The sequence below is a fragment of the Hymenobacter sp. BT730 genome (assembly GCF_030542105.1).
Lineage (GTDB): Bacteria > Bacteroidota > Bacteroidia > Cytophagales > Hymenobacteraceae > Hymenobacter.
The window spans coordinates 1-57,671 of the sequence record NZ_JAUOFB010000007.1 but is presented as its reverse complement, the minus strand read 5'-3'; the positions used below and the strand labels follow the sequence as shown (position 1 = coordinate 57,671).

Sequence of the window (57,671 nt, the reverse complement as noted above, 5' to 3'; positions counted from 1 at the left end):
GTTTTGATCATAGAAGACAGGTTGTGCGGCCATTTTCTTCCGCAGATTGATCAGCGCGTAGCGCATACGCCCCAGCGCCGTGTTGATGCTTACCCCTGTCGCATCCGCAATTTCCTGAAAGCTCATGTCGCCGTAATGGCGCATCACCAGCACTTCTTTCTGCGCGGCGGGCAGGTCCTGTATTAACTCCCGCAGCCGGCTATAGGTTTCTTCGCGGGTGAGGACCGCTTCCGCACCCTCCTCGGCGTGCGAGAGAGAGTTGAAAGCGTGGCTCGAGGTGTCGAGATTGAGCAGCGGGCTGCGCTTCTCCCGACGGAAGAAATCAATGGCCAGGTTGTGGGCAATACGGCCAATCCACGACGAGAACTTGCCTTCCTCGTTGTAGCGGCCGCTTTTCATGGTATGTATAGCCTTGATAAAGGTGTCCTGTAGCAGATCCTCGGCCACAGCTTCGTCCCGCACGATTAACATAATCGTGGTAAAGACGCGGCTTTTGTGCCGGTTCAACAACAGTTCGAAGGCTTCTTCTTTTCCGTTGATATAGAGCGAAATCAACGCGGAATCGCTCGGCTGCATGGTTTCCATAAAGGCTACGAATAAGGGAACGTAGAGCTTTAAGCCATATTGTGCAGCTAGGGGAGAAAGAAGGAAATTTTGGGATGAAGGAAAAACTATCCTGACCAAATGTAAAGAACCAATCGCCCAAACACAATGCCAGATAAGAATAAAAGCAGAAATTTTTCACATGTTCCTGAACCCGTGCAATTGTTCAGTTCGGCTTTCTATTGACTCAAAATACTGAAAAAAGCATTGGAAGCAAACAAAAAAGCCCGCACGGGGCGGGCTTTTTTGTTTTAAGTAGCCTTTCTTACGGCTTAATGGGTGTTTCCAGCGCATTTAGCTGCGCATCTAGGCGGGCAGCTTCCGGAGATGCCGGTACTGCCTGTGCCGTGCGCTGCGCCAGTCGGTCGGTGAGTTGCTGTAACAAAGCGGCTTTGCGCTCCAGGCGCTGCAGGGCGGTAGCTGCCTCCGCGGGTACGGCATTGGGCAGGCTGATAACGGTTCCGGTGTAGCCGGTTACCATTTGGTCTAGCTGCTGAATGGTAGCCGCCGTCAGCATATCATCACTAAGGCCTACAATCTCGCCCTGCATGTTAATAGCGCGGCCATTGGGCAGCTGCTGCCGGGTGCCGCTGGTGGTTACAATTTGCCCATCGGGATGCACCGTAGTACCGTTATTGAGTTTGAGGGAGGAGGACAAACGGCTGATCTTGCCGCCTTGAATGCGCATCATGACGCCTTTGCGACGAAACGCGCCGTCTTTCAGGGAAATCCGCACGGTTTGCTGGCTGGTAGCTGCTGGCTGGGTTTGGGCAGAGGCAGTAGTATGTATACAGAAGGCGGCCAGAAAGCAAAGTGTAGTGAGGCGTAGCATAGGGAGCAGGTAGAAACGGCAGACAATAAAAAAGCGAAACCGGTTGGATTTCGCTTAGTACGCAAATCAATAGAATAAGTCGATTCAGGCGGCTTGCTCCTGCAGGCGGGTTTGGTGCAGCCATTCGGTGGCCTGCCGCTCATCCGTAAACAGGCGTATCAGACTTTGTTCGGTATTGCCCAAGAGCTGCTCCGGTGCCTGCTGCAAAAGCTCCAGGTGGTCAGGAGAAACAAAGTAAGAGAGGTATAAACAGCCTTGCAGCTCTTGGGCAGCATTCGGGAAAAAGGTGTGCTTCACCCATTGCGTTAGCTCGGCGCTAATGGGGCCGCGGCGGCGTAAATCCAGCAACCAATAACGCACCTTATACAGCGCCGCTATCGACAGCAGCTCCTGGTATCCCTGCCGTAACTCTTCCGGCGTGACGGTGCGCAGCCAGCGGGCCACCAGTACTGAAGTAGAGGGCTGATGTGAAAAGGCAAGATAATCGACCATAGCAAAGCGCATTAAGCGGTATCTATCAAATCAGCAGGCTACAAACGCAGCACAGGTACCCGATGCCTAAAGGCATTGGGATGAGAAGTGGCAGCTAGGTGGAGGGAGGCGGTGGCGCCTTGGGAAAACCGGCAGGGGAGAGGGACAGAGGCCCGAAATCAAAGCCACACCGGCAGAGCAGGAAGAATAAGTCAATAATACGCAGAATCCCTGCCTAAATCAAGACGGGCGAATAAGCTGCCCTTATTCTATACTTCAGTACCGGTTTAGCCTACCTTTGCCGGCTCTGCGAAATCCGTTATGACAGCTTCTTCCAGCCTTCCAACCGCGCCACGGCATGACCCCTATGCTGCCTTGCGCATTCCTGAGTTTAGGCGCCTGATTGGCGCGCGCGTGTGTCTGGTGGTAGCTACCCAGATGCAGGCCGTAGTGGTGGGCTGGCAGATTTATCAATTGACGAAAGACCCCCTCGCCCTGGGCCTTATTGGCCTGGCCGAAGCCGTGCCCAGTATTGTCGTCTCGCTGTATGCCGGCCACCTGGCCGACTCCGTGCGTCGCAAGAATATTATTCTGGCGGCGGTAGTTGTGTTGCTGTTTTGTGCGGCGGCGCTACTGTCGTTTACCCGCCCAGAAGGTGCCGGCCTACTGCTGCGTTACCATGCTCTGCCTTTATATGCGGTAATATTTACCAGTGGGCTGGCACGAGGCTTCCTGGGACCGGCGCTGTTCTCCTTTATGCCCCAGCTGCTGCCAGACCGGGAGCGGCTGGCCAATGCTATTACCTGGAACAGCTCTACCTGGCAGGCGGCCGCCGTGCTGGGGCCTGCTATTGGAGGCTTAGTATATGCGAAGCTGGGTATTTCGGCCGCTTACCTGACCGATGTAGTGCTGACTATTCTTTCCCTGGCGTTATTTCTCAGTATTGCGGGCCGGCCCCTGCCACCCATTGAGGGCCAGCGGCTGGGCCTGAAGGAAAGCGTGCTGAGCGGCGCCAGGTTTATTTTCCAGAATCAGATTGTGCTGGCGGCCTTGTCATTGGACTTGTTTGCCGTGCTGTTTGGCGGTGCCGTAGCGCTATTACCCATTTTTGCCGATGAGATTCTGCACACCGGGGCCGATGGGCTGGGCTACCTGCGCGCTGCGCCCGCCGTAGGCTCGGTACTAATGGCGGTGCTACTTACCTATTTTCCGCTGCGCCGACATGCCGGCCGCAAGCTCTTGTGGGCTGTAGCGGGCTTTGGTGTGGCCACCATCTTATTTGCCTTGTCCCGGAATTTCTGGCTTTCCTTGATGCTGCTCTTTATGACGGGCATCTTTGATTCCGTGTCCGTGATTGTGCGCTCTACGCTGCTGCACACCTTTACGCCGGAATACATGAAAGGGCGGGTTTCGGCGGTAAACAACATTTTCATTGGCTCCTCCAACGAAATAGGCGCCTTTGAGTCGGGCGCGACGGCGCGCTTGCTGGGGGTAGTTACCTCGGTGGTTGTAGGCGGCACCATGACGCTGGTGGTAGTAGCCATAACGGCCTGGCGCGCTAATCAGCTCCGTACTTTGGACTTATCCCCAAAAGAAGAAACAGAACCAGTAAAGGCCTGACATCAGAGCGCAAAGTAGCTTGCTCTTAGGCCACAGGCTAATGATTATTCTACCGGTATTATGGGTAGAAGCCAGACCAGAAAAAGAAATACCCCCATAGTCGACCTGACTACGGGGGTATTTCTTTTAGCGTTTATCGGGCCTTAGCGGCTGGCAGTTCTGTCTGCGGATGGCTTACGCAGGGGAGAAGTCAGCTTGGCTTTAATAGGGGCAGTGAGGGAGGTTCTGGTTTTCGTGCGGTTTTTAAGCCAGGTATCCATTGTGGCAAGGGCCTTAGGGGCAAATACGGGCTGCTGCTCATTATTGATCAGGGCCCACTCGCTACGGTCGGGCTGGAACAGATGGTTTACCCCGGGCAGCTTCACAATGGTTACTTTGGAGCTGTTGCGGAGGCCTTTGTTTAGCAGCGAAAGATTCTTGTTGGCCGTTACCTGCAGATCTGCCGTGCCATTCATGGCCAGTACCGGGCATTTCACGCTGGGGAGCTTCGTCAACGGATTGAAGTCCAGGTAATAGCGGTACCAGGGCGAGGTCAGCTGTTCTGCCCGGGCCTGCACCATCGTAAAGGCCAGGTCGTTATTAATTTGCCGGAGCAGCACGCCTACCTTGGCCCGTGCCAGTTTATTATCCGGCGTCTGGCGAATCACATTCACCATTTTATTGTCCAGCGCCAGCGCCGATTTCACCTGATTGGCATTGGCCCCAATCAGCCGCATGATTTCCACCTGCTGCTGCTGCATTACAGCCTGCCCGGTTTGACCAGAGCCCGCCAGCGACACTACAAAATCGGGACCTTTGGGCTGGGCCGCGGCCAGTAGGGCAATGTTGGCGCCCTCGCCATGCCCAATGAGGCCTACTTTATCTTTTTTTACCCGGTAATGGGCCCGCAGGAACCCCATAGCTGCCTGGGCATCCGTCACCAGGTCAGCGGTGGTAGCGGCATAATACTTGCCATTCGACTGTCCTACGCCCCGGTCATCGTAGCGCAGCACGGCAAAGCCCCGGCGGGTAAGGTAGTCGGCCAGAATAGCAAACATGCGGTACTGCTCCTGAGAAGCGTCACGGTCCTGCGCGCCCAGATCCGATACCAGTGCTACGGCGGGAAACGGACCTGGGCCGTTGGGCATAGTAAGCGTAGCACCCAGCCGTAGCTTGAAAGGCTTATTAGGTACAATGACTTCCTCCCGCCGGTACGGCGGCGCGGCGTTAAAAGCGGCATTCAGCACGGAAGTAGAAATGCGCTTGAGCACCAGCGGGCTGGTAATGCCCGGCTGTACCCAGGTGCCCGTCATGGCGGTGCCTTCCGCATTCAGCTTACCAGTAAAGCGGCTGCCGGCCTGGTCAATTTTCAAGACTACATCCTGACCGGTTAAGGACGCCTGCATGGGCATTCGGCTGATTTTCTGCTTCGGAATGTCCAGCGCAGCATAGTAGCCACCCGTAGAAAGCGGCACAATGGTCACAATGAGGTCCATTTCGGTTCCCGATACTCGAAGCGCCCCGGACCATTGGCCATTGAGCTGGTTGGCTTCGGGCCCCGCCAGCAGAATGCCAGGCAGCAGGAGCAGTATAAACAGAGTGCAGAACCTACGAATTGCGAGTAAGGTTGTATTCATAAAGTACCAGGTAAAGCTGTTTATGCGGCGGTTAGGTGCAGGTAATGGTTGAAATTTAACCATTTTTTTAATCCACAATCATCAAGCCACCTTATACTGCATTGGGCGTGGCAGATCTTACACGCCTGAGAACGAGACCGGAAAATTAATCTTAACCTATCTGCTTACAGATTCTAGGGCGGCTCAAAACCCAAGTACCATGCTGCCGCTCAACCAGCTGAAAAAGTGAGAGGGAGCTTCCGGGCTATTAACTGCCGAAGCTACCTCCCGGATAGTAGGATATGGTACAGACTTACTTGAAAGCCATTTAGCGCTTGGTACGCTGTGCGAGCCAGTCGCCGATGATTTGTAGTGCGGCGGGGGAAAAGGTTTCCTCTATCTGCCCGTATTCTGCTGAGCTGCCTGTAGTGGCGGCTTGAAACAGGTGATTCAGCCCGAGCAGTTCCTTCACGGTCACGTCGCGGTTGGGCACGGCCTTCAGGGTTTTCTCAATAGCCGGCAGGTTAACGGACGAGGCTACCTGCAGGTCTTTGCTGCCATTGAGGGCCAGTACCGGGCAGCGCACAGCACGCAGGGTTTTCTGCGGATTATCATTCAGCAAATAGCGGTAGGCTGGGGTTACCATAAGAGCAGCCTGACCTTGGGCCACAGCTTTAATTTGCGCGGCCTGCTCGGGAGGCAGGTCAATAGGAGGAATGAGAGCGGCCACCAGCTGAGCCTGGGCGGCATTATTATCGGCAATGCGCTGTACAATGCCCAGCAGGTTACGCTGGCGCTGCTCCACGCCGGCCAGAATTTTAGGATTAGTGGTTTTCAGACGAGCTTGGTCCAGCGACTGGCGGGTAATTAAATCGGGGCCAGGTACGCCGGGCGTAGCCAGCAGCACCAGAAAGGCCGGGCCCTGGGGCTGGCCGGCGGCAGCAATAGCCGCAGTGCCACCTTCGCTGTGCCCAATCAGGCCCAGTTCCTTACTATTTATTTCGCGGCGGGTACGCAGAAAAGCCAGCGCTGCCTGGGCATCCGTGGTATAGTCTCCGGCCGTAGCGGTTTTGGCATTGCCCGTTGACTGCCCTACGCCCCGGTCATCGAAGCGCAGCACGGCAATACCCCGCCGGGCCAGGTAATCGGCCATAACCCGAAAAGGGCGGTGACCAAAAACTGTTTCGTCGCGGTCCTGCGCACCAGACCCGGAGAGCAGCACCACCGCTGGGAACGGCCCAGCGCCGGGTGGCACTGTGAGTGTGCCGCCTAACGTAACGCCACCGGCCCGATTGGTGAATTTAACTTCCTCCTCCCGGTACGGAAAGGGTGGCACTGGCTCCTGCGGGCGGTTCTGCTTGGCTGTAGCGCGGCTGGAAGTATTGGGTGCAGGGGCTGGAGCGGCTACGGAACTGCGCACCAGCGTGAGCGGTAGCCGCGCACCATTCTGTCGCCAGAAACCCTGCAGCTGGCGCCCATCGGCGCTAAGCCGGCCGGCATATTGGGCTTTTATGGTTTTGATGAGCAGCAACACACTGTCAGCACGCACGGTTACCTGGTCTACTACAATGCCCTGGGCGCCCTGACTGGGCACATCCAGCGTAGCAGAGCGGCGTCCGCTGGTTTCCTGCATAGCAATGAGCAGGGGCAATGCCCCACCGTTAGGCAGTTTCAGGGTGCCGGCCCATTGTCCGGCCAGCCCGGCAGTACGCTGCCCAAAAGCCGACGATAATGAAAGCCAGAGAAGCAGGCAGGCAAAGAAGATGGAACGCATAGACGGCTACAGCACAAGATGAGTGCCGAAAAAATACGGCGTGCTGGTACAACGTAGGCTAGTAGGGCACTGTTCCGGTAGCCGAGCTAGAAATTAGACTCTTCCCGCTATTCGTACCCCCATTATTACACCTTGGCTTACCCTGCCTCGCATATGTCCGCTAACCTAGTAGCTTGCATCTTCCTCCTCTGCTGATACTCTCTGCTATGCGTCCATTTATTCTTCGATTCCAAAGTGCTGGATTGCTTTTTCTGCTGCTGGCTCGCCTCACCAGCTTTGCGCAAACCACATCAGCCCCGCCTATTAACCCCGCGCAATGGGCGGAAGAACTCCGCGCTTTTGCGCGGCAGGATAGCCTGACTCCTGCGCCCCGAAAGCCCATTCTGTTCTATGGCAGCTCGTCTATTCGGAAGTGGGAAACATTGGCGAAAGATTTTCCAGGCCTGCCTGTGCTGAATCGCGGCTTCGGTGGCTCCCGCTTTCCTGATGCCATTTATTTCTTCGAAAAGCTGGTGGTGCCGTATCGGCCGCGGCAGGTGGTGCTTTATGAGGGCGACAATGACATTGCCGCCGGCGCTACACCGCAGGAAGTATTTCAGTCATTTCTCTCGTTTGAAAAGCTGATGCGTCAGAATAAAAAGCTGCGCCGTGTGCCGTTGGTGTTCCTTTCTATCAAACCCAGCCCGTCGCGCTGGGCACTTTACCCCAAAATACAGGAAGCCAATACCCTGATCCAGCAGTACATCGGGCAGCATCCCCAAAGGCTGAAATTCGTGGACGTAGGTACTCCTATGCTAGGTGCGAATGGTAAGCCGCGTCCAGAGCTTTTTGTGCAGGACAGCCTGCACATGACGCCTGCCGGCTACGAAATCTGGACGAGGACGGTAGGACCTTATTTGAAGAAGTAGAGTAGAGGTTACAAGGAGCCGTTATGCGTTTTGCTGAGGGTGCGCTCAATGCGAGTGTCGGGCACCAGCCACATCAGGGCTACTAGTACATAGAATCCGCCGGCTATCCATACGTTCCAGAAGCTTGTTCCAATGCCCAGGCAATACAGCACCGGCGAGAGTTTGCCTTTGGTGTCCTTGCCGATGGCGTGCGCCAGAATGGACTCCGGGCCATCCTGCGCAATAATCAGCCGTTGCAGAATAAAATAAGCTATAGCCGACATCAGCAGCACAAAGCCATATATGGCCAGGGTAGCGGGCGCAAAGCTGTTTTCGCCCATCCAGCCCGAAGCAAAAGGTGTAAGCGACAACCAGAACAGCAAGTGCAGATTGGCCCACAGTACCCCACCGCTCACTTTGCTGGTACTGCTGAGCATATGATGGTGGTTGTTCCAGTATATGCCGATATATATAAAGCTAAGAATATAGCTTAAGAAAACGGGCAGTACGGGCTGCAAAGCAGTAAAACTGCTACCATGCGGTACTTTGATTTCCAGCACCATAATGGTAATGATGATGGCAATAACTCCGTCGCTGAAAGCCTCTAATCTCCCTTTGTGCATAAAATAGCTGCTGAAATGTTCCCCTACAGGGATACAAGGTAAGTGTACAAGAGCAGGAAGCTGTAGCCGCTCCATAACATTTCAGTCACTAAGCACAGCCCACCCAAAATTCAGCTGGCGCTACGCAATACGGGCCGCCAGGCTTGCATAAAAGGGCATCCGGCGCTTATGGGCAAACCGATTTATCTGCTCCCTAATGCGGGTGGCAGCTTCCGGATCTGGTGTGCCGGCCACGGCAAAATGGAGCCCCGCCAGCCAGCAATGCACTTGGTAATAGTCGCGCAGCCAGGTATGGGTTTCCAGCACAGCGCTCAGAGACGAGGAATCCCAGGTGGTAGCAGTGCCGGTACGCAGGGCGGCTACTGCCTGAAAAGCCCGCAGCAGCTCGTTAAAAACGTTGTGTTCGTACTGCCGCAATGCGGGATACGCTTCCAGCGTAAGCGCTATCCAGGCGGCTAGCGGCTCAAACTGATTGGTTAGAAAGAAGGCCTCCGCCACCAGGAAATAATATCCGGCCGGAAAGTAATTGTAGAAAGGGGGCAAGTTGCCGGCATCCGTGGGGAGAATGGGAATCTGAGTTGCCTCATCCAGCAGCTGCTCCCACAGCACTGCCGGTAGCGGCTGCGTGGGAGCGGCATACCAAGTGGCTGCAATTTCAGCAAATGACCGGCGCCCCCGCGGGAAGGGGTGCGTATCGGGCGGAATGGAGAGAGCCAGCAGATGCTGCAAACGGGCCTGCCAGGCGGGTTCATCTTCGGCCAGAAACTCGCCCAGAAACAGTACGCTGTGGCCGTAGAGCTGAGCTTCGGGCGTTTTTTTGTGGCGTAAATACTCCCGCACTACCTGTCCATAGGCTCCGTTTAGATAGGCCAGGTCCACGTAGCTTTCCACAAAGTATTCCTGCCCGGCGGGGTGGGCGGCTAAACGCAGGGCCAGAGCGTTGGCCGTAAAATCATCGGTGCGGGTAATTTGACCCAGGAAGTACCCCATCAAAAGTCGCTCGGCATGCTGCAGCCGGGGAAAAGCGAGGAGCTCGGGAATTTCGGGAATGGGGTCAGCGGTGGTAGCGGGAGTAAAAGTGCCCTCTACGAAAGCTTCAAAATCGGCGTGGCCGGCATAGCGGGCCAGCGCATCGAGGGTGTGCAGGTGGTAGCCCCCGGTTTTCTTCACCAGCCCAAAAAAACGGCGCAGCGTGTTCACGCTTAAGCGGCCATCCTGGGGCTGAGCCTGGGCAATGGAGGCCTCTAACGCTTCACAATGACTGGGGTAGCGGATGGGTTGGCCAAAGCGGGTAGCCACTGCCGCGCAAAGAGCGGCTTGCTGCGTAGCAGATATAACGGGCATTTATAGAACACTAAAAGTAACGAAGGGTCAAAAAAAGAAATTTTTGGCCTTTGTACCTCGCTTGGGAAGGCTGCACTTTTGTATAGTGCTATCAGACAGCTTATTCAGTTACCGGGCAACGAAAGAATACAAACCTTATTGACTTGATTATTACTATAGTATCATTACACCTATGCAAATAAAAAGGGGCCGCGGTAGTGGCCCCTTTTTATTTGCATTTCCGGATCTGATTTATGTAGCAGCCAAGACCTTATGCAAAAGATTTAAAAGAATGAATCCGCCCTCTACCTTGTGAGGGGTCTGCTTGCCGCTTTGCGGCAGATGAGGTGCAGCCTCATCCTTATTTTGGGCACAAGCTACAAACTCGCGCCAGATGGGGAGACGCGAATACGCGTCGCTACACAGTTTATTAAACGGCTAGAGCCTCCTGTAGAGCAACCAGGAAATCAGGCCAATGCCAATAATCAGGGCAGCTATAGACAAAAGCTGCCTTTCATCAAGGGTTTTAGTATAAGCCGCAGTTTGCAAGCCATTGACTTTTAGATAAACAAGCCCATTCCGATAATCGAGTATCGTATTGAAGCGTTTTAAAACATCGTTGCCCAGAATGTTGAAGGCAAGCCTGCTCTCCGACTCTTCCCCCAGCTCCAGGTCCGCAGGCACATTGGGCAACAAAAGACCGGCCAGATACACTGCCGGCAATATTACCGTATTGCTTTTAATGGTCTTACCGTCAACACCCTTGGCCCGCCGCGAACCAACTTTTTCTAAAGTCCTATATAAGTTATTTTTGCTGGCAAAGTCTTTATTGAGCGAAAGAGCCCATTTAGACCCCGTATCAAACAGAAATAATCCCTTAACTCGTTTATTATTAATTCCGATAGCTCCGTCAATAAACATGGCCGAACCATGCCATGTCATTTCCGTGGAAGTATAGCCTCTGGTGTCAAAAGCACCATGGTGTACTACTAGGATATTTTTGTCATAATTAATTTCAATAACCTTTCCCTCAAAAACATTATAGCCCAAAACACCATCTGCCTTTAAGCTGCCGTGATAATTAATATAACTGATAGGTGAATTGCGAATAACGATATTGCCAATTGTAAAAATATTTTTATTGTCGTTCCGCAAAACCGCTTGCTTGGCCGCGCCTTCTTCGGAAAGTACTCCAATGCTTGCTCCCGTATCAAATATTAAATCCAATACCTCTGATTGGTTGACTTTCCCCTTTACGTGAATAGCATTGTTAGGACCTAACACAAAAGGGAGGGTGTCATTTACGAGACCTTTTCCAGCGGATGTATAAAGTACTTTATTCGGATTGTCAGACGTTACGCGTTGGTAGCAAGTATCTTTTTTGTTAAATACAATGGCAAAGTTGAATACATCGCCCGGCTTTGCCCAGAAAACAATACTGTCCTGATCAGTGTAATAAGCAATTTTTTTCGGGTGGAAAGAAGGATGAAAATAATACGTGTCCGGGTTAAGCGCGGGTACTAATTCGCCATCCTGTAAATAATGGCCTTCCAAAATTTTAATTTTTTTGGATGTGGCCTGAATAAAAGGGAGGAGTTGTTGACCAGAGGCGGGTAGTATCAGATACGAAAGCGCCAGAATTACCAAGAGCGTTTTCAGCATAAAAGGCAAAAAGGAAGGCTTTGTTGCATATGCGGTAAGCTATGGCTGCTTATTATAGCTTCAACAGCAATTATAAAATTCCATACTGTAAAGTAGCGGAAGCGCCGAATAAATAGTTGCTACCTCGCTGCAATGCCGTACGGCTGTACCTCACCCAGTAACCCTGACCGGCGCGGGGCTGGCCTAACACGTTGTGGTAGATGAGATACAACCTCATTATCATGGCTGGTCACGGGCTACGCTAAACTCGCGCCAGCAGGGGAGTCATGGTTAGCCAAGTAATCCCATATATAATGGCTTGTAGGCTATGAACAATGAGCAGTCCGAGCAAAGCGCCTCTGTTAAATTTATTGATGAAGTCCATGCCTTTGTAAGGAAAAGCAGAAATGATAAGTCCAAGAACAAATCCCACGAGAGATGCCAGCCCCAGCGCTGTAGTTACAGCAAGAATAAGCTTATTGTCATCTGGACTGCCACCCATAAAGTCATATACAGCATAAAAAGCAATGATATTGAAGAGAATTATTGCTAATACAAATGGGAGTAGCTTTTTTTCCTGCCGAAGAACTCGCTCCTCATTTTCGGATAAATCAGTCAGCGGTGATGCTGTCGTGAGAAGCGCAATAATTCCAATCAGTCCGGCTACCCCAGCTATTAGCACCACACCTCTGCCAAAGGCATCTGTCACGTAGCAGAAAATTGATAGAATGATTGCTGAAAGTATAAATGCTGTGTCCTTTCTCATAGTGTCATTAAATGTCCTATCACATCTGTATTGCCGCCACTTGCAATAGCGGCAATCCGACTTTAGTACGCAAGATAGTGGCGGCCATCATGCCAACGGTAGTATGCTTGCCGCTACTCCCTAGGTCTGTTCTGTGTGCGAAAAGCAACCAACCCAGCTGCCCCCGCCGTACCTTCGCCTACTGAAACGCCGCAGGCCGGAAACCAAACCCCTGCCCGTGGCTGTTACCTCATCTATGGCCGACAATTCCGCTCTGCAAATGGCCGCTCCGGCAGCCGACCCCATTGACCAGCTCGACCCACGCGAGTTTATCCTGATAAAAAATGCCCGGGTTCATAATCTCAAGAACCTGAGCGTAGCGCTGCCGCGCAATAAATTCATCGTTGTTACGGGCCTCTCGGGCTCGGGTAAGTCCTCGCTGGCGTTTGATACCTTGTATGCCGAGGGCCAGCGCATGTACGTGGAAAGCCTCTCGTCCTACGCCCGCCAGTTTCTGGGCCGCATGGATAAGCCCGATGTCGACTACATCCGGGGCATTTCGCCGGCTATTGCCATCGAGCAGAAGGTCAGCATCAAGAACAACCGCTCCACGGTAGGCACCAGCACCGAGATTTACGACTACCTCAAGCTGCTCTTCGCCCGCGTAGGCCGCACGTTCTCGCCCATCAGCGGGGAGCAGGTGCGCAAGGATAACGTGGCCGATGTAGTGGATTACCTGTTCCGTTTGCCCGGCGGCACGCGCATTATGGTGCTGGCGCCGCTAATGCCTTCCGAAGCGGGCCGGCCCATGAGCAAGGAGCTGGATTTGCTGCTGCAGAAAGGCTACAGCCGCGTAGTCGTAAACGGCGAAACTTCCTTTATAGAGGAGCTGATTGCCGAAGGCCAGCCCGAGGTGAAAGGCGACGTGTACATCATGATTGACCGCGCCGTGATTCAGCCCGGCGACGAAGACCTGATGTTCCGCCTCTCCGACTCGGTGCAAACCGCTTTCTTCGAGGGCCACGGCACCTGCATCATTAAGCTCGACGACGAAACCCGCACCTTCTCCGACCGGTTTGAGCTGGATGGCGAGGTGTTCGAGGAGCCCAGCGTCAACTTCTTCTCCTTCAACAACCCCTACGGCGCCTGCCAGACCTGCGAAGGCTTTGGCTCGGTGCTGGGTATTGATGAAGACCTGGTAATTCCCGACAAAAGCCTGACGGTGTACGAAGGCGCCATTGCCCCTTGGCGCACCGACAAGCAGAGCGAGTGGCTGAAGCCCCTGCTCAAAAACGGCATCCGCTTCGATTTCCCTATTCACCGGCCCTACAATGAGCTGAGTGAGGCCGAGCGCCAGCTGCTCTGGAAAGGGAACAAGTACTTCGACGGCCTCGACGACTACTTTAAGTGGGTTTCCACCCAAACGCATAAAATCCAGTACCGCGTGCTGCAAAGCCGCTACCGGGGCCGCACCACCTGCCCCGACTGCCGCGGCACCCGCCTGCGCAAAGACGCCCAGTACGTAAAAATCAGCGGCCAGAGCATTACCGATCTGGTGTTGCTGCCGGTAAGCCGTGCCCTGGAGTTCTTTCAGAACCTGGACCTGGATGAGCACGACGCCAAAGTGGCCGAGCGCCTGGTAACGGAAGTAACCAACCGCCTGGAGTACCTCAACCGCGTGGGCCTGGGCTACCTCACCCTGAACCGCCTGAGCAGCACGCTCTCCGGCGGCGAGAGCCAGCGTATTTCACTGGCTACCTCACTGGGCTCGGCGCTGGTGGGCTCCATGTATATTCTCGATGAGCCCAGCATTGGCCTGCACCCCAAGGATGCTGAGCAGCTGATTGGCGTGCTGCGCTCCTTGCAGAAGCTGGGCAACACGGTTATTGTGGTGGAGCACGAGGAGAAAATTATGGAAGAGGCCGACCAGATTATCGACATCGGCCCCGAAGCCGGCAGCGGTGGCGGCCACCTCATGTTCCAGGGTACTTACGACGAGATTCTGAAGGACACCGCTACCTACACCGGCCAGTACCTGAGCGGTAAAATGGAAGTGGCCGTGCCCAAAACGCGCCGCCCTTGGCGCAACGCGCTGGAGCTAACCGGCGCCCGCGAAAACAACCTCAAGAACGTCTCCGTCAAGTTTCCGCTGAATGTTATGACGGTGGTGACGGGCGTATCCGGCTCGGGCAAGTCCACGCTGATTCGCCGTATTCTGGCGCCGGCCCTCATGAAGCAGCTGGGCGGCGGGGCTGGCGAGGCGACTGGTAAGTTCGACCGCCTCATGGGCGTGAACGGGCAGGTAACGCACGTGGAGTTCGTCGACCAGAACCCCATCGGCAAAAGCAGCCGCTCCAACCCGGTGACGTACGTGAAGGCCTACGACGCTATCCGCAGTCTGTTTGCGGATCAGCAGCTGGCAAAAGCCCGTGGCTTCAAACCTTCGCACTTCTCCTTCAACATTGATGGCGGCCGCTGCGAGGTGTGCCAGGGCGAAGGCCAGGTGAAGATTGAAATGCAGTTCATGGCCGATATCTACCTGACCTGCGAAGCCTGTGAGGGCCGCAAGTTCAAGCAGGATATTCTGGACGTGAAGTACCAGGACAAGAGCATCAACGAGGTGCTCGAAATGACCATTGAGGACAGCATTGAGTTCTTCAAAAACCAGCTGAAGATTGTAGAGCGCCTCCGGCCGCTCGATGATGTGGGCCTGGGTTATATCCGCCTGGGGCAGTCGGCTAACACGCTTTCCGGCGGTGAGGCCCAGCGTGTGAAGCTGGCCTCCTTCCTCACCAAAGGCGCCACGCTGCAGCAGGATAAGATTCTCTTCATTTTTGATGAGCCCAGCACTGGCCTGCACTTCCACGACATCAATAAGCTGATGACGGCCCTGAATGCGCTGGTAGAGCAAGGCAACTCGGTACTTATCATCGAGCACAATATGGACATCATCAAGTGCGCCGACTGGATTATCGACCTCGGCCCTGAGGGTGGCATCAACGGTGGCCACCTGCTGTTTGAAGGCACGCCCGAGGAATTTGCGAAGCTGAAGGATAGCAACCACACGGCACGCTTCCTGGCGGAGAAGCTGTAAGCTCTAAACCAGCCCGCGCTGCGGCATACGAACTTATCCAATAGATTAGAGGCCTCTGTGTAACGGAGGCCTCTTTTTATGTTTATACGCTGTACAGTATTCTGGCTTGCTTGCGCTGTAATGCTGACCTCTACTGCCGGGGCCCAAACTACTGATTCGTTAGACTGGCAGCAGGCGCGGTTCTATGCGCCGCCTAAAACGGTATGGCGCGTAGGGGGCGCCTTTCAGCCCAAAGCCTGGCTGGAAGTAGGTCTTATTCGGCACAAGGTTCAATGGCAGGCACTGGGCGTAGCCAGTTTCGGACCTTATGTATCAACGGAGTTTCGATTTACCAAAGACAAGTTTCTGCTCGGTCCCAAAGTGGGCTATTCCTTTGGCGCCACAGCTTTGGGTGGGGATATATCGGCCGCATATTATACTGATTTCAAGCGCGGCCAAGTAGTACTCACGCCGGCCCTAGGGACAGGACTAGCTGGCTTTGTAAACCTGCTGTATGGCTATAATGTGCGTTTCGGGGGCGACCGACTAGCCGAAGTTGGCCGACACCGGTTTAGTGTTTCTGCCAACCTAAACTTTCGTTACCGACAGCGTGGTATTCGTAAGCCAGTTAGTGTTAATTAACACTAATCGAAATGGTTTCGTAACTCACTCATTTATCTGCTATTCGCGGTCCGTATGGAAATCAACCCGCACCCGCACTTTTCTGCCACCTACACCGAAAGCCGCGTGTGGCGCGGACTGGCGGCCGTGGCCATTGTGCTCAACATTGCGCTGAACTATGTGTCGCAGCGCTACCCGTTTAATGGGCAGACCAATGCGGTGGTATCAGGCAAATATCCCACGTTGCTCACGCCGGCGGGCTATGCGTTTAGCATCTGGGGGCTGATATTTCTGAGCCTACTGCTGTATGCGGTGTGGCAGCTGCTGCCCGCACAGCGGCACAACCCGCTGCCCAGCGCAGTAGCCCGGCCGCTGGTAGTGGCCAACCTGGCTACCGGCGCCTGGCTGGTGGTGTTTGCCTATGAGTTGCTGCCCCTGAGCGCGGCCGTTATGCTAATTATTCTGGGGAGCCTGATTGTTGCTTATGGCCGGGCCCGGCGGCTAGTGCTGGAAGAGCAGAGCTCCGCCATTGGTAGCGTGTCGGTGGCGCTGTATCTGGGCTGGATTTCGGTGGCTACGGTCATCAACCTTACCATTGCGCTGCGCGACCTGGGCTGGCAGCCGGAGCTGAACGTTTCGTTGCTGCTGGCTATGGTGCTGGTAGCCGTGGTTACGGCACTGGGCATTCTGCTGGGCAGTGCTTTTCGGGACGTGGTTATTCCGCTGGTAGTGGCCTGGGCGCTGGCGGCCATCTGGCTGGCTCGGCGCCCAGAGTACCCGGAACTAGCGTGGGCGGCGCTGGCCGGGGCGGTATTGGCAGGCGTAGTGGGCGTGGCCTTGGCTTTACGCCGCCGGCGCGTCATAACCGGAGTCTGAATTGTCTGCTTACTTTTGACGTATTCTTTCCCTTCACTACATCTCCGCTATGCGTAAGAACATCGTTGCCGGCAACTGGAAAATGAACATGACCCTCCAGGACGGCCTGGCGCTGGTTTCCGAAATCACCAACATGGTACAGGACGAGGTAACCGGCTCCGATGTGCAGGTGGTTATCTGCCCACCGTTTCCGTTCCTGTCGGCCATTGGTAAGCAGTTGCCCGCTGGTAGCCAGTTCCACCTGGGCGCGCAGAACTGCCACCAGAAGGAAAGCGGTGCTTTCACGGGCGAGGTTTCGGCCAAAATGCTGCAATCAGTAGGAGCGGAATATGTGATTCTGGGACACTCTGAGCGCCGCCAGTACTTCCGCGAGGATGATGAACTGTTGAGCCAGAAGTTGAAAGCCGTCCTTGCCGCTGGCCTGAAGCCCATTTTCTGCGTAGGCGAAAGCCTGGAAACCCGCGAAGCCGACGAGACTTTCAAATACATTGAGAAGCAGCTGAAAGACGGCCTGTTCCACCTCTCTAATGAGGAGTTTGAGCAGGTGGTTATTGCTTACGAGCCCATCTGGGCCATTGGCACCGGCAAAACGGCCACCAGCGCCCAGGCCCAGGAAGTGCACGCCTTCATCCGTGAGCAGATTGCCCGCGCTTATGATGCCGAAGCAGCATTGAACACCACCATTCTCTATGGTGGCTCGGCCAACGCCCAGAACGCCCGTGAGCTGTTCAGCCAGCCCGATGTAGACGGTGGCCTCATCGGTGGCGCTTCCCTCAAGTCCCGCGACTTTACAGAAATCATAAAGTCGTTTTAAATAGTAGCAAGCTATAAGCTCTGGCTTGCGGTTCGGCTAGGTTCTTGCCTGTAGCACATCATGCTCATTACGCTGCTTCTTTCCGGTTTTCTGGCGCTGAACCCGTTTCAGCCGGCTCCGGCCGTGCCGTTTGTTGCGGCTGAGCCGGTAGGCTCCATAGATGCCTGCCGTATTTATGGCAGCATCTTTCTGGAAACCGACCCCCGCCGCCGGGCTCAGTGCTTTGCTACCGTGTATGTGGAGCCGGAGGAAGCCTTTGCTGATGTTCTGGTGTATCGGGAAGACAACAAGCTCTTTGCCGATAAAGCCGGCTTCTGGTACTTCACCGGGGCCCGCGACTTTGCTGATTATGTGCTGTTCGTGACAGATAAGCGCGCTTTAGCCGATTTCAGTATCCAGTATACCAAGGTGCGCAGCTACGCCGGCTGCCGTGGCCAGCGGTAATACTGTTTAGCTGTTGGTAATAAAAAAGCCCTTCTGCATTACGCGGAGGGGCTTTTTTGATGCGCTAGCCGGCATTATTTCAGCGTTTTACCAGTTCCCTATGCTGGTTCTTTGCCTTGCTCTTTTGTAAGTCGGAAGTGTTAAGGCCGAGTTTTCCTGCGACCTTTGCAGCGCGGCCTACCCGGCCGCCTTCCTGGATTTACTTACTCAGAGCTGATGGATTTTATAGAACTGCGCGTGAAGGCGCCACGTGAGCTGGCCGATATTTTAGTAGCCGAGCTGGCCGAAGTAGGGTTTGATACCTTCGAGGACAATGAAGACGGCTTCTGCGCCTACACCACTGAGGACGTGTTTAACCCCGACAGCGTAGCGGAAATTGTGAGCCGCTACGAAGGCATTGGCGAGGTAGAGCACAGTCACCGCATTATCACCCGTCAGAACTGGAACGCCGAGTGGGAGAAGAACTTCCAGCCGCTGGTTATTGCCGATAAAGTATCGGTGCGGGCTCCCTTCCACGAGGCCCGCCCCGATCTGGCCTACGAAATCGTGATTATGCCGCGCATGTCCTTCGGCACCGGCCATCACGATACCACGGCGCTGATGATTGAGAATCAGCTCACCATCGACCACCAGGGCAAGCGTGTACTGGATATGGGTTGCGGCACCGGCATTCTGGCCGTTATGGCCGTGCACCTGGGCGCCGACTACGTGCTGGCCGTGGACGTAGAGCCCTGGACCGCGGAAAACGCCGCCGACAACGCCGCAGAAAACAACGTGCAGGACAAAGTGGAAGCCCGCCTCGGCGACATCACCGCCCTGGAAGGCGAAGCTCCCTTCGACATCATTCTGGCTAACATCAACCGCAATGTGCTGCTGGAAGACATGGGCGCCTATGGTCAGTACCTGAAGCCCGGCGGCCCCATCCTATTCTCCGGTTTCTATGAAGAGGACCTACCCCTGATTCGGGCAGCGGCCGAAAAAGCTGGGTTCCAGTATGAATCCATGCGTACGCGCAACCACTGGGTGTCGGCTATTTTCCGCAAATAAGCCAGAGCACAGCACGGTAGAGGAGGGGAGGAGCGGCAGCTCTTTCCCTCCTTTTGTTTAGTGGCCCGCGGGCACTAGTGCTCGTATTTTCAGCGTTGTTTTGGATAATAACCAGCCGAAGATTTCATCCACGGGGAATTGTGCCCGTTGGCGGGCGTTTCGAAAAGAATGCGCCGATTTTTGATGAAATTGTACGCGAATAAGTATGTTCTGACGGTTTGAGTATGAAGCAACTTGTATTTGGATGGCTTTGCCTGATAACGCTGGGAATGAGCACCGTGGCGCAGGCCCAGCAGCCAGCCGCTCCGAAGCCTACGCAGCAGCCAACGGCCGCTGCCCGCCCGCAGGCCGGTAAACTCTCGCAGGATCCGGAGCAGTTTATCCAGGATGTGCAGGCAATGATGGCCTCCACGAATAACGTAGCTGCCAAAGCCACCGGCGCCCAGCTGCAAAGCCTGTGGGCTTCCAATAAGCTGACGGCCACCCAGCAGCGCACCATTGTGGCCATTTCGCAGCAGATGCTGGCCAAAAAGTTTCGGCCCAAACCGCACTTCGAGTTGTTTTTCAATACCATTCTGGCCGGCAATGCCAAGCAGAACCTCTCTGATCAGCAGATGACGGAGCTGCTGACCATGATTGGCAAAACGGTGGAAAAGGAGCCGGTGAAGGAAACCGAGAAGCTGTTGAATACGCTAGCCCAGTTTACGGCCAGTAACATGCTGTACCGCTCTCGCTACAACCGGGTAGAGCTGGTGCGCGGCAGCTTTTCCTTTGCCTACAATGAGAACGACCAGCCATTGGCTGAGCCGGTAGTTGCACCCACGCCTACTCCCACAGCGGTTACTACCGCCCCGTTGAAAACTACCACTAAGCCGGCCACTAAACCAGTCAAGAAGAAAAACGATGGCTGGGATACTTCTGACTGGTCAGATAGTGGCAGCAGTGGCTGGGGCAACGATGATGGCTGGGGCGCCCCCAAGAAAAAGGCGGTACCAGTGAAAAAAGCACCAGCCAAAACTACGGCTGGCAAACCCGCACCAGTAGTAAGAGAGGTAGAGCCGGAACCCGTAGCGGCTCCGCAGTACTTTGATGATTACGCTGCGCCTAGTACCCGTGGCCCGGTGATTGTGTTAAAGGAAGTGGATTTACTACTGGGTGGCTTTGGTGCCGATTCGGCGCTTATCACCAAAACCAGCGGCATGCTGGTGCCTTTGCAAAACCGTTTCGTGGGCCAGGGCGGGCAATATGCTTGGCAGGTAGGCCAGAACCCGGCTACCGCCGAGCTGACTCACTACGACTTTGATGTAGCCAAGCCCGAGTTTAAGGCTGAGCCCGTTACACTGACGTACGCGGCCGTGCTGGAAAACCCGGTACGAGGGGCCCTAGCCTTCAAAAGCCTCAAGAAGAAGCCCGGCAGTACCGATTCCTCCTTCCCGCGCTTTATTTCTCTCACCAACGATGCCCGCATCAAGAATATCGGCGACAACATCAAATACGTGGGGGGCTTTGCGCTGAATGGGCAGCGCACCTTTAGCGCCAGCCTTGATGGCTCGTTGTCCACTATTAGCGTGCAGGCCGATGGGAAAACCAAGTTCCGGGCCGATGCCCGCGCCTATGAGCTGGGCGACACGCTGATTACCTCGGCTCGCGCGGCTGTCACTATCTACCAGGCCAAGATTGACTCGCTGTATCACCCCGGGGTGAAGCTGAAGTTCTCCAAGCCCCGGCAGGTGCTGCAGCTGGCCCGGGAAGAAGGTCTGTACAAAACCACGCCCTACGCCGACTCTTACCACCAGATTGAAATTGCCACTGAGCTGCTGACATGGCCCATCAATACGCCATTCATCAACTTTACCATGCTCACGGCCAAAAGCCAGGTAGCGGCCACCTTCGATTCCAAGGAATTTTACACCAATACCCGCTATCAGCAGCTCAAAGGCATCAATAAGATGCACCCACTGCAAATGGTGGTGGGCTACAGCCAGAGCCACGGCAACGCCAAGAGCTTCACGGTAAACGACCTGGTAACCACATATCAGGTAAAGGAGCCCAACGTACGCTCTGCCATGGCTGGTCTGGCCCGGGATGGTTACGTGCGCATCAACCCCAACAGCGACAATATTCTCCTGCTGCCCAAAGCGCTGCATTACGTTAACTCAGCCCGCGGGAAGAAAGACTACGACCACATTTCTATTAAGTCGGTAGCCGGCGGTGGGCGCAACGCCACGCTGAACATGCAGAACGATGATCTGCTGGTGCGGGGTGTAGACCGGTTTAACTTCTCCGATGACTCGGTGACGGTATTCGTGAAGCCTGACAGCAGCCAGATTCGGATTCAGAAAAACCGCAACATCCTGTTTAACGGGACCATGGTGGCTTCGGCCTTCGTGTTCAAGGGCAAGGAGTTTCGCTTTGATTACGATGGGTTCTTCGTGGATATGATGAAGATTGACTCCATCATTGTGAAGGGCAAGAACTCCAAAGGCTCGGTGATGAAGGCTCGTAAGGACACCGACTTTACGCTGACCAACAAGAAGAAAACCTCGGCCGGTAAGCTCTACATCAACCATCCCAACAATAAGTCGGGACGCAAGAAGCTGGGCGCGTACCCTTCGTTCGATGCTACTACCGGAGCCTACGTGTTCTTCGACAAGCCGGAAGTGCTGGGCGGCGCCTACGATACCACCGTGTACTTCGATATTCCGCCTTTCCGGCTGGACTCGCTCAACAACAAGAACCGCTCGGCGGTGGGCTTCAAGGGTACCTTCGTGTCGGGCAATATTATGCCGCGCTTCGCTACCAAACTGGCCCTACAGGAAGATGGCTCTCTTGGCTTCACCTACAATGTTCCCAAAGGCGGTTTTCCGCTGTATGGCGGCAAAGCCCAGCTGTTTAACCAGGTGAAGATGAGTAACCGGGGTCTGCAGGGTATTGGGGAAATAAAGTACCTGGCCGCCACCCTCAAGAGCGACCAGTTTATTTTCTACAAAGACTCCGTGGTAACGGTGGGCACTACCGCTACGCTTACGGAAGGCCCTTACAAAGGCGCCGAGTACCCGAAGCTGAACCTGCTTCCCGGCTATCAAATGAAGTGGGCGGTAGCTGCCGACTCCATGTACTTCAGCACGGCCAAGTCCAGTACGGCTATGAAGTTTTATGATGGTACCTACACCTACCGCGGGGAAACTGTGCTGACGCCCACAGGCCTGTACGGTGCCGGTCGGATGGAAGGCCCGCAGTCGGTGATTCGCTCCCCTAAGTTCACGTTCCTGCAGCATCATTACAAAGGCAATAATGCCGTGCTCAACATCAAATCGAGCGAGCAGAACAAGCCGGCCGTAACGGCCACCGACGTGGCGTTTGACTATAACATCAAGCAAGCGTTTGCGGACTTCTCACCGGAGAAGGAGGGTGTAGCTAACGTAGAGCTGCCGTATACGCAGTATAAAACCTCCCTGAGTGGCGGTAAGTGGGACTTCAAGAAGAAGACCATTGTGTTCCGGGTAGCACCAGGCGCCGATTCTACCCGCTCCTTCTTCTACTCTACCAAGCCCGATCAGTACGGCCTGAAGTTTCAGGCCTCCAGCGGCATGTACGACCTGAACAAGTACCGTCTACTGGCTGGCGGCGTGCCCCATATTGCCGCCGCCGATGCCTGGATTGAACCGGACAGCAACAAAGTGTATATCTCGGCTAACGCCGATATGCGCGCGTTCAAGAATGCGAATGTGACTATGGATACGCTGCACAAGTACCACCACCTCTACAAAGGGGAGGTGGATATTCTGTCGCGGCGGTCTTTTGTGGGCAATGCATTGTATAACTATAAAAACGCTTCTGCTGATTCCTTTGCCATCAGGTTTGAGAACTTCCGGGTAGACTCGGCGCAGGCCCAGGGCGGCGACAACCGTAGTCGGGCAGCCAAACTACTGAGCAAGAATGATGGCGGTAAAATCTCTCCGCCCACGTTGGCTACTGCTAGTATTAAAGCCGAGGATAAATTCCATTTGGCACCGCGCATTGCGTACCGGGGTAGTGCCATCATGAACTCGCAACACAAGCGGTTTGCTTTTGATGGGCAATCGAGGCTGGAGTTTAGCAAGAACCCAGGGGCTTCTACCTGGTTTGCAGTGCAGGACTCGATTGACCCCAACCGCATCCGCATTCCTATTCGGGAACCAAAGGCAGATGATGGCTCCATTCTCTTTACGGGCCTGTTTATGTCGGAAGCTAACAAGGTGTACCCATTGTTTGTAGGGCCCAAGCAGAGCGTAACTGACCAGAATATTTTCCAGGCTGAGGGCACGCTGGCCTTCGATCAAAGAACCCGCCAGTTCCGCCTGGGGCCGCAGGATGAAAGCCCTGACATTTTGGAGGGCAATGTGTTGACGTTTAATGACTCCACGGCTGCTATGACGTTCCGGGGCAAGCTCAACCTGATTAATTCCAATAAGGACTACACCATGGAAGCGGCCGGGGTGGGCTATGCCAAGCCTGACAGCAGCCGCTACGAGCTGGATACCTTTATGGCGCTGGATATTAACCTGCCCGAAAAGGCGCTCATAGCTATGGGTGAGGATATGGCCCGCTATGCCAAAGGCCTGCCTGAGGCCGTGGATAACTCCCGGGCACAGGCCCTCAAGCTCGGCGAATTCGTAGGCAGCAAAGCAGCTGCCGCCTATATGGACCGCCGTGGTGGCTATACACCTCTGCAGAAAGTATCATCTAAACTGGCACGTACCCTGGTTCTCAACAAGGTAAACCTGGTGTGGTCGGAAAAGCAGCGAGCCTGGTACTCTACGGGTAAAATTGGCTTGGTCAGCATCCTGAAGAAAGACATCAATGCGCTGATAGACGGCTACATCGAAATCAAGAAAGAATCGACTGGCGACGTGGTGGAAATGTACCTGGAGGCCGAACCGCAGACCTGGTACTACCTCAAGTATGCCAACAACACCATACTGGCCAAAGCTCAGCACGGCTCTTTCGATGAGATTGTGGGCTACAAAGCCAAAGGCGACTACAACACGGCCACTGAGTACGGCTTCTTCCTGGGCGACGACCAGACGGTGCAGGAGTTCCTCACACGCTTCCGCAAAACCTACCTGGGTCTGAAAGGCAAGGAGGCTGCCAAGAAAATTGTTACGACCCAGCCCGAACCGGACCCAGCCGTAGAAGAGGAGGGCAAGAAGAAAAAGAAGAAAAAAGGCTCGGAGTTTGACGTTTCGAACACAGATCAGCAGCCCACCGATGCGCCTATAGATGACGCCCCGGTAGACCGCAAGAAAAAGAAGAAAAAGGACGACGACCAGGCCCTGATTGATGCTGCCGCGAAGGAGGCAGCCGGTACCTCGCCGGTAGAAGAAACCAACAAAAAGAAAAGCAAAAAAGAGGCAAAGGCGGAAGCGGATAACCCGCCAGTTGATGCATCAGTGGCTCCGGTAGAAGATACCAGCAAAAAGAAGAAAAAGAAGAAAAACGAAGACGACCCCTTCGGCGACCAGTAACCCCTGGCTACAGCCCCGCTCCGGTTCCGGAGCGGGGCTGTTTGTTTCCGGGCCGGCTCAATGTGGGCAGTACCTGTATATTTGGCGTCAATCGGCCATTCTCTCTTCTGCCTATTTCCCACCGTTACGCTCTTTTTGTATGAATCTGCCCATCGTCATCGGTCTATTGGTGGCCGCTTACCTGGTTGGCTCCATTCCCACCGCCCTGTGGGTAGGCCGCTGGTTCTACGGCCTTGATATTCGGGAACACGGCTCCGGCAACGCCGGCGCTACCAACACCTTCCGGGTGCTGGGCAAAAAGCCCGGCTCCTTCGTGATGGCCGTAGATGTGCTGAAGGGCTGGGCCGCTACTTCGTTGGCTACCGTCATGATGCAGCAGGGTGCTATTCAGCCCGGACAGCTGCTCTATTTTCAGCTGGCCTGCGGGGTGCTAGCCGTGCTGGGGCATATCTACCCCATCTGGGCTGGCTTCCGGGGCGGCAAAGGCGTGGCTACCGTACTGGGTATGATGCTGGCCATTGCCCCGGCCACCGTAGGCGTGTGTATTCTGGTCTTTATCGTGATGCTGGTGCTGTTTCGTTACGTCTCACTCAGCAGCATGACGGCGGGCGTGGTGTTTGCCGTGTTGCAGTTATTCCCCGCTTTCCGCCCCGATAATTCCCTGCTGCTCTGGTTCGGCTTTGTACTGGCCTTGCTACTGATTTACACCCACCGTGCTAATATCGGGCGCCTGCGCGCCGGCACGGAAAGCCGCGTGCCTATGCCATGGGATAAAAAGTAAGAGGTAAGCATTTACAGTATGGAATTATAAGTAGCGGCTTCTCCAATTTCCTAATTGGAGCAGGCTGCCAATCCGTGTTACTTTTACGCCACTTCCCATCTAGCATCAACCTACCTACCTCTGCATGGCTTCTTACCTCGAACAGAACCAAGACCGTTTCCTGAGCGAATTGCTCGACTGGCTCCGCATCCCCTCGGTTTCCGCTGACCCCAAGTTCCACGGCGACGTGCTGCGGGCCGCTGACTACCTGAAAACGCGCCTGGAAGAAGCCGGCATGGAAAACGTGGAGCTGTGCCAGACAGCCGGTTACCCCATCGTCTACGGTGACAAAATCATCGACCCCAGCCTGCCCACGGTGCTGGTGTACGGCCACTATGATGTGCAGCCCGCCGACCCATACGAGCTGTGGACCTCGCCCCCCTTCGAGCCTGTAATCAAAGATGGTAAGATCTACGCCCGTGGCGCCTGCGACGACAAAGGCCAGGTGTACATGCACGTAAAAGCCTTCGAAATGATGATGCAGGACGGCGGCGTACCCTGCAACGTGAAGGTGATGTTTGAAGGCGAGGAGGAAGTAGGCTCCAGCAACCTGGGCATCTTCGTGAAAGCCAACAAGGAGAAGCTGAAGGCCGATGTTATCCTGATTTCGGATACTGGCATTCTCTCTAATGACCAGCCCAGCATTGAGGTAGGCCTGCGCGGCCTGAGCTACCACCAGGTAGAAGTAACCGGCCCCAACCGCGACCTGCACTCCGGCCTCTACGGTGGCGCCGTACCTAACCCCATCAACGTGCTGTGCAAGATGATTGCCTCGCTGCACGATGAGAACAACCACATTACCATTCCTGAGTTCTACAACAACGTAGCCGTACTCAGCGAAGCTGAGCGGGCCGAGCTGAACCGCGTGCCGCACTCCGATGAAGAGTTTAAGGAGAGCATTGGCCTAAAAGATATTTACGGCGAGGAAGGCTATACCACCGTGGAGCGTATCGGTATTCGGCCTACACTGGATGTGAATGGCATTTGGGGGGGGTATACTGGGGAAGGTGCTAAAACGGTAATTGCTTCCAAAGCCTACGCCAAAATCTCCATGCGCCTGGTGCCGCACCAGACTTCGGAGGAAATCACGGCGTTGTTCCAGAAGCACTTTGAAAGCATTGCCCCAGCCAGCGTAACGGTAAAAGTAACGCCTCACCATGGCGGTGAGCCAGTCGTGACGCCTACTGATTCGGTAGCCTACCAGGCCGCGGCCGATGCTTTGGAAACCACCTTCGGCAAAAAGCCCATTCCTACGAGAGGTGGCGGCTCTATTCCCATTGTCGCTATGTTCAAGTCGGAACTAGGTCTGGATTCAGTGTTGCTGGGCTTTGGGTTGGATTCTGATGCCATTCACTCGCCTAATGAGCACTACGGCGTATTCAATTTCTTTAAAGGCATCGAAACCATTCCACATTTCTACCGCAACTATGCGGCAGGCATGAAGGAGTAACTTTACGCAGCAACAAAGAAGCCCGGTTCCTGTAGTAGGAGCCGGGCTTCTTTGTTGCTGCCGACACGCTAGCGGCCGTTCAGCGAATAAGTGAGGTAGAGCTGGAAAGCGCTGTTGCGGATGTTGCGCTGCACGGTGGTACTGCCGCTGGTAGTGGCTTTTTCAATGTTGGTGATGCCGCCGTTGTAGCGCAGCCCTATGCCCAAACCGCGTTTGCGCTGGTACCCCAGGCCAGTCACGTAGCCTAGATCAAAGGGGTTGTAGCTGCTTTTCCGGTCGTAGGTGGTGGTATTGTACTTCTCTTTGGCCGACACCAAGAACCCTAGCTGCGGCCCGGCTTCAAAGAACAGCCCCCCGGCATTCACGTGCAGCAGCAGGGGCACATCCACATAGCTCAGCTTGTTGTCAGCAGGGTTCGGAATCAGTTCTTGATAGTCGCCTTTCTGCGAGTACAGCAGTTCAGGCTGGAAAGCCAGCATGTTGGTAAAGCCGATATTGGCGAAGATGCCGGCATGGAAGCCAGGTGTGTAACCGCCACTTCGAGCCTGTTTGCCCACGAACGAGGCAAGCGTGCCGCCCGCTTTCAGGCCTAACGATACGTTACTTTGTGCCTGGGCCGTACCGGCTAAGCCAGCCAGCAGTAAAAGAGGGAGAAATGCTTTCTTCATGGGAAATGAAAGTCAGGGTGACATACTGTACAAGTGCGAAACTACGCCGAAAACCTTCCATGCTTACTCCCGGGGCAACAAAAAGCCCCTTCCCATGGTGGGAAGGGGCCATATTGGCAATAGCCGCTTTGCTTACTTATTGCCAATCAAATACCCCAAGGAAACCTGGAAGGCAGAATGGCGGGCGTTTTTCAGGTCGCCGTTGAAGTAAGTGTCGCCATTTTCGCTCTTCACCAGGTCGCTGAAGGCACCAGCATAGCGCAGACCAATGCTCAGGCCATTTTCTGCCTGATAACCCAGGCCGGCAGCGTAGCCCAGCTCCGTGCGGTTCAGGTCGCTGACATCGTTCTTATTTTGGGCTTCAAACGTGTCTGTTTTGCCGCTTACGGTGTTAGTGCGGGTGGTTTTGGTTTCGTTGCTGGAGCTGAGCAGGTAAGAAATCTGCGGGCCGGCCTCAACGTAGAAACCATCGGCATTGATCTTGGCCAGAATAGGCAGGTCCAAGTAGTTGTAGTTTACCTTGCCTTCGCGCTTTTCCTTATAACCAATGCCGGCAATAGTGTTGTCGTACTCATTCGGCTTGTTTTCAAATCCCTTCTGCGAGTACAAAAGCTCGGGCTGAATGGAGAAGAAATTTTCCACAAGTGGAGCGTTCAGCATAACGCCGCCCACAAAGCCGAGCTTGTTATTGTAAGTGTTTTCGTTTTTAATGTTGCCGGACAGATTAGTGTAGTTGGCGCCGGCGCGCAGACCCAAACGCACGCCTTGGGCGTGGGCCGAAGAAAAGGCCGCGGCAGAAAGCAAAGCGGCTACGAGAACGGTGGACTTTTTCATAAGGTCAAATACGAATTAGGGAAAGGAAATCGTATGCCGGGCTCTATTCGAAAAATGTGCCAATCTGCTTCATTCAGGCATTGCTGGTATAAAAAACCCTACCTTTCTCCGTAGGAAAGGCAGGGTTATATAAGTTAAATAACTGATTATTAGTACTTGCTGCGGTTACGTCTGGCGTGGTTAAACGCCGGGTTATTACTGCCAAGAAACAGGTAGCCTACCTGCGCTTGCAACACAGAGTTGTAGTTATGTAACGTAATGTTACCGTTGTCTTCATTGAGAGAAGTTATATCCCGATTATAGCGTAGTTCTACGCTTAGCCCGGTTTCCGACTGAAAACCTACCCCGGCAGTACCGCCAAAGTTGACTGGTCTGTACCCATCTCTGCCAGAATTAGAAGTCAGCAAAATATTGGCCTGCGGGCCCAGCACCAAGAAAGGCCCCTGCAGATCTAGCCGGGCCAGTACGGGCACATCCAGATAATGTAGGGTAGTTTTAAAGGTGCCCTCATTACGGGTAGTACCCTTCATAGAGTATAGCAGCTCCGGCTGGATGGACAAAAAACCATCTGAGGAGGCCGGGAAATTCACCAGAACACCAGCCAAGCCGCCAGGCTTAAGCTTGTTGGCATCCGGCGCATCAGAGCCTGCTATATTGCTCAGGTTGGCCCCGGCTTTTATTCCGAATACGGTTTTTTGTGCCTGCACAGCACCCGTGGTACAAAGCACGGTGGCGAGTAGAAATACAGCCTTTTTCATGCAAAATCGAAGAACAAAGAAGAAAGAAAAGTTCGGGGATGAGGACGAGAGCGGGCGTTGCAGTAGAGGCAGAAAGGGGCTGCAGGAATTGTGCCAGTATTCAGAAATTACTATGAAACAAAAAGGCGCTTACTCTCCGAAGAAAGTAAGCGCCCAAATTTTTTTGCTTGAAAAGCTACGGCTTATTTACCACCAATCAGGTAGCCTACTGACGCCTGGAACACAGAGTTACGGGCATTCTTTACGTCATCATCCTGGTAGCCGTCTTCACCGAAATCAGTGAACGAACCATTGTAGCGGATACCCACCAGGAAACCAGCAGTTGACTGATACCCCAGGCCAGCGGCGTAGCCAATTTCGCTACGCTTCACGTTGTCCAGGTTTTCGATGCCCTCCGTTTTTTGGTAGGTGTTACCGTTTACGGAACGCTCAGTTTGATCCTTTACTTTCAGCAGGTAGCTGTATTGCGGGCCGGCCTCAAAGAAAAAGCCATCGGCGTTAATCTTGAGCAGGACCGGTACATCAATGTAGTTGTAGGTACGGTCGCCTTTGTACTTGTATTTATTGGAGCCAATGGTAAACTCATTATCAGCATACTGAAAGCCTTTCTGCGAGTACAGCACCTCAGGCTGAATAGAGAAGAAGCCATCGTCGGTTACGCTGAAATTGGCCATCACGCCGCCGTGCGCACCCCACTTACTTTCGAAGCGGTCCTCGTCGGTCAGGTCACCGGATAGATTAGAATAGTTTACGCCACCTTTAATACCCAGACGTACGCCCTGAGCCTGGGCATGTTGAGCGGAGAAAGTAACAGCGGCAAGGAGAGAAGCGAGTAGGATTGTTGTCTTTTTCATGGTGCAACAAGGGTTTAGTTGAACATTGCACATCGGCACCCCAACCCGGGGTTCCATGGGGCCTTAAACGGAGAAATCAGCAACGGATACATATTGCCGCAAAAAAAAATGGTCCAACCTCGCGGCCAGACCATTTTCTTGCAGGATAACCTCCTGATTATTTGCCCAGTTGCAGCAAATAGCCCACCTGTATAATAATGGCGTCGTTGGCGCTCTTCGGTTTGCTTTCAATGGCATCGGTATCAAGCACGGTTTGAAAGCCGCGGTTGTAACGTGCCCCAATAGTCAGACCGTTGCGCGACTGATAGCCCAGGCCAGCCACGGCGCCGTATTCCCACTTGGCTACGTCCCCGGTTGCGCTGGAAGAAGCATTGGTAGTAGTTTCTTTACGGCTGTCGGAGAACTTGCTGTAGGTTTCGGTATCGGTGCTGCTGCCCGTTAAGTAGCCTACCTGAGGACCCAGCTCAAAATACATACCTCCATTGGTGTTTACCCGCACCGGAAGAGGCAAGTCGAGGTAGGAAAGCGTGCGGTCTACGGTATTAATGCGTAGCGTTTCGCTTGCGCCCAGTTCCTCAGTGTTCAGAGACGTTTGGGTCAGCTTATAGCCCTTATGGTTCAGTTGCAGCTCGGGGGCAATGGTAAACAAGCCGGTGCTGGAAAGGGGAATTGTAGCCGCCAGACTCACATTATAGCCTGTGTGCCGGTCGCCCAGCTGCACCCGGTAGTTGGGTCCAGCCAGTATATCCAGCTCATTGCCCGTAAGGCGGGCCAGGGTAGCCCCGGCTTTCAGGCCCAAACGGGGCTTGCCAGGATTTTGGGCGTGGGCCACCGAGGCAAAAGCGGCGAGGGCAACTGCCAGTACGGCCTTCTTAACCATGCGAAAGAGAAATTGCTGTGAATGATAATGTAGAAACCAGCCAGGAAATAGACTGCCGGCCCCAATGAAAAGACAATGTTACGGCAATGGAGTGAGTTGACCGCGCCTGGCTGCTCAGGTAAGATGGATTTTACGCTCCAGGCGTTGCAGGCTACCCTAAGTAAAGCCGCGGCTCGTACTTTTGAAGGGTGGCTAACTTGTTTCCCGGTATGCGCATTTGGGTAGCTCTTTTTGGGGTGATGATGCTGACCGGGGGCCAAGGCACTGTCAGTGCCCAGACGCCACGTGTGCCGTGGGTGGGTGGCTTCTACGCACAGGGGGGCTTTATAGTGGCGCACTCGTCGCGGGTACGGCATCTGGTGCGGGCGCATCCTACCGGACTGGAGCTGAATCTACAGCGCCAGACGACGGGCCACGCCCCTTGGCATGCCTGGTATGGCTACCCCAAAATAGGCTTGGCGCTGGTATATTACGATTACCACAACCCGGTATTGGGACGTAGCTACGCGGCTTCGTTCTACCTCAATAAAACGTATTGGCGCACCACCCGGCAGGAGTTGAACTTTCGGTTAGGAACCGGTATAGGCTGGTTTACGCAGGTTTTCTCCCAGGAGTCCAACCATAAGAATGCCTTAGTCAGCTCCCGTTGCAATGCCATGCTGCAGGCCCGCGTGGAGTATGACTGGGCTCTGTCCCCACGGGTAGGCCTGCTGGTGGGAGTGGGGCTCAATCATTTTTCCAATGGGGCTACTGCTAAGCCTAACCTGGGCATCAATATTCCCACCGTAGTGCTGGGCCTCAATTTTCATCAGCAACGCAGCTTCCGGCCGCTGGACGTACCGCCCCCACCAGAACCCGAGGATATAGGCCAAAACTTCCTGTATCTAAGCACCAGTCTGGGCATAAAGCGGCTGAATGAAATCGACCTCAAAACTTACCTGGTCAACTCCGTTTCTGTAGTAGGAGGCCGGCGTGTCAACCGGAAAAGTAATCTTCTACTGGGTCTGGAAGGTTTCTATGATCGTTCCCTGCGCGCCGAGCAGCGGGATACCGCCCGTCAGGACGTTCCTTTGGTGGATGTGAAAAAAGCCGGCGTTTTCCTAGGCCACGAGCTGCTGTTCGGCCGCTTGGCCTTAGTCACGCACCTGGGCGTATACGTGTACAACCCTTACAAATCCAACAACTTTTACTACGAGCGGGTAGGGCTAAAGTACCATTTCACGAACCGCCTGTTTGGCGCCGTGGATCTGAAGGTACACCGCGGCGCTGCCGATGTGCTGGAATGGAAAGCAGGAGTGAAGCTGTAAGGTCTAGTTGCTATTGAGCGGCCAGTAGTGCCCGATTTATACGTCTGACCACTGCCGGCCCTTCGTAAATAAATCCGGTGTATAGCTGCACCAACGAAGCACCGGCTTCCAGCTTTTCCAGCGCATCCTGGGCTGAGTGTATGCCCCCCACACCAATAATGGGCAGGCTCCCTTCGCTGCGCCGGTGCAGGTAGCGAATTACCTCCGTAGCCCGCTGACGCAACGGCTGCCCACTTACCCCCCCTGCCCCCAGACTGGCTACCTGCTCAGGAGCAGTGCGCAGGTTCGCCCGGCTAATAGTTGTATTAGTAGCTACCAGCCCGCTCAGGTTGGTCTCGCGGGCAATCAGCAGAATGTCGTCAAGCTGAGAATCACTCAGGTCAGGCGCAATTTTGAGCAGTAAGGGCCGGGGCTTAGGCAGGGCTTGGTTGCGCTCCTGTACCTGTTGCAGCAACTGAATCAGCGGCTCACGCTCCTGCAGCTGGCGTAGGTTAGGCGTGTTAGGGGAGGAGACGTTCACCACAAAATAATCGACTACCTCGTGCAGCGCCTCCACACAGGCCACATAATCCTGGGCGGCCTGCTCATTGGGGGTGTCTTTGTTTTTGCCAATGTTGCCGCCGATAATAATACTGGAGCGACGGTGACGCAGCCGCTCCGCAGCCGCCTCAGCTCCGGCGTTATTAAAGCCCATGCGGTTCACCAATGCCTCATCCTGCGGCAGCCGAAACAGGCGCGGCAGCGGATTGCCTGGCTGGGGGCGGGGCGTTACGGTACCAATTTCCACGAAGCCAAAGCCAAGGGAAGCCAGCTCATCGGTCAGCTCCGCATTCTTGTCGAAGCCAGCTGCCAGTCCCACCGGATTTCGAAATTTCAGCCCAAATACCTCCCGCTCCAGCCCCGGATTTTGGTAGTCATAAAGCCCCCGCAACAGCGCCAATCCACCTGGCACCTGCGCCATCCGCTTCAGATTATCGAATACCAGATGGTGCGCCCGTTCGGCATCCAGCTGGAAAAAAAGCGGCTTCAACAGGGTTTTATACATGGCAGCGCAAAACTAGGCAAGGGGAAATGGAAGCAGGAGAAATAGAAGCTATCGGTTGCGGCTTACCCCGCCCAGCCTTCCCGGTCCAGGCTGCGGTACTGAATAGCTTCAGCCAGGTGCTGAATCTGAATATCCTCCGAGGCGGCCAGGTCGGCAATGGTGCGCGCCACTTTCAGAATACGGTCATAGGCCCGGGCGGAGAGGCCCAGGCGCTCCATAGCGGTTTTCAGCAGCAGGCGGCCGGCATCGTTTATCTGGCACAAGTCCTTCACCATCTGCGGGGGCATCATAGCGTTGGAATGAATGTCGGGAAATTCCTGAAACCGCGCCGCCTGCCGTTCCCGTGCCGTGGAAACGCGCTGCTGAATATCGGCGCTGGTTTCCGAGCGGCGGGTTTCCGTCATCTGATCAAAGGAAACCGGCGTTACTTCCACGTGCAGATCTATACGGTCCAGTAGCGGGCCACTTACTTTATTGAGGTAGCGCTGCACCACGCCAGGCCCGCACACGCACTCTTTTTCAGGGTGGTTATAGTATCCGCAGGGGCAGGGATTCATGCTGGCTATCAGCATAAAATTGGCCGGAAAATCAATGCTGATTTTAGCGCGGGAAATAGTAACGCGGCGCTCTTCCAGCGGCTGGCGCATCACCTCTAAAACCGTGCGCTTAAACTCCGGCAACTCATCCAGAAACAGCACCCCGTTGTGCGACAGGGAAATTTCGCCCGGCTGCGGGTTGCCGCCACCGCCTACCAAGGCTACATCGGAAATAGTGTGGTGCGGCGCCCGGAACGGCCGCGTACTAAGCAGGGACGCATTGGTGCCCAGCTTGCCTGCCACCGAATGAATTTTAGTGGTTTCCAGCGCCTCATGCATCGTCAGGGGCGGCAGAATACTGGGCAGGCGCTTGGCCAGCATAGTCTTGCCCGCACCAGGAGGGCCTATCATAATCACATTATGGCCGCCGGCAGCGGCTATTTCCAACGCTCGCTTGATGTTTTCCTGTCCTTGCACATCGGCAAAGTCAGCGGCGTATTGATTGGCGGCATGCTGGAAGATGTCGCGGGTATCCACCTTGAGCGGGGAAATATCCTGGCGGCCCTCAAAAAAGTCGATGGCCTCCTGCATTGTTTCTACCGGAATGACATCCAGATTATTGACGATGGCCGCTTCCTGTGCGTTTTCCTTCGGCAGAATAATGCCTTTAAAGCCCTCTTTGCGGGCCTGGATGGCAATAGGCAACACCCCACGAATAGGCCGCAAGGCTCCATCCAGTGCCAGCTCACCCATAATAATATAGTCGCCCAGCCGCTCGGTGGTAAGTTGCTGTGAGGCATGCAGAATACCGAGGGCAATGGGTAAATCATAGGCAGAGCCTTCCTTTCGTACGTCGGCCGGAGCCATATTCACTACCACTTTGGTACGTGGCATGCGGTAGCCCCGAAACTTGAGGGCCGCTTCAATTCGCTGTTGGCTTTCCTTAATAGCATTATCAGCCAGCCCCACCACGTAAAAATTCGTCCCCTGCGATACAACTACTTCAATGGTAATAGTATTGGCATTAACACCCTGCACGGCCGAGCCGTAGGTTTTCGTCAGCATAATAAAGAAGTAATGAGGATAGGGTTTTAGAAAGCGAAGATACTGGGTTGAGACGTGGCAGGTTATAAAAAAAGCCGACCCACTAGAGCCGACTTTTCTTTGAACTGGGTGGATCAATTTAGGCCACCAGCTGCTCAATGAGCATAATCATGATGTGAATGGCTTTGATGTGAATTTCCTGAATCCGGTCGGCATAGCCGCTGTGCGGGGCGCGTATTTCCACGTCGCTGATGCCCGCCAGCTGGCCGCCATCTTTACCTGTGAGGCTGACCACACGCATGCCAGCAGCCCTGGCGGCTTCGGCGGCCAGTAGCACGTTGGGCGAGTTGCCACTGGTGCTTATAGCCAGTAGCACGTCGCCGGGGCGGCCCAGCGCCTGCACATAGCGGCTGAACACATGGTCGTAGCCGAAATCATTGGCTACGCAACTCATATGCGAGGCTTCGGTGAGCGGAATGGCCGCCAGCGCGGGGCGGTTCTGGCGGTAGCGGCCCGTTAGCTCCTCGGCAAAATGCTGGGCATCGCAGAGGGAGCCACCATTGCCACAGGTTAGGATTTTGCCGCCAGCACGCAGGGAATCCGCCATAAGGCGGGCTGCTTGCTCAATGGCTTGCAGATTGGCCGGATCGGCTAAAAAACGGTCGAGGACAGAGCGGGCTTCCGTCAGCTCGGCCCGGATGAGGTCAGAAAGAGAATCAGTCACGGCGTAAAATTACCGTACTGGTCGCTCATCTGTATCAGTTGAAGCAGGCGGAATAAAAGTATTTGGCTTTTGCAGGGGCGCATTCGTGAGGCTGGGGTCTTCCTGCGGGAAAACGGGCCGCGGTGCTTCCGGAGCAGGGGTAGGGGCTGGAGTAGCTACATAAGCCGGATCGGGGTAGGTAGTAGTACCCGTGGCTACGCCGGGGCGCTGCTGAAACTCCCGCTCGCGCAGCTCCATCTGCTGATCGTAAAGGCGGGCTTTCAACTCGTTGATTTTGCCTTCGTGCTGAGAAATATTACGGCGCAGCATAGTGCTGTCCAGGTTCTCAACCAGCAGCTGCACAGCCAGTAATACCACTGCTACTATAAACAGGACCCAGTAGAAAGTGGCTAAGTTGGTACCGAGGCCAAATGCACCGGCCACACCCTCACGGGCAGCAGGGCTTAGAATAAACAGTAGCGCCAGGAGCAGATACACCATAACCAGGATGGTGACGAGGCGTTTGAGAGCAAGCATGGAAGAAGGGCTTAGAGAGTATAAAACGAACAGCACTGGCCCGCCGCATTGGCTTGGCGAATTAAATATAGGAGATATCCAATTCAGTAGCACTGCGGGCCATAGCGCCCGTCTAAACGCAAAGTCCCGGTTCTGCGTTGGCTTGCACCGGAGTTCAGGCCAATGCTACGTTGGTTTGCATCTGGCTCAGGCGTTGGTAAAGGCCGCCGCGCTGTAGCAATTCATCGTGGGTGCCGCGCTCTACAATGCGGCCGTGTTGCAGCACTACAATCTCATCGGCATGCTGCACGGTGCTCAGGCGGTGAGCAATAACCAGGGAGGTTCGATTCTGCATCAGGCGCATTAGGGCTTCCTGCACCAGCTTTTCACTCTCGGTATCGAGGGCGGAAGTGGCTTCATCCAGAATCAGAATGGGCGGGTTGCGCAGCACGGCGCGCGCAATGCTCAGGCGCTGCCGCTGGCCCCCAGAAAGGCGCGTGCCCCGGTCGCCAATAACAGTTTGGTAGCCTTCCGGCGTACTCATGATAAACTCATGGGCATTGGCAATGCGCGCAGCGTTCATGACTTCTTCCTCCGTGGCCTGGGTCTGGTTGAAGCGGATGTTGTTGAAGATGGTGTCGTTAAACAGGATGCTTTCCTGGGTTACAATGCCCATCTGGTCGCGCACGGAGTGAATGGTGCAGTCCCGCACATCGTGGCCATCAATCAGAATCTGACCACCGGTGGGGTCATAGAAACGAGGAAGCAGATCCGCCAGCGTGGATTTACCGCCGCCTGAGGGACCCACCAATGCCACAGTTTTACCCTTCGGAATAATGAGGTTGATGTCCTGCAGAACAGGCTGGTCGCCGTAGGTAAACTGCAGATTCCGCAATTCAATTTCCTTCTCAAAAGCGGGCAGTAACTGGGCATCGGGCTTGTCCCGAATCACCGGCTCCGTATCGATAATGCTCAGCACCCGCTCGCCAGCCACCAGGCCGCGCTGGATGTTGCCAAACGCCGACGACAGCGCTTTAGCCGGCGTGAGCACCTGCGAAAACAGCACGATATAGGTGATAAACGATTCACCTTCCAGATCAGAATTGCCACCCAGAATAAGCGTGCCGCCAAAGTAAATCAGGCCCGCAACTACCAGTACCCCGGCAAACTCGGAGAAAGGAGAAGCTAGGTCACGGGTATTATCAATGCGGCGTGAGGTCTTGGCATACAGGTCGTTTTGCTGCTCAAACTTCTCCTTGATATAATCCTGGGCATTGAAGGCCTTGATAACGCGGATGCCGCCCAGCGTCTCATCAATGACCGAAAGCATAGAGCCTAGCGTACTCTGGCTGGTTTTGGCCTGAGAGCGAAGCCGCTTGGCCAGACTGGCAATAATTCCTCCGGATATCGGCAGTAGCACCAGCGTAAACAGCGTGAGCTTAAACGACATGTAAAACAGTACCGCGAAGAAGGCCACAATGGTCAGCGGGTCACGAATAACGGCTGTGAGGGTATTGACCACGGAGCCCTCCACTTCCTGCACATCGTTGGTAAAGCGCGACATCAAATCACCCTTGCGGCCGGTGGCAAAGTAGCCGAGCTGCAGCTGAATAACTCGGTGGTAGAGCGCCCGGCGCATGTTGCGAATAACGCGGGCCCGCACCCGGGCCACCAGCCGCAAACTCAGGTAGCGGAATACGTTGCTGAAAAACACCGAAACCACCAGCACCAGGCATACAAATAGCAACGCACCCATCTTGCCCTGAGTGGCAATAACGTGGGCAAAGTAGTAGTTGAAGGTGCTGGTAACGTAATCGAGGGTAGGGGCGAAGCTGGGGAGGTATTCCGGCGCATTCATCTGCACCTTGCCCGTCTTGTCAAACAGTACTTTCAGCAAGGGAATAATCAGCGCAAAGTTGCCAATGCTGAAAATGATGCCCAGGATGGTGTAGAGAAAGTAGAAGGGCAGAAAATCGGCGTAAGGCCGCGCGTACTGCAGAATGCGGAGGTAGGTCTTCATGGAGGCTACAAAGGTAACCCCGGATTCCGATTGCGGCCGGGCCACTTCGCGCTTCCGGCGCTACTCAGCGTTGAACACGGCTACCACCTCAATCTGCCCCAGAATATGCTGGTTGAACTCGGCCAGCTCTTCGGCCGGCACCCAGAGCTCGTCGTGCTCGGGCCCGCCCACGTTCTGCACCGGGAAGGTGGCGGCGTAATCGGCATCCACGGCAAAGCGTAGCACGTAGCCGATGCCATAGTAGGGTACGTTCCAGTCGCGGGCAATCTGGCTGGCGTAGGCCTCATGCAGCACCGGGTAGAAGAAGGGCTGCTCGGGCAGGCGCGGCGGAAAGGCCAGCCAGTCGGCAGCGGCTATTAAATCCAGTTCCTGCTGATTGACCGGCCGGAAAAGCAGCATGGCGGCTGGGTCGTGGCGCATAACCGGAAAGAGGATTGCAGCTTAAAACTCGTGCACACGCTGGGCAATATTCCAGCGCAGAGTGAGGGCCGAATAAGCTTCGGTACCTTCCAGCGGCGTGGCAACTTGCGAGCTTTGGTGGCGCACTATCTGGGTGGCATCAATCCACAGGTTATGACGCAGCTGGTAGGTAGCCGTCAGGTCGCCGTGGAACAGGTGGGTGGTATTGCCCTGACCTACGCGGTTATCAAATTCCTGTACGCGGGTGGTATAAGGTAGCAACACATTGCTGCCATAGTTCAGCGTAACGGGGGTATAAGGCGGGAAATCGGAGTTGAAGGTAGTGTTCAGGCCCTGCTCTGAGAAGAAGCCCTTGCCCACCAGCATCAGGCGCGGTAGGGGCTGGTAGCTCACCACGCCCAGCATTTCCCATAGGTTAGCGCCCATGGGGTGCGCCAGCGGCTGGTTATAGTGCTGGTAGTTGCGGAATTTGTCTTCGTGCTCGTAAGTATACGGGCGGATATAGTTGAACTCTGCCTGCAGATCCAGGTTACGGATGCCGGCTGCATCAAAGTACTTGGCGCCCACCTGGAAGGCCTGCTTATTCGCCCACCAGCCATTGCCCGAGCGCACCTGACTGACCACAAACTCATCCAGCATCAGCTGACCGTAGAGCTGGGCGGTGTGGGCAATATTCCACTTGAAATCCATCCCCAGCAGGGCGTTGTCCTGCGAGCCAATTTGCTGCTCTACGCTGCGGTAGAAGATAATAGGGTTCAGGTACTGCAGCTCAAAGCGCCCCTTGCCCCGGGAAAATACCACCGACTCAAACACGCCTACATTGAAGTTAGGCGTGATGTCGAGGCTGAGGTGGTGCAGGGCAAAGTATTTCTTCTGATAGATGGTATCGGCATTGGCCTTGTCGGCCGTCATTTCCGCAAACAGGTTCTGGTAGTTGAATTTCCAGATGCGTGTGTTAAGCTTCAGAAAGAAATATGGGGCGGCATAGTCGGAAAGAATCAGGGAGCGGTACCCGTTGCCGATGATGTTTCGGTCGTGGCCCAGCTGCACGTTAATGTGCTTGGTAGCCGCATAGGTAATGTAGCCGCGTGCTGAAAGAAAGTCGTACTGGCCGGGCTTGGTTTTGAAAGGCTTCCAATAGCCCTCATGCGGCACAATATTGTCGCGCACAATGCGCTGACGCACGTATTCCGGCACAGCCGTCTGATTATCGGCCAGGAAGGTGTAAAAGCCCAGCTTCTCATCAATAGTGCCTTCTACCTGTACACCGCGGGTGTTTAGGAATCGGATACCATCACTATCCGTATCCTTGCCCAGCTGTATGCCTATCACCGGGTTGATGCGCAGGGTAAAGTCAGGGTTGTTTACCGAAAACAGGTCGGACTGTCGGCGGTAGAAATGCTTGAGCACCGGGCGGCTGCTTTCATTTACAGCCGCGGCCTGGCTGGTGTAGTTCCAGTTGTCGCGCAGCAGGTAGCGCAGGTTAAACCGGTCGGCGCGGGAGAGGCCAGCGGCGGAGTCGCGCAGCATCTGCTCGGCCAGGCGGGCCACCATAGCGCGCGGGTAGGGCCGCACGGCCGTGTGTAGCTCCTGTAAAGAATCAGAGCCGGACTTTGCTGCGTAGCGGTCAATCAACCGATAGATATCCGCATCAAGCGGCACATAGGTAGTGCCTTGCAGGGAGCGGGTGGTGGGTGCCGGCTGCGGTGGAGGAACTGCCTGTGGCTGCGTAACCAATGGTGCCGAAGGAACCGCCTGTGGCTGGGCAATTTCCGGTGCCTTTACCGCATTGTTTTGCCCCTTGCGTTGCGTGTCCAGGGGCTGATTGTATACCCGCCAGGGGGAAGCGGCCGGCGTCTTGGCCGTATCGATGGGGGCCGCAGGCGGAGTAGTAGCAGTGGAATCCTGAGCAATAGCCGGGCCCGCCAGCAGCGTCCCGGTAGCGAGCAAAAGCAGGAGAGGTCGTTTCATACGAAAGCAGACAGTGCTGCCAACGCGGCAGCCAGTGGCGCAAACCTACGCAGTTACGCGCAAGGAGTTGGTTTTTCTCCGGATTACCCCATTTGCTTGGCCGTGGTGTGGCATATTGCGTACTCTTGTGGGCTATCCTAACTGCTTTATCCCTTGTCGCTCCGCTATCTGCCCCATGCACAACTAAACCTGGCTGCCTGGGATACCTGTGTGGCCACAGCTACGGAACCGGTGCCGTATGCCTACTCCTGGTGGCTGGCCGCTACGGCTGGCCGCTGGGATGCCGTGGTAGAGGTTGAAGATAACACCGAGGTCTATTTATCCTTATTTCCGCTGCCCATAAAGCGCCGTCCGTGGGGTAGGGAAGTATATCAGCCGCCCTTTACCCAGCAGTTGGGCCTGCTCATTACAGCTGGTAGTCGTCACCGCCACGTGCTGGATTATCTCACACTGGTAACCGGCCGCTTTGCCCGCTTCTATCTGCAACTGCATACAGGGCTGGAGCTGGCCAGTGCCCCTGCCGGCTTTCATCTCACCCAGCGCCAAACCTACCAGCTAAGCCTGGCTCCCCATTATCCGGCGTTGCTGGCCGGGTTTGAGGCAGACTACCGTCGGCGCCTGCGGCGCAACCAGGAGCACGAGACGCCGCTGGTAGTAACCCCAACGTTATCGGCCGAGGCATTGATTACACTTTTTCAGACGGAAGCTGCCGGGCAGGCAGCAGGGCTGAAACCACAGGCCTACGACCGGTTAAAAAAGCTGCTGGCCGAATTACAGACCCGGGGAATGGGGCAGGTGCTGGAAGTGCGCGGGCCGAAAACCAATGAGCTACTGGCAGGCGCAGCCTTTGTAACTCACCCGCACCGGCTTATTTACTTGTTTGCGGCGTCCTCTGAAATGGGGCGGCAGGTGGGGGCACCCCTACTGCTGCTCAACTACATAATCCAGCAGCACGCTGGCACGCGTGGCCTCCTTCTCGATTTTGAAGGCGGCATGATACCTTCTATTGCCCGATTTTTCGCCAACTTCGGTGCCGCAGCAGTGCCCTATGTGGCCCTTTCCCAAACCCGAAAACCCTGGTACCTCTCATGGATGCGCTGAAACCTACGTCTGCTCCCGACCTCACTCGTGTACATGTCGTATGCGCCGAGCCCTCCGTGGCCAACCACTTTCTGGCCGAGCTGCGCGATGTAGACGTGCAGCGCGACTCCCTGCGCTTCCGCCGCAACCTGCAGCGGCTGGGCGAAATCATGGCCTACCGTATCAGCTCCCAGCTTAGCTACACCACCAAAACGGTGCGCACGCCCCTGGGTCAGTCCAGCAGCATGCACCTGCATGATTTCCCGGTGCTGGCTACCGTGTTGCGGGCCGGGCTTCCCTTCCATCAGGGCTTTCTGAATTACTTCGATCAGTCACCCTCCGCCTTTGCTGCCGCCTACCGCATCGAAGGTACTTCGCAGGTGCAGGTGCAGGTAGACTACCTCACGGCCCCCAGTCTGGATGAGCGGGTGCTGATTCTGGCCGACCCCATGCTGGCCTCCGGCAAGTCTCTGGTGCAAACCTACCGGGCTATGCTCCGCTTTGGTACACCCCGCCAGGTGCACATTGCCGCCGTTATTGCCAGCCCCGAAGGCGTAGCGTATGTAACCCGCGAAATTCCGGAAGCCACCTTGTGGGTAGCCGCTATTGATGAAGGACTGAACGAACAGGCTTATATTGTTCCCGGTCTTGGTGATGCCGGCGACCTTTCCTACGGCAGCAAACTATAGCAAAGGAATTAGCTGCCTGGCACGCTAACTAGAGCGGCTCCCGTATACCCACTTCATCTGTTCATACACAGACAACAATGAGATGATCTGCCGGAACTATTCTGGCAGACTCAACCTGTTACTTTTAGTTGACGCTAGAATAGCTCTCAACTTCCATTCTCCGCACCGAAAACATCTGTGGTACCTCATATTCTAAAATACGCTTCTGTTTTCCTGCTTAGCATGGTGAAATTCTTTGGCGGCCCGGTAGCTGGGGTGGCCTCAGGAGTACCTTATATGGCTACTGTCGGCCTTACTGTAGCCGGTATGATGTGCAGCGTTATCCTGATTTCAAGCGTTGGCAAGGCATGGGCCCTGCACCAGCGCCGGAAAAGGATTAAACACGGTAAGCCGTTGTTTTCCAAACGCTCCCGGCGCATCGTTATGATTTATTCCCGCTTTGGCATGGGCGGTATAGCATTCCTGACGCCTATTCTGTTTAGTCCCATTGGCGGTACCGTAATTGCTACCCAACTCCATGTGCCTCGCTTTAAAATTATGCTGCATATGCTGTGGAGTGCCGTTTTCTGGGGCTTTTTGTTTACCACTCTGGCGGTCCGGTTCAGCCATCTACCCATCTTTCAGCACTAGCCATTCCTCTATCATAGAAAAAGCCGCTCCGGGTATCCGGAGCGGCTTTTTATGCTTCTAAGACTTACTTCCGGCGCTTGGCCCGGGCCATGGCAGCTTTGGCTGCTTTCACGGCTGGTTTGGAAGCAGTCTTTTTAGAAGGGTTTGCTTTGTTGCCTTTCTGGCTACGGTTGGGCCCTTCCTTATAGGTTTTGCCGGTACGCTTGTCAATCGTAACACCAGGCTTTACATATTCCTTGCGCTCATGGAAAGCGCCCTGAAAGGATGGGTCCTCCCGGCGGCGGCGCTCATCTATCTCCCGGTCCATGCCCTGCTGCTCATCGAACTGGGTTTCCATCACCTTTACCTCAGGCGGCATTGCTACCAGCGGAATTTTTTGGTTGATGAGCTCTTCAATGCGAGCCATATGGTGCATTTCGGCTTCGTTAGCGAAGGTAATGGCGGCGCCAGTGTGCTGGGCGCGGCCTGTGCGGCCAATACGGTGCACGTAGTCGTCATACACCAGCGGTACGTCGAAGTTAATGACGTGGCTTACCTGAGGGACGTCAATGCCGCGTGCAGCTACATCAGTAGCTACCAGAAAGCGGATTTCACCGGCTTTGAAGGCTTCCATAGCATTAATGCGCACATTCTGGCCTTTGTTGCCGTGAATGGCGCGCACCTCGCCGTGGGCCTTACGCTTCAGGAAGCTGGCCACGTTCTCGGCGTGTTCCTTGGTGCGGGTGAAAATCATCACCCGGTGGAAGGCGTCCCAGTCCAGAAACAGGTATTCCAGTAGGTTAATTTTGGTCAGCAGGTTGGGCACCTCGTACAGCGACTGGGTTACATTTTGCGCCGAGGTGGCGGCGGGTGTTACTTCCACCCGCACCGGGAATTCCAGGAATTCCTCGCTGAGCACCGATACTTTATCCGGCATGGTGGCGGAGAACAGCACGTTCTGGCGCTTGCTCGGAATTACCTCCAGAATGCGGCGGATTTGGGGCATAAAGCCCATATCCATCATTTTGTCGGCCTCATCCAGCACTAGAGTTTTAATCTCCTTTAGTACCAAGTTGCCCTTCAGATACAGCTCCATCAGGCGGCCGGGCGTGGCAATCAGAATATCTACGCCCTTGGCAATGGTTTCAATCTGAGTTTTAGGACCAAGGCCGCCGTAGATAGCAAAAATGCGCAGGTCGGTGTGCACGGCCATCTTTTGCAGATGGCTTTCCAGCTGCATAGCCAGCTCGCGGGTGGGAGCCAGGACCAGGGCCCGGGGATTTATGCCTTGTGCATACTTCACTTTCATGAGTAGCGGCAGGCCGAAGGCTGCGGTTTTGCCGGTGCCGGTCTGAGCAATGCCCAGCACGTCGTGGCCGGCCAGCAGCAGCGGAATGGTTTGCTCCTGCACGGGCGTAGGGTGCTCAAAGCCTGCTTCGGCTACGGCCGTGAGCAATTGCTTATTGAGCTTGAAATCGGCAAACGCTGCCGGCTGGGGCGAATCAGACATAATCGTAAAATGCTTTTGAATCTGCAAAGGTACGGGGAATACCGGCGGAAAGAGTCACAGAGGGTCAGCTTACTAGGTATTTCCGGTCAGCGAGCTAGAAAAAAATCTGCCTGAAATGCTTGTAATTTCTCCTTTAGGCGTTACTTTTGTCGCTCCATTACCTACCTGGTAGATATAGCTCAGCTGGTTAGAGCGTCGGATTGTGATTCCGAAGGTCGTGGGTTCGAGCCCCATTATTTACCCCAATGGAAGTCCCCGGAGAGAAATTTCCGGGGACTTTTTTGTTGATTAGAGCGTTGCCTTGGCAATGCATTTTTGCAGACCTCACTTTAGATCCTCTCCTTATGAGTCTGGTTGTTATCGGCTCCGTAGCGTTCGACGCGCTGGAAACCCCCTTCGGCAAAACCGACAAGATTATTGGTGGTGCCGCTACCTATATCTCGCTATCGGCTTCCTACTCGCTGAAGCCTGTGAAACTGGTAGCCGTAGTTGGCGACGATTTTCCGCAGTCAGATATCAGCCTGCTGGAAAAGCACGGAGTAGATACCGAAGGTCTGCAAATCAAGGAAGGCGAGAAGTCATTCTTCTGGTCGGGTAAATACGCCAACGATCTGAACTCGCGCGAGACGCTGGTAACCGAGCTGAATGTACTAGCCGATTTCGACCCCATTATTCCGGATGCTTACCAGGACTGCAAATACCTGATGCTGGGTAATCTGGCCCCGCAGGTGCAGCGCCTCGTGATCCAGCGCCTCGTGAACCGTCCCAAGCTGATTGTGATGGATACCATGAACTTCTGGATGGACGTGGCTCTGGAAGAACTCATCAGCACCATTGAAATGGTGGACGTGCTCAGCATCAATGATGAAGAAGCCCGCCAGCTTTCCGGCGAGTATTCTTTGGTGAAGGCGGCCCGCAAAATCATGGCCATGGGTCCAAAGTATCTCATCATCAAGAAAGGGGAGCACGGCGCGCTGCTCTTCCACAAAAACAAGATTTTCTTTGCGCCCGCCCTTCCACTAGAAGAAGTGTTTGACCCCACCGGCGCTGGCGACACCTTTGCAGGCGGCTTTATTGGGCACTTGGCTGCTACCGACGATATCAGCTTCGATAACATGAAGCGCGCCGTGATTCACGGCTCGGCCATGGCCTCGTTCTGCGTGGAGAAGTTTGGTACCGAGCGTTTGCTGCACCTCACCGATAAAGAAGTGGAGGCCCGCGAGCAGCAGTTTGCTGATTTGGTAGCGGTAGTTCCTGCTTCGGTCGTGCAAAACGCCTAAGCCCCGCTGATTTCTATAAAACGGCCTTCGGCTATCCCTGTAATCTGGGGGCCGAAGGCCGTTTCTTTTGACAACCCTGGCGACCAGAAAGCGGTACAAGACAGTAGAGTTTTCACCCAAAGCTTTCTACGCCATGAAAAATCAGCAGAATAAGCCTTCCGATAAAAAGCAGCAAACTCCCCAGGCTCCCGATAGCATGCAGCCTAATGCTGCTCCGGTAGATCCAGAAACCCGGAATCACTCGAATAGTGGAGGTAATCAGACCCAGAACCTGAATCAGAATATGATTACGGAAGCTGGCAACCAGATTAAAGGCAATACGCCCGGCGGCAATTTCAATGAAGTGCGCCATACCCAGGCCAATAAGCCCCGCAGCAACCCACAAGGCAACAAGCCTATGTCCGTTGATGGTAATAAAAAAGTGGGCAAAGGTGGCGACACTCGTCACTAGTTGCCCCTAAAAAACAGAACAAAAAAGCCTCTCAAAATTTCTGAGAGGCTTTTTTGTTTGGGTAAAATCCGAGTTGGTCTGATGATTTACGGTACCACGGCCAAGCGCATCACGCGGGTATCCACGTCGCCATTATCAAAGTAATCCTGACCGAAGAGGATACTGCGGTTATCAAGCCAGCGGGGCTGACTAAGGCCCCATTCGGTCTGACGCTGCCAGAGCAGGCGCAGGTTTTGGCCCTGCACTTCCCACACCTGCAGGCCGCTGGGCTCGTAGCGGGCCAGCACATCGGAGTTGCCGCATACAAAATGCTGCCCATCGGGGGAAATTACCGGTGGACTCCACACTTTGGTGCGGCGGCCCGTGTGCTGACTTACCAGCATGTAATAGCCGCCTTCATACAAATGCACTGAGATAAGCCATTGGCTGATACTAGGCAGGGTGGCTACGTACTCAAAAGCAATGTTGGTATCGTAGTCCTCGGCGGGATTATCAGTGAGGCGTATAGTAGCACCGCTACGAGTGCGCAGGAGTAAGCTACGGCCTACGCGGCGTACTGCAGGGCCTGCGGTACGCAGGCGGCGCTGTTCTTCCAGGGAAATATCCAGCTCGGCATCTTCTTCAGCGGCCGAGGTTGTAACCAGCCACGCCGGCGCAGGCAAACGGTTGTAGACGGAGGCAGGAGCAGGGTACAGCTTAAGCACCCGGCCACCTTCCAGCGTGAGAGTATCCAGGTGGGCCCAGCGGTAGATGGGGCGCGGCTCCGCACGCTTTAGGGAGGTGCCGCTGGGCTGGGGTTTAGCCTGTTCTTTGGGTTGAACCCGCAGGGAGCAGGCCGCCAGCATGCTCAGTGCCAGCCCCGAAAGGATGCGTACAGATGGCATCATACTATCGAGAGCACAGCGCTTAAAATTCTTGTTTCAGCCATTGCCGGAAGCTGGCTTGCTGGGCTGGGGTGGCATCCGGTAGCTTCTCTACCGTGATTTTCTGCCAATAGCGCTGCGCTGCATTGCCCTGCAGCGTAACTGTCAGCAGCCGGTTCTGGCGGAACACCGTTACCTCATACTGGGGCAGATGATCCGTGGATAGCAACGACTGCAGATTCATAGCTACGCGGCGGCCATTCACAGCTACAATTTCATCGTCTACTGTAAGGGCCGCAGCAGCCGGCGAGCCGGGCAGAATATCAGTAACCTCGGTCCGCTCGTTTTTCACTACTGCCCGGAAGCCAAAGGTGCCTTCGGAAGCCGAGGGGTTTTCTTCAATCAACAGCATACAGCCTACGGTAGCCAACGCCTCGGCCAGCGGTTCTTCCAGCGCGGCGGTTCCATACACGTAGTCAGAGAAATAGGCCTGCATATCCTGGCCAGCTACTTCGGTTACCAGGCGCATGTAGTCCTGCTCGGTGTAGCCAATGCCTGTCTGGCCAAACTCCTGCCACAGGCGGCGCATCACGTCATCCAGGCTGCGCTGGTGCTGGGAGAGGTTCCGGATAGTGAGGTCGAGCAGCATGGCCACTAAAGCCCCTTTGTGGTACACGGATACTTTGCGGTCCGGCACGCCGGGCTTGTAGCCATCCAGCCAAAGGTCCATGCTGGCATCGGCCAGGGAAAGGTTGTAGCGGCCGTAATCATCGTAATGCTTGCGCAGCACCGTGTTCAGCTCCTGGAAGTACTGCTCCACGGTGCGCACGCCGCTGCGGGCCAGCAGATACTCGCCGTAGTAGGTGGTAATGCCCTCAGCTATGTAGCAGGTGCGGAAGTAATTCTCCCGGGCGTAGTCGTACGGCAGCATCTCGGCGGGCCGGATGCTCTTGATATTCCAGGTATGGAACAGCTCGTGGCAGCTCACGCCCAGAAACTCCTTGTACAGCCCTTCCGTCATCAGCAACTCAGCGGGGCCCAGCGTAATAACGGTGGAATTGCCGTGCTCTACGCCGTGGTAGTGCTTATAAGCAAGAATCTCATTCAGGAAATGATAGTCTGACACCGGAAAGCCCCCGAATAGGGTTAGCTGCTCTTCGGTGAAAGCGGCAAAGTCCTGCAGAATGCGGGACCAGTCAGGCGTGCATTCGCCCTGAATCCAAACGTAGAAGGGAATGCCCTGCACCTGGTAGGTTTGATGCACCAGCGTAGGGCTGGCAATCAAGGGGGAGTCCACTAAATGGTCGAAGCTGCGGGCTTGGAGCGTGTTGGGGCCGCTTTGCGGGAGGCCGCAGGCAATTTGCCAGCCCGTAGGCAGGGCCAGCGTCAACTGACAGGTTTCCTCCTGCCGGCCTTCTACATACATAAAACACTGTACGCCGTTCAGGTAGAGCTGGGTTTCATCCAGCCAAGAGCCACCGGCATCCATTTGGTGGGCGTAGAAATTGTAGCGAACCCGCACGGTGCGGCCAGCCGCGCCGCGTACTTCCCACCGGTCTTTGGTGAGCTTGCGGTAGGGGAGGGCCTCACTGGAAGCGGCATCTTCTACCACCACCCGTTGTATTTTCTGGGCGAAATTCTGCAGCTCGTAGCGGCCCGGCCGCCAGGCGGGTAATTGCAATTCCAGCGCGCCAGAGGCCGTAGTGGGTACTTCAAAGGTTATCTGAACCTGCGCGTAGAACGTGAGCGGGTTCTCAAACGAAACGTAATAGTGAATCATGTAAGCGCGGGGGCGGCAGGGCAGAAAATCAGGAGTAAAGGTACGCCTATCCGGCTGATAAACGCGGGCTTTCTTACGGGTTTGCCCGGCAGATAGTGGTACTTTTGTGAGGGACTTTCCCGGGGTGCTGCGGGAACTTGTTTGCGCTATTGCTGCAAAAAGCCGCCAGAAGCGTTGCCATTTTCAAAACAAGGGCGTACCTTTGCCGGCCTTACCTGTTACTGAGTCACTTCACATATCATGAAACGTACTTTTCAGCCTTCGCAGCGCAAGCGCCGCAATAAGCACGGTTTCCGCTCGCGCATGGAAACCGCCAATGGCCGCCGTGTGCTGGCCGCCCGTCGTGCCAAAGGCCGCAAGCGCATCAGCGTATCCGACGAAGGCCGTCATAAGCGCTAAACCGCTGACGGCTGCCGCCGCTTTGCTCCCACCCATGGATGATACTACGCCGGGGGCGCGCTCTTATTCGTTTTCGAAAGAAGAACACTTGTGCCGAAAAAAGCTCATTGATGAGCTATTCGCGCGGGGTTCTTCTTTTGGTTTATACCCCCTTCGGCTGATATGGCTGCCTGCCCCCGCCGCTACTATGGCGCCGCCGCAGGTACTGGTAAGTGTATCCAAGCGCAATTTTAAGCGGGCCGTTGACCGGAACTACTTTAAGCGCCTGATGCGCGAAGCATATCGGTTAAATAAATTTCGCCTCACGGAGGCAGCAGGAGGCCATAGCGTGGGCTTACTGGCCATTATTTATACCGGCAAGGAAAAAAAGCCTTTTACGCTGGTCGAAAAAAAATTAATTTCAGGGCTAGAGCGTTTGTTGACAGATGCAACGCCGCAGGCCGGCGCGGTGTCTGGTTCGTAGGGTTGTTTACTTGCTTCCTGCTCAGTCTATGCGTAAAAAATCTATTGCTGCCGGTCTTCTGCTAGGAGGCGCTGCTCTCCTCGTATCCTTTCGGTCAGCGTCCGACAACGAGCGCTACTTCGAAATTGCCAAGAACCTCGACATTTTTGCCACCTTGTTTAAGGAGGTGAATACGTATTACGTAGACGAGGTGCCGCCTTCCAGGCTGGTGAAAACCGGGATTGATGCCATGCTCAAATCCCTGGACCCGTATACCAACTACATTCCCGAGGACGATATCGAGGATTTCCGCACCATGACCACCGGCCAGTACGGCGGTATTGGGGCCGTAGTAGTGAAACGCGGGACCAAAACCATTGTGCAGGCGGCCTATGAGGGCTTCCCGGCCCAGAAAGCCGGTCTGCTGCCTGGCGACGAAATCCTGAACATCAACGGTGTAAGCCTCGAGAAAAAGACCAACTCCGATATCAGCAAGCTGCTGAAGGGGCAGGCCAACTCGCAGGTAAAGCTGATGGTGACGCGCTACGGCCAGGATGCGCCGGTAGAAGTCAACATCACCCGCGACAAAATTCAGGTAGACAACGTGCCTTACTACGGCATGCTCACCAATGATATTGGCTATTTCCAGCTGGCCGGCTTCACGGTAGATGCCGGTAAGGAAGTGCGTCTGGCGGTGAGCAAGCTGAAGGAGCAGGGCGCGAAGAAAATAGTCTTCGATATCCGCGACAATCCTGGTGGACTGCTGAACGAGGCAGTGAATATCTCCAACCTGTTTGTGGATAAAGGTCTGGATATCGTCAGCACTAAGGGGAAAGTAACGGAGTGGAACAAGACCTATAAGGCTTTGGATACGCCGCTGGATACCCAGATTCCGATTGCCATTATTACCAGCAACCGTTCGGCTTCGGCTTCCGAAATTGTATCGGGGGTGTTGCAGGACTACGACCGCGCCGTGTTGGTGGGGGAGCGTACCTTCGGGAAAGGCCTGGTGCAGGCCACGCGCCCACTCAGCTATAACTCGCAGCTGAAGGTTACCACCGCCAAATACTACATTCCCAGCGGCCGCTGCATTCAGGAAATTGACTACTCACACCGTGCTGATGATGGTTCGCTGGGCAAGTTCCCGGACTCCTTGCGCACGGCCTTCAAAACCCAGACGGGCCGTACCGTATTTGATGGCGGCGGCGTAGCGCCCGATATTGAAGTAGCGGAGCAGGATATAGCTGAAATTACGCGCCTGTTGCTGCAGAAAAACTACCTCTTCGATTTTGCTACGCGCTACCGCGCCGAGCATGCCAGCATTCCGCCGGCCCGGGACTTTAAGCTTTCGGATGCCGAGTACCAGAAATTTATTCAGTTTCTGCAGGGCAAAGATGTTAGCTACAGCACTGAGGTAGAGAAAAGCCTGGCCGATGTAGTGAAGAAAGCCAAAGAGGAAAAGCACTACGACGACGTGAAAAACGAGCTGGAAGCTATCCGCCGGAAAGTTTCTACCAACAAAAGCAACGACCTGATTCGCTTTAAACCCGAAATCCGGGAGCTATTGGAGCAGGAAATTGTGTCGCGCTACTACTTCCAGAAAGGCAGTATTGAAGCCAGCTTTGATGACGACCCCAATATTCTGGCCGCTGTGCAGGTGCTGAACGAGCCCAACCGCTATGCTGCCTTGCTTAAGCCCGGCGGCAAAGCGGCCAGCGCCATGAAGAGTGCCGGTACGAAGTAAAAAACGGAAGAAGAATTGGATAAAAAGAAAGCTACCTCATCTTTGGGGTAGCTTTCTTTTTATCCTCTGGTTAGAGTGCAGTTATTATGAATGACTATATCCTTCGTCTGAAGCATTGGCAATTATTCTGCTTCTTGCTGGTGCCTCATGTCGCTTCATGGTTTACAAATGATGTGGATATCTTATCCATTTTTAATTTTTTGAAAGCGGTGTTCCTGATGAGTTGGCTGGTTTATCTGGTCAATGCTATGGGCCGGCTCGGGGTATCTGTTCATGGATATAATTTCAAGTGGTTCTTGGTCGACGTCTTTATATTCTTAGCCGCAGTAGGGTATAGCAGTATAATAGATGATCCAATGTTTCATGTTACCACCACTAGTTTTAAAGGTAAAAACGCGGGATTCCTATTATCCCTGTATGTTGTATTTGCCTATTTCCACGTTCACTGGTTTATTACTTCCTTGCTGGAAGAGAAGGAGACAGGACAATTGCCTGATGCAACCCGACGCATAGGCACCTTCTTGTTATTCCTCTTTTGGCCTATTGGCATCTGGTTCATCCAGCCAAGAATAAACCGTTTGTGGGAAAGGCAGATGCGAGAACGGCAGGCGCTGGAAGAAGCTACTTTGTCTTCTGCTATTAGGTAATTAGTGTATGGCTGCCATTGTAGCACTTACCTTTGCAGCATGCCTAGTCTCATTCTCTCCCTCGAAACTTCTTCCACCATTTGCTCCGTAGCCCTGCACCGGGTAGCCGATGGTAGTCTGGTGGGGCAGTCGGAACTGCGGTTGGAGAAGTCGCACTCCTCGCACCTGAGCGTGCTGGTGAATCAGCTGCTGGAAAACTGCCAGTACACGTTACAGGATGTAGCGGCCGTAGCGGTTTCTGATGGGCCGGGCTCCTACACCGGTTTGCGCATAGGAGCGGCCGCAGCAAAAGGGCTCTGCTTTGCGCTGGAAATTCCGTTGGTGGCTATCAGTACCCTGCAGGCGCTGGCTTATCAGGTAGCTTCCTACACGGCCCGGCCGGAGCAATACCTCTTTTGCCCCATGTTGGATGCCCGTCGTATGGAGGTATATGCCGCGCTCTACACCCACGAAGGCCGGGAAGTGCTGGCGCCCACACCGCTTATTCTGGAGGAAACCACGCTGGCCGAACAATTAGCCCACCACCGCTTGTTATGCTTTGGTAACGGCGCCATTAAGTTTCAGCCGCTTGTGGCCGGTAATGCCCATGCCGATTTTCTGGCAGATATTCAGCCATCTGCAGTGGCGGTAGGGGCGCTGGCTGTGCAGGCTTTCCGGGAGCAGGACTTCCGGGATGTGGCCTACTACGAGCCGTTCTACTTAAAAGAAGTATACACCACTACCCCCAAGTCTAAGGCTTAGCACTAGGAGGCAAGCTGTCAAAAAAATCTTCCCTCTAACGTCTATCAGCTATATAATGGAAGACACCCTCATCAACCGCGTCACGCAAAGTGCCCTCACTACGCTCAATCTGGAAGAATTTATTCATCCCGGTGAGCGGGTGGTATATGACATCAAAGAAAACCTATTCCATGGCTTAATGCTGCGGGAAAAGGACTTCCGCGAATTCATCAAAACCCACGACTGGAGCCAGTACGACGGCAAGAATGTAGCCATTATCTGCTCCGCCGATGCCATTGTACCTACCTGGGCGTACATGCTGCTGGCTTCCAAACTGCAGGGCCATGCGCACCGGTACGTGTTCGGCAACTTGGAAGCCTTGGAGCAGGAGCTGTTTCAGGAAGCCATTGCGGGCATTGACGCTGAACAGTACCGGGATGCTAAAATGGTGGTAAAAGGCTGTGGTGAGAAACCCGTGCCTACCTATGCCTACGTGGCCATTATGCAGAAACTTCTGCCGGTGGCCAGCAGCATTATGTATGGCGAGCCCTGCAGCACGGTACCGCTGTACAAGCGTCCGAAAGCCTGATTCGTCGGAAATATTCTTGGCAAGGTCATCTAAAAGCCCCTGGCGTTATAAAACGGCAGGGGCTTTTTGCGTTGCTGAGGTTTGCATGGTCCCGCAGGAGGCTACTTCTGCATCGGCAAAAAGCAACTTTGCATCTTTGCCGGTAAATAGCTCTTATGACGCAACCCCAAAAAGCCGCTTACAAAATCAGTGTCATCACGGGCATTGCCATCGTTATTGCCAATATGGTGGGCACCGGCGTATTTACCAGCCTGGGGTTTCAGATACTGGGCCTCAAAAGCGGCTTTGCGCTGCTGATGTTGTGGGCCGTGGGCGGACTCATTGCCCTATGCGGGGCGCTCAGCTATGGCGAACTGGCCGCGGCCATGCCCCGCTCGGGCGGTGAGTACCACTACCTCTCCCGGATTTACCACCCCGCGGTAGGCTTTCTGTCCGGTTGGGTATCGGCTACGGTTGGGTTTGCGGCTCCCACGGCGCTGGCGGCAATGGCTCTGGGAAAATATGCGCAAAATGTATGGCCCTCGGTGCAGCCGCAGGTGCTATCGGTGGTAGTAGTATTGCTGCTCACAGGGGTACATGCCAGCAGTAAGCAGGTCGGCAGCCGCCTGCAGGTGCTGATTACGGCCATTAAAGTGCTGGTTTTGGTTGGTTTTATTGGTGCCGGGCTGGTGGCCGCCACTCCACAGCCCTTATCCTTCAGTCCCAGTGCGCTGAGCTGGAAGGAAGTGTTAAGCCCAGCCTTTGCCGTTTCCCTGATTTATGTGTCCTATGCCTATTCCGGCTGGAATGCCGCTGTATATATGACGGGGGAAGTGGATGATCCGCAACGGAATCTGCCACGCATTTTGCTCATAGGTACGGCCGTGGTTCTTCTATTATATATAGGAGTGAATTTCGTGTTCCTGTATTCCACCCCACTAAATGCTTTGGCTGGCCAGGTCGAAGTGGGTTTCGTGGCGGCTAATTCGCTGTTCGGTCCTGCTATTGGCCGCCTGATGGGCGGCGTTATTGCGGTACTGCTGGTATCCACTATCAGCTCCATGATTTTTGCCGGGCCGCGCATTGTGCAGGTAATGGGAGAGGACCTGACGGGCCTGCGCGCGTTGGCTCACGTAAGCCGGGCCGGTATTCCCGTGCGGGCTATGCTGTTGCAAACGGTGCTTACCTTGGTTTTTATTCTCACAGCCACCTTTGAACAAGTATTGCTGTATGCTGGCTTTGTTCTAAGCCTGTTCACTTTCCTCACCGTGCTGGGGCTATTTATTCTGCGCTGGCGCCGCCCCGATTTGCCCCGCCCATACCGGGCTTGGGGCTACCCCATAACGCCCCTGCTCTTTTTGGGCTTAAGTGGCTGGACGCTCCTGTTCCTGCTGCGTGATAAACCCATGGAATCCGCGTACGGGTTGGCTACGGTACTATTGGGTCTGCTGGTATATAAGGCGGTTAGCCGCCCGGCAAAGGGGCAAAAGTCAGCTACTGCATTACACTCTATATATAAGGAGTGAAAATGCTGAAAAGCTAACTTGCTGCTCCTACCATTTTGTCCTCCTATATCCCCTACATGAGAATTTCCCTCTTCAGGTTTCTGGCACCACTTGCTTTCACGGCTCTCGTTGCCTGCTCAGAGAAAAAAGACACAGCCAGCGAACAGCAAAAACCGGCTTCCCCTACTTCGGTAGATACCGCCGCTACTCCAACTGTTGCGGTGCCGGCCCCGGATACTACGGCCATGCAGGACGTAGCGGCCTACCTGGCTGGTCAGCCCGTTAGCCACCAGAGCGACCTGCGCCCCCTTACGGCCCAGCCCGCCTGGCAGGCATTTGCCGCCGATGCCGACAAAAGCTGGATCAATTATCACAACACCCGCACCAGCCGCATCCAGGCTTGGGCCGCCGGTGAGCTGGATTCTGTACGCCGTAGCAGTTCCACGGTGTTTTATCCCTTCAGCGGGCCCGACTTCCTGAATGTCTACACCATGTTCCCTACCGCCCAAACCTTTGTATTGGTGGGCTTAGAGCCGGTAGGTACTGTGCCACGCCGTAGCACGCTGGAAAATCCTAGGTTGTTCAGCGCCATCAAAGCCTCCCTGTGGTCAGTGCTGAACTTTAGCTTTTTCCGCACCAACGATATGGCCATCGACCTAAAATCCGTTGAGTTGGATGGCGCTTTGCCGCTGATGATGCTCTTTGCCTCGCGCACCGGCAACCAGGTAACCGATATCCGCTACCTCCAGCTCGACAACAAGGGCCAGATGACCGAAGCCGATACGATGACCATTCACCGCCCAGGCTCCAAAATCATTCCCGGCGTAGAAATGAAGCTGCGCGATGCTAAAGGCCAGGAGAAAAGTGTGTACTACTTCTCCGCCGACCTCAGCGACTGGAAGCTAGGCACCACCAAAGATGCCATTCTACAGTATGTGCGCATCCTGGGCCCGGTTGTTACTTACGTTAAGTCGGCCACGTACCTCATGCACAAGCCATATTTCAGCAAAGTGCGCAACCTGATAATGGACCGCAGTAACTATGTTCTGCAGGATGATTCCGGCATTGCCATGAAATACTTCCCCGCTTCTGACTGGCAATTCATTTATTATGGCACCTATAAGCGCCCTATCAACCTTTTCGCGAAGCACTATCAGCCCGAGCTAACCCAGGCCTATACCGATTCAGTGCATCGTCCCCGTCCATTGCCCTTTGGCACCGGCTACAACTGGCGCCAAAACGACTCTAACCTGCTGCTGGCCCGCCGTAATAAAGCAGTAGGGGAGTAGCTCATCGGCTATACTCTATATAATAGGTATAAGCTGCGCCTATCTGGCAGCAGGAAGTAAAGAGGTTGTGGCATATAAGTCGCAACCTCTTTTCGTTTTTTACCAAATAAATAGGGAAGGGGCAGCAGTGCTTTCGTAGGAATCAATTGCTTCACTGATTTTCCGTTTCAATACCCCAATTAGGAATGTGCATCCTTCAGCCCTTACATCCATTTCTGTTCTGTATACTCCTATATATAATGAGTAGTAGCGCCAGCAGTCCTTCTAAGGTGCAGCTTTCTGCACCTGACGTTGCGCCGCTAGCTGTCCACCGGGATTTGCTCGATAGTCTGCTTCATAGTGACGCCCGCTTAGCCGAAGTAGTAAACCACGCCGATAAGTACGAGCTACAAATTATCTACACTCAAATTAACCGCGACCAACAGAACCATCCACACTTTACCCAATACAACTATCACCTCAATGCCCGGCAATACTTCAACCCGGCCAGTCTAGTAAAATTGCCCACTGCCGCTTTAGCTCTTGAAAAGCTACACCATCTAAGTAAGCGTGAGCTCACGCGTCGCACTCCAATGGCTACTGGGGCAGCTTTCCGCTGCCAAACCACCGCCCCCTACCTTCCCTCCGCCGATTCCGACCAGGTAAATACTGTTGGCAATTACATCAAGCGTATGCTACTCGTCAGCGACAACGCAGCCTATAATCGTCTTTATGAGTTCTTAGGGCAGCGCCCTCTCAATGAGCGGCTGTGGCAGTTAGGTTACCCCACTGCCCGCATCACACGCCGCTTTGCTCCTTGTGATACAGCCGCTAACCGTCACACTAACCCTATTGCTTTCCTGAATCCCACTAAGGGCCAGGTTATCTATCAGCAGCCCGCCACTGTAAACCCGCATTCTTTCCCTTTGCCATTAGGCCGCATCCAGAAAGGCCGTGGCTACCAAGCTGGTGGGTACATTATTTATCAGCCCTATGATTTTACTACTGCTAACTATCTCCCGTTGCAGAATGTGACGGATATGCTCAAAGCAATTCTATTCCCAGAAGCTACTCCATCTGCCCAACGCTTCCAGCTCACCCCCGATGATTATGCTTTCCTCCAGCATTACCTATATAATACACCGCACCGCTCTGGTTTTTCGCGTTACCGCAACCGCGCCTATTTCGATGCCTATAAGAAGTATCTATACTATGGTCGTCAGCCTTATCAACATGCACAGGCCGGACTACGCATATATAATGTAGTAGGAATGTCGCACGGGTATTTGGCGGATGTAGCCTTTTTCGCCGATTCAACGCATAAAAGCGAATTTATGCTCAGTGCTGTGCTCTATGTAAATCAAGATGGTATTCTGAATGATGGTTCTTATGAGTATGAATCCATCGGTATGCCCTTCCTGAAAGCATTAGGGCACGTGCTATATCAATACGAAGCAAAACGTCCACGCACCCGTCGCCCAGACCTTTCATCTCTATTTGAGAAAGAGGCTCAACGCTAGATTGCTTTATATACAAAGGCCATGAAAGGGGAGCTAGAAGCCATTAACAGGCTACTCAAAACTTTTTTAAGAGGGTGATGAACTAAAGGAAACCTTCAACCGGTTATTGCTCAGGGCACTAGCGAAAGCCGGGCTTGCCTTACCCACTTACTCTGCCAATTTCTTCGGGCGGGGGTTTGGAAATGGGGGAGAAGAGTCGCACTTTTGCACTCCCAAACCGGAACGCGGCAGGGCAGGCAGGCATCAGGCCACTGGAAAAAGTTTTGAGCAGGGA

At 54.6% G+C, this 57,671-nt stretch carries 51 protein-coding genes and 1 tRNA gene (2 of these 52 only partly in view); 27 read left to right on the top strand and 25 right to left on the bottom strand.

Annotated features, from left to right (window positions below):
* Positions 1-11, bottom strand: the 5' end (the start) of a protein-coding gene (locus Q4G72_RS15655) for a hypothetical protein (protein WP_303312368.1). Its footprint begins 220 nt before the window's first position; 11 of the gene's 231 nt are visible here — the first part of the coding sequence; it begins with the start codon at positions 9-11; its stop codon lies beyond the left edge, outside the window.
* Positions 1-585, bottom strand: partial view of an RNA polymerase sigma factor gene (locus Q4G72_RS15650; protein ID WP_303312367.1) — the 5' portion only. 51 nt of this gene lie to the left of the window's left edge; the window shows 585 of its 636 coding nt (coding positions 1-585); the start codon lies at positions 583-585; its stop codon lies beyond the left edge, outside the window. The genes Q4G72_RS15655 and Q4G72_RS15650 overlap by 62 nt, the downstream gene beginning before the upstream one ends.
* A gap of 283 nt (positions 586-868) precedes the next feature.
* Positions 869-1,435, bottom strand: a complete 567-nt coding sequence (locus Q4G72_RS15645; RefSeq protein WP_303312366.1) for a DUF6799 domain-containing protein — start codon at positions 1,433-1,435, stop codon at positions 869-871.
* Between the two features lie 84 nt (positions 1,436-1,519).
* Positions 1,520-1,927: a hypothetical protein gene (locus Q4G72_RS15640; RefSeq protein WP_303312365.1), complete on the bottom strand. Its 408-nt coding sequence runs from the start codon at positions 1,925-1,927 to the stop codon at positions 1,520-1,522.
* Between the two features lie 300 nt (positions 1,928-2,227).
* Here Q4G72_RS15640 and Q4G72_RS15635 point away from each other — a divergent pair, with 300 nt between their 5' ends.
* Entirely contained in the window at positions 2,228-3,526 is a 1,299-nt protein-coding gene (locus tag Q4G72_RS15635; protein WP_303312364.1) for an MFS transporter, read from the top strand.
* 143 nt (positions 3,527-3,669) lie between these two features.
* On the opposite strand, the gene Q4G72_RS15630 is transcribed toward Q4G72_RS15635, so the two are convergent.
* Positions 3,670-5,142, bottom strand: coding sequence for an alpha/beta hydrolase family protein (locus tag Q4G72_RS15630; protein ID WP_303312363.1), 1,473 nt, complete (start codon positions 5,140-5,142; stop codon positions 3,670-3,672).
* A gap of 307 nt (positions 5,143-5,449) precedes the next feature.
* The gene (locus tag Q4G72_RS15625) at positions 5,450-6,895 is read right to left on the bottom strand and encodes an alpha/beta hydrolase (RefSeq protein WP_303312362.1); all 1,446 of its coding nucleotides are present in this window, start codon (positions 6,893-6,895) and stop codon (positions 5,450-5,452) included.
* A 206-nt stretch (positions 6,896-7,101) separates the two neighbouring features.
* On the opposite strand from Q4G72_RS15625, the gene Q4G72_RS15620 reads away from it, so the two are divergent.
* Entirely contained in the window at positions 7,102-7,803 is a 702-nt protein-coding gene (locus tag Q4G72_RS15620; protein WP_303312361.1) for an SGNH/GDSL hydrolase family protein, read from the top strand.
* Positions 7,804-7,811: 8 nt separating this feature from the next.
* On the opposite strand, the gene Q4G72_RS15615 is transcribed toward Q4G72_RS15620, so the two are convergent.
* From Q4G72_RS15615 to Q4G72_RS15600, 4 genes are all read right to left on the bottom strand, one after another.
* Positions 7,812-8,405: a TMEM175 family protein gene (locus tag Q4G72_RS15615; RefSeq protein WP_303312360.1), complete on the bottom strand. Its 594-nt coding sequence runs from the start codon at positions 8,403-8,405 to the stop codon at positions 7,812-7,814.
* A gap of 120 nt (positions 8,406-8,525) precedes the next feature.
* A complete protein-coding gene (locus Q4G72_RS15610) occupies positions 8,526-9,749 on the bottom strand; it encodes a hypothetical protein (protein WP_303312359.1) in 1,224 nt (407 codons plus the stop codon).
* A 417-nt stretch (positions 9,750-10,166) separates the two neighbouring features.
* A complete protein-coding gene (locus tag Q4G72_RS15605) occupies positions 10,167-11,390 on the bottom strand; it encodes a pepsin/retropepsin-like aspartic protease family protein (RefSeq protein ID WP_303312358.1) in 1,224 nt (407 codons plus the stop codon).
* Positions 11,391-11,631: 241 nt separating this feature from the next.
* Positions 11,632-12,135 (bottom strand): hypothetical protein, encoded by a 504-nt coding sequence (locus Q4G72_RS15600; RefSeq protein ID WP_303312357.1) that lies wholly within the window; start codon positions 12,133-12,135, stop codon positions 11,632-11,634.
* 235 nt (positions 12,136-12,370) lie between these two features.
* Between Q4G72_RS15600 and uvrA the strand changes: the two genes are divergently transcribed.
* The 9 genes from uvrA (at position 12,371) to Q4G72_RS15555 (ending at position 26,766) form a co-directional block, all read left to right on the top strand.
* Positions 12,371-15,208, top strand: coding sequence for an excinuclease ABC subunit UvrA (uvrA, locus tag Q4G72_RS15595; protein WP_303312356.1), 2,838 nt, complete (start codon positions 12,371-12,373; stop codon positions 15,206-15,208).
* Positions 15,209-15,328: 120 nt separating this feature from the next.
* Complete coding sequence (locus Q4G72_RS15590) at positions 15,329-15,829, top strand: hypothetical protein (protein WP_303312355.1); 501 nt, start codon at positions 15,329-15,331, stop codon at positions 15,827-15,829.
* 54 nt (positions 15,830-15,883) lie between these two features.
* Entirely contained in the window at positions 15,884-16,684 is an 801-nt protein-coding gene (locus tag Q4G72_RS15585; RefSeq protein WP_303312354.1) for a TspO-related membrane protein, read from the top strand.
* A 49-nt stretch (positions 16,685-16,733) separates the two neighbouring features.
* Positions 16,734-17,498, top strand: coding sequence for a triose-phosphate isomerase (gene tpiA, locus Q4G72_RS15580; protein WP_303312353.1), 765 nt, complete (start codon positions 16,734-16,736; stop codon positions 17,496-17,498).
* A 60-nt stretch (positions 17,499-17,558) separates the two neighbouring features.
* Positions 17,559-17,942, top strand: coding sequence for a 7(1) septoil knot domain-containing protein (locus Q4G72_RS15575; RefSeq protein ID WP_303312352.1), 384 nt, complete (start codon positions 17,559-17,561; stop codon positions 17,940-17,942).
* A gap of 216 nt (positions 17,943-18,158) precedes the next feature.
* Positions 18,159-18,989 (top strand): 50S ribosomal protein L11 methyltransferase, encoded by an 831-nt coding sequence (gene prmA / locus Q4G72_RS15570; protein ID WP_303312351.1) that lies wholly within the window; start codon positions 18,159-18,161, stop codon positions 18,987-18,989.
* A 224-nt stretch (positions 18,990-19,213) separates the two neighbouring features.
* A complete protein-coding gene (locus Q4G72_RS15565; protein WP_303312350.1) occupies positions 19,214-24,496 on the top strand; it encodes a hypothetical protein in 5,283 nt (1,760 codons plus the stop codon).
* Positions 24,497-24,635: 139 nt separating this feature from the next.
* Positions 24,636-25,277 carry a glycerol-3-phosphate 1-O-acyltransferase PlsY gene (gene plsY, locus Q4G72_RS15560; RefSeq protein ID WP_303312349.1) on the top strand — a complete coding sequence of 214 codons (642 nt, stop codon included), beginning with the start codon at positions 24,636-24,638 and terminating at the stop codon, positions 25,275-25,277.
* Between the two features lie 124 nt (positions 25,278-25,401).
* Positions 25,402-26,766: a dipeptidase gene (locus Q4G72_RS15555; protein WP_303312348.1), complete on the top strand. Its 1,365-nt coding sequence runs from the start codon at positions 25,402-25,404 to the stop codon at positions 26,764-26,766.
* Between the two features lie 68 nt (positions 26,767-26,834).
* Here Q4G72_RS15555 and Q4G72_RS15550 read toward each other — a convergent pair whose 3' ends face one another.
* The 5 genes from Q4G72_RS15550 to Q4G72_RS15530 all read right to left on the bottom strand — a co-directional run bounded on the left by Q4G72_RS15550 (position 26,835) and on the right by Q4G72_RS15530 (position 30,760).
* Positions 26,835-27,434 (bottom strand): porin family protein, encoded by a 600-nt coding sequence (locus tag Q4G72_RS15550; RefSeq protein ID WP_303312347.1) that lies wholly within the window; start codon positions 27,432-27,434, stop codon positions 26,835-26,837.
* 132 nt (positions 27,435-27,566) lie between these two features.
* Positions 27,567-28,268: a porin family protein gene (locus Q4G72_RS15545; RefSeq protein ID WP_303312346.1), complete on the bottom strand. Its 702-nt coding sequence runs from the start codon at positions 28,266-28,268 to the stop codon at positions 27,567-27,569.
* A gap of 149 nt (positions 28,269-28,417) precedes the next feature.
* Positions 28,418-29,026, bottom strand: a complete 609-nt coding sequence (locus Q4G72_RS15540; RefSeq protein WP_303312345.1) for a porin family protein — start codon at positions 29,024-29,026, stop codon at positions 28,418-28,420.
* A 182-nt stretch (positions 29,027-29,208) separates the two neighbouring features.
* Positions 29,209-29,880, bottom strand: coding sequence for a porin family protein (locus Q4G72_RS15535; protein ID WP_303312344.1), 672 nt, complete (start codon positions 29,878-29,880; stop codon positions 29,209-29,211).
* A gap of 157 nt (positions 29,881-30,037) precedes the next feature.
* The gene (locus Q4G72_RS15530; RefSeq protein ID WP_303312343.1) at positions 30,038-30,760 is read right to left on the bottom strand and encodes a porin family protein; all 723 of its coding nucleotides are present in this window, start codon (positions 30,758-30,760) and stop codon (positions 30,038-30,040) included.
* A gap of 209 nt (positions 30,761-30,969) precedes the next feature.
* Here Q4G72_RS15530 and Q4G72_RS15525 point away from each other — a divergent pair, with 209 nt between their 5' ends.
* Positions 30,970-32,067: an acyloxyacyl hydrolase gene (locus Q4G72_RS15525; protein WP_303312342.1), complete on the top strand. Its 1,098-nt coding sequence runs from the start codon at positions 30,970-30,972 to the stop codon at positions 32,065-32,067.
* Positions 32,068-32,077: 10 nt separating this feature from the next.
* Here Q4G72_RS15525 and Q4G72_RS15520 read toward each other — a convergent pair whose 3' ends face one another.
* The 7 genes from Q4G72_RS15520 to Q4G72_RS15490 all read right to left on the bottom strand — a co-directional run bounded on the left by Q4G72_RS15520 (position 32,078) and on the right by Q4G72_RS15490 (position 40,322).
* Positions 32,078-33,112, bottom strand: a complete 1,035-nt coding sequence (locus Q4G72_RS15520) for a quinone-dependent dihydroorotate dehydrogenase (RefSeq protein WP_303312341.1) — start codon at positions 33,110-33,112, stop codon at positions 32,078-32,080.
* 62 nt (positions 33,113-33,174) lie between these two features.
* Positions 33,175-34,713 (bottom strand): YifB family Mg chelatase-like AAA ATPase, encoded by a 1,539-nt coding sequence (locus Q4G72_RS15515; protein WP_303312340.1) that lies wholly within the window; start codon positions 34,711-34,713, stop codon positions 33,175-33,177.
* A 118-nt stretch (positions 34,714-34,831) separates the two neighbouring features.
* A complete protein-coding gene (gene lpcA, locus Q4G72_RS15510; RefSeq protein ID WP_303312339.1) occupies positions 34,832-35,416 on the bottom strand; it encodes a D-sedoheptulose 7-phosphate isomerase in 585 nt (194 codons plus the stop codon).
* Positions 35,417-35,425: 9 nt separating this feature from the next.
* On the bottom strand, positions 35,426-35,932 hold the full coding sequence (locus Q4G72_RS15505; protein ID WP_303312338.1) for a hypothetical protein: 507 nt from the start codon (positions 35,930-35,932) through the stop codon (positions 35,426-35,428).
* 154 nt (positions 35,933-36,086) lie between these two features.
* A complete protein-coding gene (locus Q4G72_RS15500; protein ID WP_303312337.1) occupies positions 36,087-37,931 on the bottom strand; it encodes an ABC transporter ATP-binding protein in 1,845 nt (614 codons plus the stop codon).
* A 60-nt stretch (positions 37,932-37,991) separates the two neighbouring features.
* Positions 37,992-38,351, bottom strand: a complete 360-nt coding sequence (locus Q4G72_RS15495) for a hypothetical protein (protein ID WP_303312336.1) — start codon at positions 38,349-38,351, stop codon at positions 37,992-37,994.
* Positions 38,352-38,372: 21 nt separating this feature from the next.
* Positions 38,373-40,322, bottom strand: a complete 1,950-nt coding sequence (locus Q4G72_RS15490; RefSeq protein ID WP_303312335.1) for a hypothetical protein — start codon at positions 40,320-40,322, stop codon at positions 38,373-38,375.
* A gap of 153 nt (positions 40,323-40,475) precedes the next feature.
* On the opposite strand from Q4G72_RS15490, the gene Q4G72_RS15485 reads away from it, so the two are divergent.
* The 3 genes from Q4G72_RS15485 (at position 40,476) to Q4G72_RS15475 (ending at position 42,721) form a co-directional block, all read left to right on the top strand.
* Positions 40,476-41,423, top strand: a complete 948-nt coding sequence (locus Q4G72_RS15485; RefSeq protein WP_303312334.1) for a GNAT family N-acetyltransferase — start codon at positions 40,476-40,478, stop codon at positions 41,421-41,423.
* Entirely contained in the window at positions 41,411-42,091 is a 681-nt protein-coding gene (upp, locus tag Q4G72_RS15480) for a uracil phosphoribosyltransferase (protein ID WP_303312333.1), read from the top strand. The genes Q4G72_RS15485 and upp overlap by 13 nt, the downstream gene beginning before the upstream one ends.
* A gap of 222 nt (positions 42,092-42,313) precedes the next feature.
* Positions 42,314-42,721 (top strand): hypothetical protein, encoded by a 408-nt coding sequence (locus Q4G72_RS15475; RefSeq protein WP_303312332.1) that lies wholly within the window; start codon positions 42,314-42,316, stop codon positions 42,719-42,721.
* A gap of 64 nt (positions 42,722-42,785) precedes the next feature.
* On the opposite strand, the gene Q4G72_RS15470 is transcribed toward Q4G72_RS15475, so the two are convergent.
* Positions 42,786-44,210: a DEAD/DEAH box helicase gene (locus tag Q4G72_RS15470; protein WP_303312331.1), complete on the bottom strand. Its 1,425-nt coding sequence runs from the start codon at positions 44,208-44,210 to the stop codon at positions 42,786-42,788.
* Positions 44,211-44,378: 168 nt separating this feature from the next.
* Here Q4G72_RS15470 and Q4G72_RS15465 point away from each other — a divergent pair.
* The 3 genes from Q4G72_RS15465 (at position 44,379) to Q4G72_RS15455 (ending at position 45,941) form a co-directional block, all read left to right on the top strand.
* Positions 44,379-44,455 (top strand) — tRNA-His (locus tag Q4G72_RS15465).
* Between the two features lie 99 nt (positions 44,456-44,554).
* Positions 44,555-45,490, top strand: coding sequence for a PfkB family carbohydrate kinase (locus Q4G72_RS15460; RefSeq protein ID WP_303312330.1), 936 nt, complete (start codon positions 44,555-44,557; stop codon positions 45,488-45,490).
* 133 nt (positions 45,491-45,623) lie between these two features.
* A complete protein-coding gene (locus Q4G72_RS15455; RefSeq protein ID WP_303312329.1) occupies positions 45,624-45,941 on the top strand; it encodes a hypothetical protein in 318 nt (105 codons plus the stop codon).
* Positions 45,942-46,027: 86 nt separating this feature from the next.
* On the opposite strand, the gene Q4G72_RS15450 is transcribed toward Q4G72_RS15455, so the two are convergent.
* The gene (locus Q4G72_RS15450) at positions 46,028-46,828 is read right to left on the bottom strand and encodes a hypothetical protein (protein WP_303312328.1); all 801 of its coding nucleotides are present in this window, start codon (positions 46,826-46,828) and stop codon (positions 46,028-46,030) included.
* Positions 46,829-46,847: 19 nt separating this feature from the next.
* Positions 46,848-48,584 (bottom strand): M61 family metallopeptidase, encoded by a 1,737-nt coding sequence (locus tag Q4G72_RS15445; RefSeq protein WP_303312327.1) that lies wholly within the window; start codon positions 48,582-48,584, stop codon positions 46,848-46,850.
* A 240-nt stretch (positions 48,585-48,824) separates the two neighbouring features.
* On the opposite strand from Q4G72_RS15445, the gene rpmH reads away from it, so the two are divergent.
* The 9 genes from rpmH to Q4G72_RS15400 all read left to right on the top strand — a co-directional run bounded on the left by rpmH (position 48,825) and on the right by Q4G72_RS15400 (position 57,397).
* Positions 48,825-48,983, top strand: coding sequence for a 50S ribosomal protein L34 (gene rpmH, locus Q4G72_RS15440; RefSeq protein WP_044511719.1), 159 nt, complete (start codon positions 48,825-48,827; stop codon positions 48,981-48,983).
* A gap of 34 nt (positions 48,984-49,017) precedes the next feature.
* The gene (locus tag Q4G72_RS15435) at positions 49,018-49,446 is read left to right on the top strand and encodes a ribonuclease P protein component (RefSeq protein ID WP_303312326.1); all 429 of its coding nucleotides are present in this window, start codon (positions 49,018-49,020) and stop codon (positions 49,444-49,446) included.
* A 28-nt stretch (positions 49,447-49,474) separates the two neighbouring features.
* Positions 49,475-51,169 carry a S41 family peptidase gene (locus Q4G72_RS15430; protein WP_303312325.1) on the top strand — a complete coding sequence of 565 codons (1,695 nt, stop codon included), beginning with the start codon at positions 49,475-49,477 and terminating at the stop codon, positions 51,167-51,169.
* An 86-nt stretch (positions 51,170-51,255) separates the two neighbouring features.
* Complete coding sequence (locus Q4G72_RS15425; protein ID WP_303312324.1) at positions 51,256-51,816, top strand: hypothetical protein; 561 nt, start codon at positions 51,256-51,258, stop codon at positions 51,814-51,816.
* Between the two features lie 39 nt (positions 51,817-51,855).
* Positions 51,856-52,557 carry a tRNA (adenosine(37)-N6)-threonylcarbamoyltransferase complex dimerization subunit type 1 TsaB gene (gene tsaB, locus Q4G72_RS15420; RefSeq protein WP_303312323.1) on the top strand — a complete coding sequence of 234 codons (702 nt, stop codon included), beginning with the start codon at positions 51,856-51,858 and terminating at the stop codon, positions 52,555-52,557.
* Between the two features lie 55 nt (positions 52,558-52,612).
* Positions 52,613-53,125 carry a DUF2480 family protein gene (locus Q4G72_RS15415; RefSeq protein WP_044511731.1) on the top strand — a complete coding sequence of 171 codons (513 nt, stop codon included), beginning with the start codon at positions 52,613-52,615 and terminating at the stop codon, positions 53,123-53,125.
* A gap of 155 nt (positions 53,126-53,280) precedes the next feature.
* Entirely contained in the window at positions 53,281-54,630 is a 1,350-nt protein-coding gene (locus tag Q4G72_RS15410) for an APC family permease (protein WP_303312322.1), read from the top strand.
* 56 nt (positions 54,631-54,686) lie between these two features.
* Entirely contained in the window at positions 54,687-55,898 is a 1,212-nt protein-coding gene (locus Q4G72_RS15405; RefSeq protein ID WP_303312321.1) for a hypothetical protein, read from the top strand.
* A gap of 269 nt (positions 55,899-56,167) precedes the next feature.
* Complete coding sequence (locus Q4G72_RS15400; RefSeq protein ID WP_303312320.1) at positions 56,168-57,397, top strand: serine hydrolase; 1,230 nt, start codon at positions 56,168-56,170, stop codon at positions 57,395-57,397.
* The last annotated feature ends 274 nt before the right edge of the window (positions 57,398-57,671 follow it).

Bases quoted from the DNA above. Each gene is read 5' to 3' on its own strand.
- Q4G72_RS15645 (WP_303312366.1), bottom strand. From the start codon at position 1,435: ATGCTACGCCTCACTACACTTTGCTTTCTGGCCGCCTTCTGTATACAT.
- Q4G72_RS15640 (WP_303312365.1), bottom strand. From the start codon at position 1,927: ATGGTCGATTATCTTGCCTTTTCACATCAGCCCTCTACTTCAGTACTG.
- Q4G72_RS15635 (WP_303312364.1), top strand. From the start codon at position 2,228: ATGACAGCTTCTTCCAGCCTTCCAACCGCGCCACGGCATGACCCCTAT.
- Q4G72_RS15630 (WP_303312363.1), bottom strand. From the start codon at position 5,142: ATGAATACAACCTTACTCGCAATTCGTAGGTTCTGCACTCTGTTTATA.
- Q4G72_RS15625 (WP_303312362.1), bottom strand. From the start codon at position 6,895: ATGCGTTCCATCTTCTTTGCCTGCCTGCTTCTCTGGCTTTCATTATCG.
- Q4G72_RS15620 (WP_303312361.1), top strand. From the start codon at position 7,102: ATGCGTCCATTTATTCTTCGATTCCAAAGTGCTGGATTGCTTTTTCTG.
- Q4G72_RS15615 (WP_303312360.1), bottom strand. From the start codon at position 8,405: ATGCACAAAGGGAGATTAGAGGCTTTCAGCGACGGAGTTATTGCCATC.
- Q4G72_RS15610 (WP_303312359.1), bottom strand. From the start codon at position 9,749: ATGCCCGTTATATCTGCTACGCAGCAAGCCGCTCTTTGCGCGGCAGTG.
- Q4G72_RS15605 (WP_303312358.1), bottom strand. From the start codon at position 11,390: ATGCTGAAAACGCTCTTGGTAATTCTGGCGCTTTCGTATCTGATACTA.
- Q4G72_RS15600 (WP_303312357.1), bottom strand. From the start codon at position 12,135: ATGAGAAAGGACACAGCATTTATACTTTCAGCAATCATTCTATCAATT.
- uvrA (WP_303312356.1), top strand. From the start codon at position 12,371: ATGGCCGACAATTCCGCTCTGCAAATGGCCGCTCCGGCAGCCGACCCC.
- Q4G72_RS15590 (WP_303312355.1), top strand. From the start codon at position 15,329: ATGCTGACCTCTACTGCCGGGGCCCAAACTACTGATTCGTTAGACTGG.
- Q4G72_RS15585 (WP_303312354.1), top strand. From the start codon at position 15,884: ATGGAAATCAACCCGCACCCGCACTTTTCTGCCACCTACACCGAAAGC.
- tpiA (WP_303312353.1), top strand. From the start codon at position 16,734: ATGCGTAAGAACATCGTTGCCGGCAACTGGAAAATGAACATGACCCTC.
- Q4G72_RS15575 (WP_303312352.1), top strand. From the start codon at position 17,559: ATGCTCATTACGCTGCTTCTTTCCGGTTTTCTGGCGCTGAACCCGTTT.
- prmA (WP_303312351.1), top strand. From the start codon at position 18,159: ATGGATTTTATAGAACTGCGCGTGAAGGCGCCACGTGAGCTGGCCGAT.
- Q4G72_RS15565 (WP_303312350.1), top strand. From the start codon at position 19,214: ATGAAGCAACTTGTATTTGGATGGCTTTGCCTGATAACGCTGGGAATG.
- plsY (WP_303312349.1), top strand. From the start codon at position 24,636: ATGAATCTGCCCATCGTCATCGGTCTATTGGTGGCCGCTTACCTGGTT.
- Q4G72_RS15555 (WP_303312348.1), top strand. From the start codon at position 25,402: ATGGCTTCTTACCTCGAACAGAACCAAGACCGTTTCCTGAGCGAATTG.
- Q4G72_RS15550 (WP_303312347.1), bottom strand. From the start codon at position 27,434: ATGAAGAAAGCATTTCTCCCTCTTTTACTGCTGGCTGGCTTAGCCGGT.
- Q4G72_RS15545 (WP_303312346.1), bottom strand. From the start codon at position 28,268: ATGAAAAAGTCCACCGTTCTCGTAGCCGCTTTGCTTTCTGCCGCGGCC.
- Q4G72_RS15540 (WP_303312345.1), bottom strand. From the start codon at position 29,026: ATGAAAAAGGCTGTATTTCTACTCGCCACCGTGCTTTGTACCACGGGT.
- Q4G72_RS15535 (WP_303312344.1), bottom strand. From the start codon at position 29,880: ATGAAAAAGACAACAATCCTACTCGCTTCTCTCCTTGCCGCTGTTACT.
- Q4G72_RS15530 (WP_303312343.1), bottom strand. From the start codon at position 30,760: ATGGTTAAGAAGGCCGTACTGGCAGTTGCCCTCGCCGCTTTTGCCTCG.
- Q4G72_RS15525 (WP_303312342.1), top strand. From the start codon at position 30,970: ATGCGCATTTGGGTAGCTCTTTTTGGGGTGATGATGCTGACCGGGGGC.
- Q4G72_RS15520 (WP_303312341.1), bottom strand. From the start codon at position 33,112: ATGTATAAAACCCTGTTGAAGCCGCTTTTTTTCCAGCTGGATGCCGAA.
- Q4G72_RS15515 (WP_303312340.1), bottom strand. From the start codon at position 34,713: ATGCTGACGAAAACCTACGGCTCGGCCGTGCAGGGTGTTAATGCCAAT.
- Q4G72_RS15505 (WP_303312338.1), bottom strand. From the start codon at position 35,932: ATGCTTGCTCTCAAACGCCTCGTCACCATCCTGGTTATGGTGTATCTG.
- Q4G72_RS15500 (WP_303312337.1), bottom strand. From the start codon at position 37,931: ATGAAGACCTACCTCCGCATTCTGCAGTACGCGCGGCCTTACGCCGAT.
- Q4G72_RS15495 (WP_303312336.1), bottom strand. From the start codon at position 38,351: ATGCGCCACGACCCAGCCGCCATGCTGCTTTTCCGGCCGGTCAATCAG.
- Q4G72_RS15490 (WP_303312335.1), bottom strand. From the start codon at position 40,322: ATGAAACGACCTCTCCTGCTTTTGCTCGCTACCGGGACGCTGCTGGCG.
- upp (WP_303312333.1), top strand. From the start codon at position 41,411: ATGGATGCGCTGAAACCTACGTCTGCTCCCGACCTCACTCGTGTACAT.
- Q4G72_RS15475 (WP_303312332.1), top strand. From the start codon at position 42,314: ATGGTGAAATTCTTTGGCGGCCCGGTAGCTGGGGTGGCCTCAGGAGTA.
- Q4G72_RS15470 (WP_303312331.1), bottom strand. From the start codon at position 44,210: ATGTCTGATTCGCCCCAGCCGGCAGCGTTTGCCGATTTCAAGCTCAAT.
- Q4G72_RS15460 (WP_303312330.1), top strand. From the start codon at position 44,555: ATGAGTCTGGTTGTTATCGGCTCCGTAGCGTTCGACGCGCTGGAAACC.
- Q4G72_RS15455 (WP_303312329.1), top strand. From the start codon at position 45,624: ATGAAAAATCAGCAGAATAAGCCTTCCGATAAAAAGCAGCAAACTCCC.
- Q4G72_RS15450 (WP_303312328.1), bottom strand. From the start codon at position 46,828: ATGATGCCATCTGTACGCATCCTTTCGGGGCTGGCACTGAGCATGCTG.
- Q4G72_RS15445 (WP_303312327.1), bottom strand. From the start codon at position 48,584: ATGATTCACTATTACGTTTCGTTTGAGAACCCGCTCACGTTCTACGCG.
- rpmH (WP_044511719.1), top strand. From the start codon at position 48,825: ATGAAACGTACTTTTCAGCCTTCGCAGCGCAAGCGCCGCAATAAGCAC.
- Q4G72_RS15435 (WP_303312326.1), top strand. From the start codon at position 49,018: ATGGATGATACTACGCCGGGGGCGCGCTCTTATTCGTTTTCGAAAGAA.
- Q4G72_RS15430 (WP_303312325.1), top strand. From the start codon at position 49,475: ATGCGTAAAAAATCTATTGCTGCCGGTCTTCTGCTAGGAGGCGCTGCT.
- Q4G72_RS15425 (WP_303312324.1), top strand. From the start codon at position 51,256: ATGAATGACTATATCCTTCGTCTGAAGCATTGGCAATTATTCTGCTTC.
- tsaB (WP_303312323.1), top strand. From the start codon at position 51,856: ATGCCTAGTCTCATTCTCTCCCTCGAAACTTCTTCCACCATTTGCTCC.
- Q4G72_RS15415 (WP_044511731.1), top strand. From the start codon at position 52,613: ATGGAAGACACCCTCATCAACCGCGTCACGCAAAGTGCCCTCACTACG.
- Q4G72_RS15410 (WP_303312322.1), top strand. From the start codon at position 53,281: ATGACGCAACCCCAAAAAGCCGCTTACAAAATCAGTGTCATCACGGGC.
- Q4G72_RS15405 (WP_303312321.1), top strand. From the start codon at position 54,687: ATGAGAATTTCCCTCTTCAGGTTTCTGGCACCACTTGCTTTCACGGCT.